The sequence below is a fragment of the Streptomyces sp. NPDC054786 genome, from assembly GCF_053611685.1.
This window is the reverse complement of sequence record NZ_JBSHAW010000017.1, coordinates 57672-115342: the sequence shown is the minus strand read 5'-3', so window position 1 is coordinate 115342 and position 57671 is coordinate 57672. Positions and strand designations below refer to the sequence as shown.

The following is a 57671-nucleotide window of genomic DNA, read 5'->3' as shown; positions in this document are numbered from 1 at the left end:
AGCTCTCCTCGCTCGGCGCCGGCGGGCTGTCCCTGGACTTCCCCGGCCAGTACGCCGCCTTCGCCTCGGCGCCGCTGCGCACCCCCGTCCACCTCACCGGCAGCCCCACCGCCACCGTCCACCTGCGGTCCAGCTCCCGGGACGCGGTGTTCTTCGCCAAGGTCTACGACGTCGCCCCGGACGGCCGCCGCCAGGTGCTGCCGTCCCAGCTCGTCACGCCCTACCGGGTCAAGGACGCCCACGACGGCAGGACCGTGCGGCTCCGGCTGCCCGCCGTCGACCATGACCTCGCGGCCGGCCACCGGCTGCGACTGGTGCTCTCCGCCACCGACCTCGGCTATGCCTCACCGGCCGAACCCGCCACCTACACCGTCTCGCTGCAGGGCGGCGCGCTCAGCGTGCCCACCGCGCCCCGGGTGCGCAGCGCGGCGGTCCCGCTGCCCGCCTGGACCTGGCAGCTGCCCGCCGCGGCCGCGGTGCTCGCCGCGCTGCTGCTGCTCACCGGCCGCCGCAAGGCCGCGGCGCCCGCGCCCGACCCGGCGCTCGCCGAGGTCCCGCTGCACATCAGCGGGCTGACCAAGCGCTACGCCAGGTCCGCCGACAGGTATGCCGTACGGGACCTCACCTTCCGTGTCGAGAAGGGGCAGGTGCTCGGCCTGCTGGGGCCCAACGGCGCCGGCAAGACCACCACCCTGCGCATGCTGATGGGGCTGATCACGCCCGACGAGGGGGAGATCAGGATCTTCGGGCAGGCCGTCCGGCCGGGTGCTCCGGTGCTGTCGCGGGCCGGTGCGTTCATCGAGGGCGCCGGCTTCCTGCCGCATCTGTCCGGCCGCGCCAACCTGGAGCTGTACTGGCAGGCCACCGGCCGGCCCGCCGACGATGCGCATCTCGACGAGGCACTGGAGATCGCCGGTCTCGGCGACGCCCTGCAACGCGCCGTACGCACCTACTCCCAGGGCATGCGGCAGCGTCTCGCGATCGCCCAGGCCATGCTCGGCCTGCCGGATCTGCTGATTCTCGACGAGCCGACCAACGGGCTCGACCCGCCACAGATCCGTGCGATGCGCGAGGTGTTGATCCGCTACGCCGCCGCCGGGCGCACCGTCATCGTCTCCAGCCATCTGCTGTCCGAGGTCGAACAGAGCTGTACGCATCTGGTCGTGATGGACCGCGGGCGGCTGGTGCAGGCCGGTCCGGTCGCCGCGATCGTCGGCTCCGGCGACACCCTGCTGGTCGGTGTCGCGGAACCGGTCGGCGACGCCATGGTGGAGAAGGCGGATGCGCTGCCGGGTGTCGTCTCGGTGGTACGCGCCGAGGGCGGCCTCCTCGTGCGGCTGGGCGATGCGACCCCCACCCAACTGCTCACCGAACTGCTCCGGCTGGGGGTCGCGGTGGACCGTATCGGCCCGCACCGACGCCTGGAGGACGCCTTCCTCACCCTGATCGGAGGTGACCGATGACCGCGAACGCCACGGCGCGGGCGCCGGGTTACCGCCCGCGCCGCACCCTTCCGCTGCGCGTCGAGGCCCGGCGCCAGCTGTGGCGGCGGCGCACCCTGGTGATCGCCGCCGTGCTGGCGCTGCTGCCGTTCGTGCTGGTGGCGGCGTTCGCGATCGGCGGCGACCCGAACGGGCGCGGAGGGGGCCGGATCACCCTGATGGACAGCGCCACCGCCTCCGGCGGCAACTTCGCCGCCACCGCCCTGTTCGTCTCCGCGGGCTTTGTGCTGGTGGTCCCGGTGGCCCTGTTCTGCGGTGACACGATCGCCTCCGAGGCGAGCTGGTCCTCGCTGCGCTATCTGCTCGCCGCGCCGGTCCCACGGGCCCGGCTGCTGCTGAGCAAGCTCACCGTCGGGCTGCTGTTCAGCGCCGCCGCGATGCTGCTGCTGCCGCTGGTCGCGCTGGGCGTGGGCACCGCGGCGTACGGCTGGGGCCCGCTGCAACTGCCCACCGGCGGCGCGCTGCCCGCGGAGGTGGCGCTGCCGCGGCTGGCGATCGTGGTCGGCTATGTCTTCGTCAGCCAGCTGGTCACCGCGGCCCTGGCGTTCTGGCTGTCGACGGTGACCGACGCACCGCTGGGCGCGGTCGGCGGCGCCGTCGGGCTGACCATCGTCGGCAATGTCCTCGACCAGGTCACCGCCCTCGGTGCCTGGCGCGATGTGCTGCCCGCCCACTGGCAGTACTCCTGGGTGGACGCGCTGCAGCCCAGGATGGAGTGGGCCGGGATGATCCAGGGCTCGGCGGTGTCGGTGGCGTATGCGCTGGTGCTGTGCGCGCTGGCGTTCCGGGGGTTCGCGCACAAGGACGTGGTGTCGTGACGGCCGCATGACGGGGGCCGTGGCGGCGGGTTGCCACCATTCGGGGCGGTCGGCTGTCCAGAGGGCACCCTGAACACCCCGCGGAAGATCACCGTCGGCAAGGTGACCACCGCCCGGTCCGCCGCGGTCGGCTGGGCGACGGTCACCACCTTCTGGGACGGCGGGGTCCGCAGCGCCTTCACCGCCTATGTGGGCCTGGAATCCCGCCCGATCGCCCTGCAGAACGTCGACCGCGGGCAGTGAGCAGCCCGGTGCCGCCGGGGCCGGCCGCCGCGGTCAGGCGGTCGGCCCCTGCATGTGTGCACTGACCCAGCGCATCGTGCCCTCGCCCATGCCCTGTACATACGTCGCCGCGCTGTGCGTGCCGCCCGGCACGATCTGCAGCCGGGTGTGCACCGGACCGTGCCCGTACCGGGCGATGAACTGCCGTACCTTCGGCAGCACCGTGTTCTCCCGGGAGCCGTCCTGGAAGGCGAGGTAGACCGGCGGTCCGCCGCGGGCCATCAGCCGGCGGGCCAGTACCTCCGGGTTGTTCTCCCGCTCCTCCTTGGCGTGGCCGTTCCACAGCGGCGAGTCGGGCACGATGTCCGGCCCGTTGGGGATCGCCACCTTGAAGGTGTCCGGGTGCTGGAGCACGTTCTTCAGTGCCGCGAACCCGCCCGAGGAGGAGCCCATGATCGCCCAGGCGTCGCGGGTCTTGAGGGTGCGGAAGTTCTGCCGTACGAGATCGGGCACGTCCTGGCCGAGCCAGGTGCCGATCTTCGGCCGGCCCGGTATGTCGCTGCCGTCGTAGTACTGCTTGTCATCGGGGTTGAGCACCGGCATGACGACGATGAAGGGCAGGCTGCTGCCGTTCCTGGACCACTGGGCGAGGTTCTCCTCCAGTTCGAGGTCGGAGCCGATCCAGTAGTTGCGGGGGAAGCCGTACGAGCCGGGCAGTGCCTCCATCACCGGGAAGCCCTTGTTCGCGTTCCGCTTCTCGTAGTACTCCGGCGGCGCCCACACCCACACCTTCCCGGTGAAGCCCGACTTCGGGCCGTGCAGGGTGGTCACGCCTATCGGGGTGTTCCGGCCGGCCCCGCCGACCCGGCTCTCCTCGTCGAAGCTGATCGGGCGCGTGGGCCACTGCACCAGCGACCGCTTGCCCGGGGGCATGGCATGCAGCGCCGCGCCCGCCTGGGGACCGCCGAACCGTATCGGAGAGGCCTGGGCGGTGGCGCCGGTGCCGCAGCCGGCCGTACAGACGAGAACGGTCAGGGTGATCAGCGCGATCACCGGATGGAACAGGGCTTTGCGCACGGGGCCTTCTCCTTGCCGGACATCCGGGAGCTGTCCCGGCTGACCAGCAAGAGGGGGCCGGTGCGGGCCCGGGTTTCCCTTCCGGGGTGTCGGCTTGCTCGCACCTCCGCCCGGAGTCCGGCCATCCCCTTCGCGACCTGGGACGTTTTACGCAGACCGGAAGGGCGGTTTACCGGGATTTTCCCGGTGGGCGGGCGGCGGGACGCGCGGACACCCCTCACGCTCCGGGCAGTCCGGAACGCCCGTCTTCGGACCGTATCCTCTCGCTATGACCTGGTCGCGTGCGCTCAAGGAAGCCGCTCGTTCGGGGCTGACCATCGAGCGGACCAAGCTCACCCCGCTGATCGCCATCCGCGGCACGGCCGGCGTCGCCCTCGTCATCGGCCTGTGCCTGTGGCGCGGCGACCCGGCCCTGGCGGTGTCCTCCGCCTTCGGCGCGTTCGCCGCCGGAACCGTCACCTTCCAGCGCAGCATGCGGCCGCGCCCGGTGCTCGCGCTCGCCGTGGCCGGCGCGCTGGCGGTCTCCACCTTCCTCGGCTATCTGGCCGCCGCCCGTCTCGTCGCCTTCGTCCTGCTGCTGGCCGGTTGGACCTTTCTGGCCGGGATGACCTGGGCGATCGGCCCGGTCGCCGGGCTGGTCGGCACCCAGACCGTGGCGATCATGCTGGTCACCGTCACCCTGCCGACGTCCGTCCTCGGCGCACTGGAGCACGCCGCCCTGATCTTCTTCGGCGGTCTCGTCCAGGCCACCCTCATCGTGGTCTTCCCGATCCGCCCCTGGGGCGTCCAGCGCGATGCGCTCGCCGACGCACTGGCCGACGAGGCGGACTACGCCCGGCGGCTGCGGCACGACCCGGTCGCCCCGTTCGACCCGTCGCCCCTGATGGACGCCCGGCTGGCCTCCGCCGTGACCCCACGTCAGGCCAGGCGCCGCCCCGTACAACTGCACGGCCCCCGCGGCCTGGCCGAACGCGTCCGGCCGGTCCTCGCCTCCCTCGCCGACCCGGTCGTGGGCGCCCCTCTGGAAGGGCCCGAACGCGACCGGGCCCGTGATCTGCTGGGCGCCGCGGCCACCGTCCTGGACGCCGTCGCCCACGCGGTACGGCACGCCAGACCGGTCCGGCTGCCCCCCGAGGCGATGGCCATTCTGGAGGTCCCCGCCACCGGCCCGATGCTCAACGGGGCCGCCCGGCGCTCCGGGTACCGGCTGATCTCGCTGCTCGCCGACGCCGTCGAGCTCACCGACGAGCCGGTCCGGGCCACCCGCCCCACCACCGAGGCCGAGCGCGGCCATCTGCTGCGCCCCAGCGTCCCCAGGCTGGTGCCGGGCGCGCTGCGCTCCCTGCACCGCGAGGCGCGCTGGTCCTCGCACATCCTGCGGCACGCGCTCCGGGTCTCCGCGGTCGCCGGCGCCGGCTATCTGCTGGGCACCGCGCTGCCGTTCGGCCACGGCTACTGGGCGCCGCTCGCGTCCGTCATGGTGATGCGCCCCGACTTCGCCCAGACCTACTCCCGCGGCATCGCCCGCTTCATCGGCACCCTCGTCGGCGTGACCGTGGCGGGCGCGCTGATGGCCCTGGCGCATCCGGGCATGTACGTCAGCGCCGGGCTCGCCGTGGTCTGCGTCTGGCTGATGTATCTGCTGATGCGCACCGGCGTCTCGGTGACCTCGGCGTGTGTGGCCGCCTATGTCGTCTTTCTGCTCGGCCTCGCCGGTGCGGGCTGGGAGCAGACCGTCCAGGAACGCCTCGTGCTCACCCTCCTCGGCGGACTGCTCGCGATGCTGTCGTACGCGCTGTTCCCCGCCTGGGAGACCCCCAAGCTCCGCGACCGCCTCGCCGAATGGCTGGAGGCCAACGGGCGCTACGCCCTTGCCGTGTTCGACCTCTATGCGCAGCCCGCCGAACGCCGCCCCCGGCAGGTCCGCGACGCCCTGCTGGACTCCCGCGCCGCCCGCCTCGCCTGGGAGGAGAGCGAGGCCCGCGCCGAGAAGGAACCCGTACGCCACCGCGGTCTGTCCCTCGCCTCGGCGAACGCGGCCAGCGCCGCGCTCGCGACGATGGGCCGGGGCACGATGATCCTGGAGGTCCATCTCCCCGAACGGGACGCCGCGGCCTCACCCGGTGCCACCGCGTTCGCCTTCGAGCTGCGCGCCTCCCTGGAGGAGGCCACCGGCGCCGTGCGGGAGCGGGGCGAAGTGAACTGGAGTGACCTGCGAGCCGTATGGGAGAGGTGGGACGCGGAGGACGAGAGCCGTGGTGTCGCCCTGCGCGTCGCGGAACTGCAGCTCGACGCCCTCGACGAGCTGGCGGAGGCGCTGTCCCGGGAGCCGGACGCGGAGCAGGGGGCGGACCCGGGGACGGAGGGGAGCGGCAACCGGTGAGGCCGGGGCGTGGAGGGCGGCGGCGATGCGCCGGGGGGCCGCCGCGAGGGAACCATTCCGGGCCCCCGGTAGTCTTATCAATTGCCCGCAATGAACGCCATTGCTCGCCCATGGGGTTGTCTGCGGCGCAATGCCCCAGGATCCCACTCCGTCGCGAGAGAGCACACGAACCCCCCATGGCGTCCAGCACTTCGTCCGGTACGTACGACATAGGCATCGACCTCGGCACGGCCAACACCCTGGTGTACGCCCGCGGCAAGGGCGTGGTGCTGAACGAACCGTCCGTCGTCGCGGTCAACGCCGCCGGCGAGGTGATCGCCGTGGGCGCGGACGCCAAGCGGACCATCGGCCGTACGCCGTCCGGGATCACCGCGATGCGCCCCCTGCGGGAGGGCGTCATCGCCGACTTCGACGCCGCCGAGCGGATGCTGCGCGCCCTGATGAAGAAGGCCCTGCCCAGCCGCCGGTTCTCCCGGCCGCGGGTGGTCATCTGCGTCCCCTCCGGTGTCACGGGCGTCGAACGGCGCGCGGTCATCGATTCCGCCCGGGGCGCCGGCGCCCGCGAAGTGCACCTCATCGAGGAGCCGATGGCCGCCGCGATCGGCGCCGGCCTGCCCGTGGACGAGCCGGTCGGCTGCATGGTGGTGGACATCGGCGGCGGCACGACCGAGGTCGCCGTCGTCTCCATGGGCGGTCTGGTCACCGCCCAGTCCGTACGGGTCGCCGGCGACGCCATGGATGCCGCCATCGCCGCCCACATCAAGAAGAAGCACTCCCTGGCCATCGGCGAGCGCACCGCCGAGGACATCAAGATCGCGATCGGCTCGGCGGTCCGGACCCCGGTCGAGGTCGACGAGGAGGGCGAGCCGGACCGCCGTACCACCTACACGGTCCGCGGCCGCGACCACGTCAGCGGCCTGCCCCGGATCCAGGAGATCAGCGAGGAGGAGATCCGCGACGCGCTGGCCGAACCGGTCGAGGCGATCGTCCGCGCCGTCCACCGCACCCTCGACGAATGCCCCCCGGAGCTGTCCGGGGACATCATCGAGCGCGGGATCGCCCTCACCGGCGGCGGTGCCCTGCTCCGCGGCCTGGACCGCCGGCTGCGCCAGGACATGGGCGTCCCCGTGGTGGTCGCCGACCAGCCCCTGGACTGCGTGGTCAACGGCACCGCCAAGTGCGTCGACGAATTCGCCTCCCTGCACGGCCTGCTGACGGGCGCGAAGGAACAACCGCGGCGGACCGTGCGGTTGTAGGGGGAGGCCCCGGGGCGCGGGGCCTTCGTCCGGCCGCGTTTGCCGTTGCGGCAAGAATCCTCGCGTGCGCCGTGACGGCACCGCCATGATCGTGGGGAGCGGTCGCGGGGACCGCGGGCGGCGCCGGCCGGTGACCCGCGCGCCCTGCGCCACCCACAGGCCGCGCCACCACCGGCGCCGCCGAACTCGTCGAGGAGCATGCATGCCGCAGTCCGCCAAGACCCCGCCCACGCCGCCCGCTTCCTCTGCCGCCCCGGCACACCGGCCGACCGACGGCCTGCCGCCCGAGGCGGTCCGCCGCACGGTGGAGGTCCCCGGCGGCCGCATCCACCTGGTGGAGCAGGGCAGCGGCCCCCTCGTCCTCATGGTCCACGGCTTCCCCGAGTCGTGGTACTCCTGGCGCCACCAGCTCCCCGCGCTCGCCGCTGCGGGCTACCGGGCGGTCGCCGTCGACGTACGGGGCTACGGGCGTTCCTCGCAACCCCGTGACGTGGCGGCCTACCGGATGCTGGCCCATGTCGCCGACAACGTCGCGGTGCTGCGCGCCCTCGGCGAGGAGAGCGCGATCATCGTGGGCCACGACTGGGGCTCACCCATCGCCGCCAACACGGCGCTGCTGCGGCCCGACCTCTTCACCGCCGTGGCGATGCTGAGCGTTCCGTACACGCCCCGCGGCGGGATGCGGCCCAGCGACGCCTTCGCCCTGCTCGGCGGGCCCGGGGAGTTCTACGTCAGCTACTTCCAGGAGCCGGGCCGGGCGGAGTCGGAGATCGAACCCGATGTCCGCGGCTGGCTCGCGGGGTTCTACGCCGTGGCCTCGGGCGATGCCGAGCCGCCGTCCGACGAGGGCCACATCGGACAGTTCACGGTCCCCCCGGGCGGAAAGCTGTCCGACCGCTTCCCCGCCGGCCTGTCCCTGCCCTGGCTCACCGGCGCCGATCTCGACTTCTACGCGGGCGAGTTCGAGCGCACCGGCCTGACCGGCGGACTCAACCGCTACCGCAACGTCGACCGGGACTGGGAGGACCTCGCCGCCTGGGAGGGGGCCGCCCTCACGCAGCCGTCGCTCTTCATCGGCGGGGAGCGCGACGCCCCCACCAACTGGATGGCCGACGCCATCAAGGCGTTCCCCCGCACCCTTCCCGGCCTGTCCGCCTCCCACATCCTCGAAGGCTGCGGCCACTGGGTCCAGCAGGAACGTCCCGAGGAGGTCAACCAACTCCTCCTCGACTGGCTGCACTCCCTGCCCGCGCCCTCCGCTCGGACGGCCCCCTAGGGGGTGTCCGGCCCTGACCCGTCGGCCACCCCCTGAGCGCTGCCCTGCGCCCTGCCCATGTAGGCCGCCAGACCGTCCAGGATCCGTTCCAGGCCGAACTCCCACGCCTGGTTACGGGAGGTGTGGTCGGCGCCGGTGCCGGCGACGGCCGCGGCGAGCGCGGGGAAGCGGTCGGCGCGGCCGGCGAGCAGCTCGTTCAGCGCGGCGCTCATGACCTGTTCGGGCTCCGTGGCCCGCGCGCTGTCCAGCCCCATCGACGCCGACACCTCGGCGATGGTCCGGATATGGCCGTGCACCACGACCACGGCGTCGAGCTGCTCGCCGCCGGTCAGGCCGGTGTCCGCGAGCGCGGCGAGGGCGCGCTCGGTCCAGCCGAGTTCGTTGGGGCCCATGACGCGGGGGCCGACGGCCGCGCCCAGCAGCCAGGGGTGCCGGTGGTAGACGGCCGTCAGGGCCTCCGCCCAGGTGCGTAGCGCCACCCGCCACCGTCCGCCGTCGTCCTGGCCGGGGCCGCCGGGTGCGGGTGTGCCCGGGGGTTCCCCCATCGCCGTGTCGATCATCAGCGCGACCAGCTCACTCTTGCCGGGCACATAGCGGTACAAGGACATCTTGGTGAAGTCCAGTTCGGCCGCGACCCGTTGCATGGAGACCGCCCCGAGCCCGCCGGCGTCGGCGAGGGCCATGGCCGTACGCGTGATCCGCTCCAGGCTCAGGGCCGGTTTGGGGCCGCGACTGGGCCGCTCGCGCCCGCCCCACAGCAACGCGACGCTGCCCGCCTGATCCCCGAACACGCTGTGCTTGTCGTCGTCTCCAGCCATCTCCGCATCCTAAAACTGTGTCCGGGGTACACAGAACAGTGTCCATCGGATACAGTTTCTCTCGTCAGTACGACGGACCGACGGGGGAGCATGCGATGACGTACGAAACGACGGCGGGGCGCGAGGGTGCGGTCCGGCCCGGCCGGACGCCGGGGCGGCGAACGGCGCCACCACAGCGCTCAGTTCTGATCTCCGGCGCCAGCGTGGCCGGCCCGGCCCTGGCCCACTGGCTCGGCCGCTACGGTTTCCGGCCCACCGTGATCGAGGTGGCTCCCGCCCTGCGCGGCGGCGGCTTCGCGGTCGACTTCCGCGGGGCGACACAGCTGACGGTCCTGGAACGCATGGGTGTCCTGGACGACATCCGAAGCCACAGCACGGGCGGCGGCACGCCACTGACCTTCATCGACGGCCAAGGCCGCCCCCTGGCCGCGCTGCCACCCGAATTCACCGGCGGCGAGGTCGAGATACTCCGCTCGGAGCTCTCCCGCATCCTCTACCGGCACAGCCTGACCCCGCCCGGCACCCACCACACCCCCGGCGGCCCGCCCGAGGACCTCGTCCGGCCCGAGTACCTCTTCGGCGACTCCGTCTCCTCGCTCACCGAGACCGCCGACGGCGTCCACGTCACCTTCGAACGGGGCGCGCCGCGCACCTTCGACCTCGTGATCGGCGCCGACGGTCTGCACTCCACCGTGCGCCGGCTCGCCTTCGGCCCCGAGAAGGAGTTCGTCCGCCACCTCGGCTACTACGTCGCCGCCTGGGACCTGCCCGAGGACGCCGGAGACCTCGGCGCCCGCGCGGTCGGCTACGGCGAACCCGGCCGCCTGGCAACCGTCGGCCGCACCCCCCGCCGCACCGAAGAGCCGGGCTACGCGGGCGAAGCCTTCTGTGTCTTCGCCTCCGAGGAGGAGCTGATCCACGACCGGCGCGACCCTCGTGCGCAGAAGCGGGCGATAGCCCGGGCCTACGAAGGCGCCGGCTGGCGGACACCGGAGCTCATCGAAACGCTCGGGAAGGCCGATGACCTCTACTTCGACTCCATCAGCCGCGCCGATGTACCGAACTGGTCCACGGGCCGCATCGCCCTTCTCGGCGACGCCGCCCATGGCGCCACGGTCGGTGGCATGGGCACCGGCGCGGCGATCATCGGCGCCTATGTCCTCGCCGGAGAACTCGCCCTCGCCGAAGGCGACCACCGGACGGCCTTCGCCCGCTATGAACAGAAGCTGCGCCCCTATGTGACCGAGTGCCAGCAAGGCGGCCGTGGCGCCGGTGAGTTCCTGGCCCCGGCCACCCAGGAAGCGATCGACGCCCGCAACGCCGCCCTGAACACCCCGGCCGCCGTCGCCGCCATGCTGCAACAGGGCCACGACATCTCCGCCGCCATCACGCCGGACGACTACCCCGCACTGGTCGCGGCCGCCGGCTTGGCGAGGTGGTGAACCGGCCGCTTTTCGAGCTGAGCCGAATGGGTGTTTTCGGCGTCAAGGCGATTGCCCGGTGTCACCTCTTCTGGGTTACTGGTGCTGCCTGGTCGGTGGGCCGTCCATCCCCCTCGGGCTTCCGCAGTCGGCCCACCCTCCAGCCCTCTTCGCTGTGCGGGGTCCGAAGGACGGTCAGCAGCACGACGGCCCTTGTGCACCGCACGGGTGTGACCGGCCACTGTGCGCCGTCTGTGTCGTCCTCCTCCACGGCCGGCTGCTGCCAGTGCTCGGATCCCGGCTTGTGAGCCATCTCTGCCACGAGCGGGCCGAGCAACGAGCTCAGACAGCAGGAGGACCTCCATGTCCACACCCACCGTTCAGCCGGCGCTGCCGGCCTCCCCGTTGCCGTTCGGGCCCGTGCTGCTCGGCGTACTGCCGAACTCGGGGCCGATCACGGGCGGCAACACCGTGCAGCTCGTCGGGCTCGGCCTCGCCGGCGCCACCAATGTCCTTTTCGGAACGTCGTCGGCGACCGTCGTCGGGCAGGACCCGCTGGGGCTGACCGTCACGGTCCTGGCCCCGGCGCACGCCGCGGGCGCCGTACAGGTCACCGTCACCACCGGTAGCGGTACCAGCAACCCGGCGACATACGTGTACGTGGCGTCAGTCCCGCCGACGGCCGCGGCCATCACCCCCAACTCGGGGCCGACCGCGGGCGGCACCACGTTCGTCATCGCCGGTACCGGCCTGCAGGGTGCCACCGTCACCATCGGGGGCAATGCCGCCACCGTCGTGGGCACGGACCCCACCGGCAGCGTCCTGTTCGGTGTCACCCCCGCGGGACCGCCCGCAGGAGGCAACGTCCCGGTCGTGGTGACGACCGCGGGCGGCAGCACGGCCGTCCCGGGCGGCTACACCTACTACCCGGCGCCTCCGACGGTCACCGGAACGGTGTCGCCGTCCTCGGCGGCAGCGGGTGCCACGTTCAGCATCGTCGGGACCAACCTGTTCGGGGCGACCGTGCTCTTCGGGGCCGCGGCGGCCACCGGCGTGGTGGTCAACGGGGGCGGCACGTCCCTGACCGGGGTCGTCCCGCCGGGCACGGTCGGGTCGACCGTGCAGGTGACCGTCCAGACGGCGGGTGGCACCGCCAACGCCGGGTCGTTCACCTACCTGTGACGGCCCGGTGCACCCGATGACGGCCCGGCTCCCGGCCGAGGTCCGCCGGCCGCACTCGGCCCGCCCGGACCCGTCCGGGCAGCTCGGAGCTGTCACCCCGTAGGGGGGCGCCGGAAAACGGTGCGGCCCCCGCCCGTCGTACGGGCGGGGGCCGGACTCGCCGGTGGCTCCCCATGGCTCTCCGCGGACCGCAGCGGCCCGTCGGGGGGCAGGTACCGCCGGGCGTCCTGCGGAGGGCGCCCGGCGGCGCCGCACAGCAAGGGCAACGGAAGCCCGGCATCCGCCATCCATGTCAGCCCGGTGTGCCGCAGATCCTGGCGTCGGAGGTACTCGTGACCGAGTTCGGCCACCACGTCGTCCCAGCGGGTCGTGTCCCGCAGTACCGCGGCGGTGAACCGGCTCCGGTGCGGACCGGTGAACAGCCGCGCCACGGGTGTGTGACGTGCCGCCTCCAGCCGGCCGGCCGCCAGTTCCCGCACGGCGGGCCGCAGCGGCACCACCCGCTGGTGTCTGCCGCGGCAGGCGCGGTCGTCCAGGCCCTCGGGCTCGTGCACGGTGAAGCGCTGGACCTGCCAGGTCCAGGTGCTCATATCGATGTCCTGGGCCTGCAGGGCGGACACCTCGCTGAAGCGGGTACCGGTCCAGGCGGCGAACCGGACGATGTCGCCCCACCCCTCATAGCCGTCCGAGGACCGCTGGACCAGGGTGGTCGCCAGCCGCTCCAGCGCGGGTACGTCCGGCAGGGCCAGCGCCCTCGGAGCGGTGCGTTCGGTCTGGGCCCGCTGGTACTCCTGCTGCCAGCCGGACACCCGGGCCGGATTGGCGTCCAGTACCCCGTCCCGCACGGCCTGTTCCAGGACCCGGACGAGGACGGCGAGGCTGTTCTTCACCGTCGACAGGCCGCACTCGTCGGCGATCCAGCAGTGCAGCGCACGGTTGACGACGCGGCGGGTGACCTTCCGGATGAGGACCTGCCCGATGCTGGGAACGACACGCAACCGCCACCCGGCCTGGTAGGGGGACATGGTCAGGGTTTCCAGGCCGTGCATCGCTGCCGGCCACCTCCGTTCCCCGTAGTCGGCGAGTGACATCGTGTGGGTGTCGGCCTCCTCCGGAAACCGGCCCCCGGCGTTATGGTTCATTGTCGAATCACCCTTGTCTGCTGAGGAGTTATTCGGTCGCCCGGTACTGATGGCGTGATTCGTCGTGAGCGCGATACCGGCGTCGAGGAATGGCGATGACTTCATGCCTGCGGACGGTGCGGTGAACTGCGGGCCCCGGCGGAGAGCGCTTTGACGTGCTGTCCGCCGAGGAGGGGAACAACAGCCGTCCATGGTCGGCAAAAGAGCCGACTCTCCGGCATGCACGGCCCGTACCGGCATCCTGCCGCGACTGCGTCACCGGTACGGAAGGATTTTGAATACCATCTTCAACTTGGTTATGCTGGAAGGAAGTTGTGCGAGCGGCGAGGGCGTTGCCGGTGCCGCAGTGACTTCCGGCGTCCGGTCGTCGCCGGTCCGGCGCCTCCTATTGGCAGCAGGCCGGTTGTCGCTGCGTCCCACGCACAAGAATGACAAGCGGCGAGCTTGCTGCTGCGCACGGTTCTACAGCGCCACCGAGCAGGAGCAGTGAGCAATCAAACGCTTCATCAGTCATGAGTGGAATAAAGGCATCTCCTCCGGCCATTGCGCAAGTTGGTACGAGTTGCTTCTTTTCGCGCTGCTCCGAACGGGTGGCCTTATCGGTTGACTGTTGTAGCCCGCCGAACCGCATGGATAACTAGTCGCATCCAACCGGTGGGCCGCCCATCCTCTCCGGGGAGCGGCACCTGGCCTACCCGTTGGCCCGGCCCAGCGCCTGGTTGCGGTCAGACCGAGATGCCGTATGGGCGTCCCCGGTAGAGGGTTTTGGATCCGTCAGCCGGTACCGATACGTCGGTACCGGCTGATCGGCCCCCACATTCGGTCAGGGGGCTTCATGCGAACCATTTCCATTATTCGCTGGGTCAACGGTCCACGCGCCTTGACCCCGGGCCTCACCGTGACAGCACCGGCAGTTGCCCGGTCCGGCGGTGACGCGACCCTCACGACCCCGCCGCCCGGCTCGGAAATCACTCTCGTCACCGCCGGCGACGCGACACTCGCGGCCGGCAACGGCGCAGCGGCGCCGGCGCCGTCCCGCAGCTGTCCGCCCCGCGCTCCGTACGACAAGAGCGCCGGCTCCGCAGGGCTCCCGCACGACGCCACGCCGGTTCCCCCGTCGCAGCTGCCCACCGCCACCGCCCCTCATGGCCCGGCGGCACCGGTCAACTGCGCTGCGCTGAAGGCGCATTACTCCCTCCGTGGCGGAGGCCTCACCTCCGGCAACGGAAGCGTGCCGACGACCGCCGGCGGCGTCGCCGGCCACCCCGTCGGCCACCCCGCCGGTCCCGTAGGGGACCTCCGCCGCGGCTCCCGTCCGGCGCTCCCCACGGGCGCAGTGGTCCCGGGCGGTACCCCGCGCCCGGCCCCGCGCCCTGCCGGCGCCCCCCTGCCCGTCTTCCGCCACGGGACAGAGCCGGCCGCCTGAGGCCGGCCGGCCACCGTTCCACCGCGTCCCGGGGCAGCCCGGCGCACTCCCCGCAGCCGTCCGGGCCCGGCCCGGCAGCCGCCCCGCAGTGATCCGCAGCCGGGTTCCCCCGACCGCACATCTGAAGCCTTCCCCCAGAAAACCCACTGCGACAGAACACCGGAGGTCAGCATGGCGCAAAGAAGAATGGTGATCCTCGTCGACGGGCCGGAGGGAAACGCCCTGCCGCAGCATGCGCGCGACAATGCGGGCGATCCCATAAGGATCCTGCGGGGCAACGGGTACGAGCGTTTCGAATTCTACGGCGAATACGCGGACTTGGGCGGAGAGCCGGTCCCCGTGTACCGCTGGTGTTACCGCACAAGAATCGCCGAGTAGGTGCTGTGCGTCCCGAAGAAGAAAGAGATGTGCAGAGGAGAACGATCATGTTGAACCGCGTGAGGGACGGAGTCCTGTCGTGAACCGAGAATCTGGTAAAGACGAAAGCCGAAGCGACGACCGGAATGTTGTGGTGACCGGTGTCGGATTCTGTCTGCCCGGTCGTACGGAGCCGGTCTTCACCGCCGACGACATGTGGGACGTCGTCTCCAACGGCCAATCCTGCCTCAAGCGTGACGAGGTCTACTACGGCTCGGTCCAGCTCACCCAGGAGATGTTCGACGAGCGTCTCCCGGACGTTCCGCCGTTCTTCTCCCAGCATTACACCTCGGCGCACCGTTTCGGTCTGGTATCGATGGCGGAAGCCACCACCGATGCCGGGCTGACTTTCTGTGGCGGTGCACTGAGTGAAGCCGCCATTCTGGTCGGGCGCGGGGGTGTGGACTCCAATGTCGAAAGCTATCTTTCGGTGCTGAGTGCCGATCCCGGAAAGACCTCCGCACCGGAGGCCATGGAGTTGTTCGTCGCGGCCCAGCAAGCCGTGACACCCTCCGATGTCGCATTGGTACAAGCGGCGCTGACGCAGTCCAACGGCCCCTGCTACACCGTCTCGTGCGGCTGCGCCTCGTCCGCCGTACAGATCGGCAACGCCCGGCGGTTGATCGCCCGCGGCGAGGTCGATGTCGCGGTCGTGACCGGCGTCGACGTCTTCAACGTCCACCTCATCCAGAACATCCAGCGGCTGCTGAGCGGGGCCCAGCAGACCTACGACGCGCTCCGCACGACCGACATGCCGGAACTGCTGCCGTCCTTCAGCTCCCTCATGCGGCCCTACGACCGCCGGGCGGACTGCATCAACCACGGCGAGGGCGCGGCGACCGTGATCCTGGAAAGCCGGGAGCACGCCGCCCGGCGCGGTGCGCACATCTACGGCCAGGTGCTGGCCACCGCCATGACCAGGGACGGGCTGGCCAACCCCCTCGCGTGTGACGAGACCGGCGCGGAACTCGTCACCGCCGTCCGCCGCTGCCTCGGTGAGCGGTGGCGGATCGGCGATGTGCCGTACGTCCACGGCGGCAGCGACGGCAATGTCATCGTCACCGCCTTCGAGGCGAACGCCATCAAGGAGCTGTACGGCCCGGACAACGACGTCCTGATGACGTCTCAGGAGGGCTGCTTCGGCCACAACGGCGCACCGGCCGGCTGCCTGGGCGTCGCCATGACGCTGATGATGATGGAGCGAGGGCAGGTCTGCCCCACCGCCAACTGCGAGCAGCCGGCCGACGGGCTGCCCTTCGACCCGGTCCCCGGCGTGCGGCCGCGGCCGCTCGACTTCGACTACGCGCTGAGCTTCAACTACCAGGTCGGCGGTGTGAAGAACGCCATTCTCCTCGGCAGTCCGGAAGCCGTGTGACCACGGGCAGATCACCTCCCACGTACGGAGACCCGATGAGCAACGACATGCACGGCTCGACAGCCGAGATGCGACCCACCCACGAGACGGACCAGATCGCGGTGATCGGCATGGGATGCCGGCTCCCCGGCGACACCGACTCGCCCGCCGCCCTGTGGCGGCTGCTGGTCGAGGAGCGGGACGCGGTGGGCGAACTGCCCCCGGAGCGCCGGCGCCTTGTCCCCGAGGACTCCCCGGGGCCGGGGAGCAGAGCACCGACACCCCGTCAGGGCGGCTTCCTGCGCGAGGTGACGGGCTTCGACGCCGCGTTCTTCGGTGTCGCCGGACGGGAGGCCGACGTCCTGGACCCCCAGCACCGCCTGCTGCTGGAAGTCACCTGGGAGGCCCTGGAACACGCCGGCCTGCCACCGGACCGGATGAACGGCACCCCCACGGCCGTCTTCGCCGGGATCAGCTACAGCGACTACATGGACCGGCTGGCCGGGCAGCCACAGGAACTGGAGGGGTCGATCCTGACCAACGGCCACTGCGTGGCCGCCGGCCGGATCTCCTATCTGCTCGGTCTGCAGGGACCGTGTGTGGCGCTGGACACCGCCTGTTCCTCCTCGCTGGTGGCCGTGCACATGGCACGCCGGGCGCTGATGGCCGGTGAGTGCGACCTCGCGCTCGCCGGCGGCGTCACGCTGAGCTTCCAGCCGCGCATCACCCGGTCCTTCGCCAGGATGGGCATGCTGTCGGCCGGCGGGCGCTGCCGGACCTTCGACGCCGACGCCGACGGGTTCGTCCGGGGCGAAGGCTGTGGCGTCGTGGTGCTGAAACGTCTCTCTGACGCCGTAAGGGACGGTGACCGGGTCCTGGCGGTGCTGCGCGGCTCGGCCGTCAACCAGGACGGCTCGTCCGAAGGGCTGGCCGCCCCGTCGGTGACCGCCCAGACGGCCCTCTACCAGGAGGCCCTCCGGCAGGCCGGCGTCGACCCGCGGGACGTGGGCATGGTGGAGGCCCACGGCACGGGCACCCCGGTGGGGGACCCGATCGAGTTCGCCAGCCTCGCCGGCGTCTACGGCAACGGGCCGGGCCGTTGCGCCCTGACCTCGGTGAAGACCAACGTGGGGCATCTGGAACCGGCCGCCGGAATCACCGGACTGATCAAAAGCGTGCTGTGCCTGCAACGCGGCACCATCCCGGCCAATCTGCACTTCCGGCGCTGGAACCCCGCCATCTCCGCGGCGGGCACCCGCTTCTTCGTCCCCACCGAGCTGTCCGCCTGGCCCCTGAGGACGGTCACCCGGCTGGCCGCCGTGTCCTCCTTCGGCTTCTCGGGAACCAACGCCCACGTCCTGCTGGAGCAGGCTCCGGAACGGCCGGCCGCCCGGCACCAGGGCTCCGGGCGGCCGGCCCAGGGGCCGTCCGAGGTCTTCCTCGTGTCGGCCGGCTCATCGGAGGTCCTGCCGGCCGCGGCCACCCGGCTCGCGGACTGGATGGAGGGCGACGGCGCGAACGTGCCGCTGCGCGACCTCGCGCACACCCTCGCTCTCCGGCGCTGCGCGGGCCGCGGACGGCTGGGCGTGGTGGCCTCCGCACGCCGGGAACTCGTCACTTCCCTGCGGTCCTTCGCGGCCGGGCAGCGGAACCCGGCGGTCGTGACCGGCGCCGTGGGCGCCGCCGTGGAGCGGCAGCCGGTGTGGGTGTTCTCCGGCCAGGGCTCCCAGTGGCCCGGCATGGGGCGCCAACTGCTCAAGACCGAACCGGCGTTCCTCGACGCGCTGACCGAGGTCGACGAGCTCATCAAGGCACAGAGCGAGGTCTGCGTGCTCGACGTGGTGCGGCGCGGTCAGCCGGTCCACGGGTGCGGCACCGTGCAGCCGGTCCTGTTCGCGCTCCAGATCGCCCTCGCCGCCACTTGGCGCTCGTACGGCGTCGAACCCGCCGCGGTCATCGGGCACTCCATGGGCGAGGTCGCGGCGGCTGTGGTGGCCGGGGCGCTGACCCTGGCCGACGGGGTCCGGGTGATCTGCCGGCGCTCCGGGCTGCTGAGCGATATCGCGGGCTCCGGCAGCATGCTGAGCGTCGGCCTGGACGCCGCCACCGTGCGGGAAGAACTCGCGGAGAGCGCGGCCGACACCGTGTCGGTCGCCGTCCTCTCCGCACCCGACTCCACCGTCGTGGCCGGAAGGACCACGGAGGTGAGCCGGCTGGCCGCCGCCTGGGAGGCCCGGAAGATCCCGGTGTTCCCGATCGCCGTGGACGTCGCCTCGCACTGTCCGCTGGTGGACCCGGTGCTGCCGGCCCTGCGGTCGGCCCTGGCCGGTCTCGATCCCCGCTCGCCCAAGGTGCCGTTCTACTCGACGGTCGTCGAAGCAGGCGAGACGCCGGCCTTCGACGCCGACTACTGGTGCGACAACCTGCGCCGCCCGGTGCGTTTCGCCGAGGCGGTGGCGGCCGCGGCGGCCGACCGGCACATGGTCTACACCGAGATCTCACCGCACCCCGTGGTCACCCACTCCGTCGAACGGAGCCTGGCCGGTCTCGTCACGGACCCCGTCGTCCTGCCCACGCTGCGCCGTGAGGAGGACGAGCAGGCCACCTTCCGCACCCAGCTCGCCGCACTGCACTGCGCCGCCGTGCCCGTGAACTGGCGGCAGCTCTACGGCGAGGGCAGCCTCGTGGACGCCCCCACCGTCACCTTCGACCGCCGCCACCACTGGGCCGACGCCGCCCCTTCCACGGAAGCCGCCGACGCCGCCCCCCGGGCACAGCTGCCCGGCCACCACACCGAATTCCCCGGCGAACCCGTGCGGCACTGCTGGCGCGCCGACACCGGCACCGAGGCGCTGCCCTGGCTCGGGGACCACCGGGTGCACGGCAACGCGGTCTTCCCGGGGGCGGCGCACTGCGCACTGGCGCTCTCGGCCGCCTGCGAGGTCTTCGGCGCGGCACCGCACGAAGTGGAGGTCACCGACGTCCACTTCACCCAGCTGCTGCGGCTGGAGGCGGAGACCGAGGTCTCCACCGTCGTGACGATGACCGCACCGGACCGGGCGCAGTGCGAGGTCCTCGCCCGGAACGAGACGGGCGACTGGGAGGTGCAGGCGGACGCGGTGCTGCACCGGCTGAGCGTACGGCCCGAGCTGCGGCCCAGATCCGTCGACGCCATGAGCCTGCGCCACCCGCTGTCCCTGGAGCCGGCCGCCCTCTACGACAGCCTGCGCCGGCGCGGTCTGGAGCACGGCCCGGCGTTCACCGGTGTGCTCGAACTGCACACCGGCCGCCACAACGACAGCTTCTGGGCCAAGGTCGGGGTCCCGCCCCAGGCCTGCACCCCGCCCCCCGGTCTGCCGGTCCATCCCGTCCTCCTCGACGTCTGCGCCCAGCTCGCCGTGGCGCCCCTGATCAACGAGGACGACCAGTCACTGGTGCTGCCGGTGAGCATGCAGGCGGTACGCATCCTCGGCGATCCCGCGAGTGCCGTGTACTGCCACGCCCACGTCAGCGAGATCACCGCGCAGGCCATCGTGGCCAATGTGCGTCTCCTGGACGACAGCGGCGCCGTGGTCCTCGTCGTCAACGGTCTGCGCTTCGCACGGCGGGCCGTACGCGACACTCCGGAGATCGACGACTGGCTCCTCGAAATCGGCTGGAAGTCCGCACCCCGTGCGACTCCGGACGGTGGCCATGCACCGGGGAGCTGGGTCATCGTGGGCGAAGCGGACGGCTCGGCCCAGGCGCTGGCCGCTGCGCTGCGCTCCCGCTGCGCCCGCACGGTGGTCTGGGACCGTCCGCTCGACGACACCTCGCTCGGGGTGTTCCGCGATGCCCTCACCGGCCGCCTGGCCGCCACCCTCGAAACGCCGCGCGGGGTGGTGCTGGTGTGCGGACGCGCCCAGGGCGGCGAGCCCGCCGTGCAGTCCTTGTGGCGCACCCGCCGGCTGCTCGGCGCGGTGCAGGCGATCACCGCCGGCTCCTCGTCGCCGCGTCTGTACGTCGTCACACGGGGCGCCCGCAGCGTGCTGCCGGGCGACGAGGTCGACCTCGGGCAGAGCGCGGTGCGCGGACTGCTGCGGGTCGGCGCGCTGGAACACCCCGAGATCCGGCCGGTGCTGGTGGACGCCGACCCGCACGACGCCGATCCCGAGGAAGTGGCCCTGGAACTGCTGGCGGACGCGGAGGACGACGAGGTCGCCCTGCGCGCGGGCAGCCGGCACGTCGCCCGCCTGGAACATGCCGCGCCGAACGGCGGGCAGGACCGGGCCGCCACCCCCTGCACCGTGCGCTACGGCGCGGACGGCTTCCGGCTGCGCGCGAGCCGGCTGGGCGATCTGTCGAGCCTGGAGTACGCCGCCACCGGCCGGCGCGCACCGGCGCCCGGCGAGGTCGAGGTGCGGGTCACCGCCGCCGGCCTGAACTTCCGCGATGTGCTCACGGCGATGGGCCTGCTCCCCGGCGACCTGGACGTCCGCTACCGGATCGGCTTCGAATGCTCCGGTGTGGTGAGCGCGGTCGGCGCCGGGGTGGAGCGCCCACAGGTCGGGGACGAGGTGCTCGCCGTCGATCTGCGCGGCGGAGCGTTCGGGTCCTTCCTGACGCTGCCCGCCGAGGCGGTCGCTCCCATCCCGTTCGGCATCGAGCCGGTCGCCGCGGCCGGGCTGCCGATCGCCTTCCTGACCGCCTGGTACGCGCTGCGCTCGGTCGCCCGGCTCGCCGCCGGTGAGCGGGTGCTGATCCACTCGGCCACCGGCGGCACCGGTCTGGCGGCGATCGCGGTGGCCCGGCTGCTGGGCGCCGAGGTGCTGGCCACGGCCGGCAGCGAGGACAAGCGCCGCTTTCTGCGGGGCATGGGCATCAGCCACGTCATGGACTCCCGCACGCTGGAATTCGGCGAACGCACCCGCGAGGCGACGAACGGAGAAGGCGTCGATGTCGTCCTCAACTCGCTGTCCGGCGCGGCCATCCGCACGGGCCTGGAGACACTGCGCCCCTTCGGCCGGTTCGTGGAGCTGGGGGTGCGCGACATCATGGCGGACGCTCCGCTGGGAATGCTGCCGCTGCGGCACAACATCACCCTGAGCACCGTCGACCTGATCGAGCTGCACCGCAACCGCCCCGATACCTTCGCCTCGGTGTGGAGGGAGGTGCTCGGCGCGTTCGAGGAGGGGCGGCTCAAACCCCTGCACTGCACGGAGTATCCGCTCGCGGAGGCCACCACGGCCTTCCGCACCATGGCGGCCGCCGACCACATCGGCAAGCTGGTGCTGACCGTGCCCGGCGAGGGTGACGCCCCCGCGGTGCTGCCCGAGATGGACATGCCCGTGGAGGAGGGCGGTGCCTATATCGTCACCGGCGGTCTGCGCGGCCTGGGCCTGGCCACCGCGAAATGGCTCGCGGCACACGGCGCCGGCCACCTTGTGCTCAACGGCCGCAGCGCCCCGCCCCCCGAGGTCGCGCAGACGCTCGCCACGGTGATCGGGCGGACCGCGAAGGTGTCGGTGGTCCTGGGGGACATCGCCGATCCGGATGTCGCGCAGCGGCTGGTGTCCACCGCGGTGACCGACGGATTCCGGCTGCGCGGGGTGGTGCACTGCGCCATGGTGCTGGACGACGCCGTGATCACCAACGTGGCCGACGAGCAGCTGGAACGGGTCTGGATGCCGAAGGTCGTCGGGGCCTGGCATCTCCACCACGCCACGGAGGGGCACCCGTTGGACTGGTTCGCGGCGTTCTCCTCGATGGCCTCGCTGCTGGGCAACCCCGGTCAGGGCGCCTATGCGGCGGCGAACTCCTGGCTCGACGGATTCGCGGCCTGGCGCTCCGAACAGGGGCTGCCCACCGTGGCGGTCAACTGGGGGCCGTGGGGCGAGATCGGTGTCGCCACCGACTTCAGCCGCCGCGGATACCGCACCATTCCCACGGACCACGGCCTGGCGGCGCTGCGGACGCTGCTGGCCCGCCGGCGGGTGCAGACCGGGGTGCTTCCCGGCCCGCCGGACACCTGGATTCCGCCGGCCGGCCGTCATCTCCCGTTCTTCAGCCAGGTGTCCGGGCAGGCACCGCCGGACCGGACCCCGCCGCCCGAGGAGGCCGAGGACATGCGTGCCCGGCTCACCGCACTGCCTCCCGGCATGGCCAGACGGGCCGCGCTGGAAGAGCATCTGGCGGGGCACGTGCGTGACGTGCTGCGGCTGGGGGAGAGCTCGCTCGACCCGCAGACGCCGCTGAAGTCGCTGGGATTCGACTCCCTCCTGGCCATGGAGCTGCGGGTGCGCATCGACCGCTCCTTCGCCCTCTCCCTGCCGAGAAACTTCGTCTGGGAACATCCGACCCTCGCCGCTCTCGCCGCCGGTGTCGCCGAGCAGCTGGGCCTGGAGCTGACCGCGAACTAGGGCGCGGGTCACCGGGGATCGCATACGCCCGGCGGGCTGTTCAACGGCCCGCCGGGCGTCAGCCTGTCCGTTTCCCCCTCGGCCTCCTGTGCACCGGGCCGCACAAGAACACCCGGGAAAGCACGCCCCTCACCGCTCCTTCTCTTCCTCAGCCATCCCGCAATATCGCGCAAACGGATGCCGCAATTCCGAACCGCCGTCATTTCTGGTAAGTTCTTGCCGCCTTAACTCTGGCACCTCCTCACCCATTTCCGTCAATTACTGCCGGTAATGCACAACCGTTTTCTTATGGTGATAATATTTCGCGTCGCAATATCCCCCGCCCGCTCCCGACGCTGCACCGTGCGCCTTCCCGAGCAGAAGCTCGAACTGCTTGAATTATCGGGAAAGCGAGGTCACAAAGCGGCCCGGTACGCACCGGAGGCGGCGCGGCGCACTGCGAAGCCCGTCGCCAGGACAGATCGAGCGATGGCGCTGGCCGTGCTTCATGAGGCGAAAGCGGCATCGAGGTCCATGAGGCACGTACGAAAGGGGTAGTCATGTTACCCACCACAACGCATTCGGCCGAAGTCATGGTGACCGCCCGGCATATCGCGAGCTGGCCCCAGAAAAGGAGCGCCTTGATTCCCGCCGACTGCTGGCGCTCCGCGCAGTGCGTGGTATTTCGTCTGCCGGCGGTGAAGCGGGCGGTGCCGGTCTGCCGGAACCTGGCCCGCGCCTGGCTCGACGGACAAGGAATCCATGACGAGGACACACGCTATCCGGCGTTGCTCGTCCTGTCGGAACTCTTCACCAATGCCATTCAGTATTCCGCCAGCAGACGCATCACCTGCCGGATATGGAGGTCGGAGAACCTGCTGCACATCGAGGTGCACGACCGCGGGGGGACACCGTCGGTGCCGCTGATGCGCCGCCCCGGCCAGGCCCAGGAGCACGGCCGCGGCCTGGAACTGGTCGCCAAGTCCTCGTCGCGATGGGGCCGCAGGACCGAACCCGACAACAGCTGCACCGTGTGGGCGGCGATACCGCTGACGGCCGGCGTACGGCACGGCATGGCGCCCTAGACACCCCCGAACCGGCCCCGACGGCCGGACACCACCCGCACGCACCGTCCGGAAGGACCGGAAGCCTGCGTGCACCGCACCACACCTCACCCCAAGCGGCCGGACGGATCGCCCCCGGCGACCGGTACGCATCCGCCGCTGCACCGCAGCCCTCCGGGGCTGCTCCCTACCGCCGACGGTCAGGCAGGCACCGGCTCCGCACCACCTCCCCGCGGGACGGAACGAGCCGCCCGGCCGTCGGCACCCGTACGACGGGCAGTACGCCCGCCGTCCGCCCTTCGCAGCACGCGCGTCACCGGGGCACCCGCACACCGCTCTCCTGGACCAGCGCGTCGAATTCGCGCACCGGCTGCGCGTCACCGTACGGCCTCAGCTCATCCCTGAAGTTCTGCAGGTACCGCTCCCCGAGCGCCGACTTCAGCCGGCTGAGCAACGCCACCGCCTGCACGGCCGCCCGGCATGCCTCCTCGACGTCACCGGCCTGCACCAACGCGGTGGCGAGCAGCAGCAGATCGATGGCGCGGCGGCGCACCCGGGTCCGCGGATGCCGGGCGAGCGCTTCCTCGGCCCGGCGGGCGGCCGGACGCGGCTGCTTCAGATCCCGGTAACAGTGGGCCAACTCGTCCGCCAGATAGGCCCGGTCGAAATGCGTGATCCACTCGGGACTGTCCCCAGGAACGACATGCGTCATGGCTTCCGTGGCCTTGTCCGCCAGTATTTTGCACATCCGCGCGTCCCCGAGCATGGCGTAGCCGCGGGCCTCGGTCGCGTAGAACATGGCCTGAGCGGCCAGCGGGGCCCGCCCCCGGGTGCCCTCCTGGGCGGCCCGTGCGAGCTGCACCGCTTCCCTGGCACAGCCGGCCCCCACGGCGAGATGGCTCAGACCGGCCGCCAGCACATAACCGCCGAAACAACGGTCGTCAGCGGCCTGCGCGAGCCGCAGCGCCTGGATGTAATACCGCTGCGCCAGGCCCGGCTGCCCGGTGTCCAGGGCCGTGTACCCGGCGAACTCCGTCAACCGGGCCGCCGCGGCATACAGTTGCCGCCCCGTGGTCTCGCCGTAGCTCCCGTCCATCAAGCCGGACAGCACACTGCTGAGGCAGGAGACCACCACCGGCCGGACGTACCCGCTGCCCACCCTGTGGTCGAGCTCGGCCAGCGCCTGGGTGGTCGCCCGGATCAGCTCCACATCGGTCATCCCCACCCGCGGCCCCAGCCGCCAGCTGCGCGCCACCTGCGGGTCCGGGGAGCTGATCAGCCAGTCCCTGCTGGGCTCCACCAACGCCGAGGCGGTCATGGCAGAACGGGATAAAAGCCCCCGGGATTCGGCGTCCATGTGCCATAGTTCACGGACCTGCTCCAGTGCCCCCTCCACGGTTGCCGCGAAGTGGAGCCCGACCCCGCAGGTCACGCTGTTGCCGTTGGCCATACCGATCTCCTCCGTCGAGACCGTGCGGCCCAGCTTGCCGCTCAGCGCCTCGGCGATGATGGCGGGAACCCGGCCGCGGGGCCGCTGACCGCTCAGCCACCGGCTCACGGAAGTCTTGTCGTACCGCAGATCCAGGCCCTGTGTCTCTCCCAGGACGTTCACCTGGCGGGCCAGAGCGGAGTTGGACAGCGAGGCTTCCTGAATGAGAGACCGCAGTCGCTGGTTGGTCTGACGCGCGACGAGTGGTCGGGCGGCCATGGTTCGCCTCCAAGCACATGCCGCCAACGCTTCACGTTGGCATATCCAGAGAGAACGGGATGGAACAGTCATTACCCAACAAGCGGGACTGAACCGCGATGACCAAAGTCAAGTAGCCGCCAGGGCGTTGCGCCGAGTAGTAAAGGTGCACCCGGGGGCTCCGGACGTCCCCCACTTGCGCCCGGCTGCCATGTGCGCCCCTGCGGCCCCCTTCAGCGCCACCGCCCCACACCGCGCACAACCCGTACTCCCGGGCGCCGGTCGGACGACGTGCGGGTGCCGGCGCGCGCTGCGCTCCGAGGGACGGGGGAGCGGCCTCTGCTCGTGGCCCCGGCCCATGGCAGGCGAGCGCCGGCCCGGACCCGCCCGACAGGTCTCCGTGAGCGGCCCGACAGGCCGTTCCCACCGGTCAGAGCGGTGCGACCGCCCGTCGCGGCAGGTCACAGGGCCCGCCGCCAAGGGCATCGGCCGGTAGCCCCGGTCAACGGCGTGCTCCACGACTTCGCCCCGGGCACCGAAGAAGCACTCGCGCTGCGACGTCCAGGTATGTGCGAGACGCTGGGGGAGGGCGAAGCGTGCCCGGCAGTGGCGACGGGGCGCGGGGGCGTAGGACCGTCCCTGGCGACGCATGTCCGGAGTGGCACCCGCACCTAGCGAGGAAAGCGGGCTGTGATGAGCGATTCAGATACGGGTACCGCGGGGCGGAGTCAGGGCGGGACGGCCCGGCCGTTGGCGATCACGCTGAGCGTCAACGATCAGGTGCGGCGGCTCGAGGTGGATCCGCGGACCTCGCTGCTCGACGCGCTGCGCGAGCATCTGCGCCTGAGCGGGACCAAGAAGGGGTGTGATCACGGGCAGTGCGGCGCCTGCACGGTGCTGATCAACGGCCGGCGCGTCAACTCCTGTCTGACGCTCGCCGTGATGCACGAGGACGACGAGATCGTGACGATCGAAGGCCTGGGCGCACCCGATGACCTGCACCCCGTTCAACTCGCCTTTGTCGAGCAGGACGGCTTCCAGTGCGGCTACTGCACTCCCGGCCAGATCTGTTCGGCGGTCGGCATGCTCGCCGAGGTGGCGGCGGGCTGGCCCAGCCACGCCACCGCTGACGTGGCCTCGCCGCGGGTCGTGCTGACCGATGAGGAGATCCGCGAGCGGATGAGCGGCAACATCTGCCGGTGCGCGGCCTATCCGAACATCGTCGCCGCCCTTCGCGGCATCGCGGACGGAGGCCCGGAATGAGGTCCTTCACCTACGAGCGGGCGACGGACGCACAGGCCGCCGTCGCCGCGGTGTCCACAAGCGGCGCGAAGTTCATCAGCGGTGGCACCAATCTGCTCGACCTGATGAAGCTCGACATCGAGCAGCCCAGCCATCTGGTCGACATCAGCCGGCTTCCGTTGCGGGACATCGACGAACTCACGGACGGCGGACTGCGCATCGGCGCCCAGGCGGCGAACTCCGATGTGGCTGCCGACGCCTGCGTGCGTACGCGCTATCCGGTGCTGTCGGAGGCGCTGCTGGCCGGCGCCTCCGGCCAGTTGCGCAACAAGGCGTCCACCGGGGGAAATCTGGTGCAGCGCACGCGCTGCCCCTACTTCTACGACACGGCCGCGGGCTGCAACAAGCGGCAGCCCGGATCCGGATGCGCGGCGATCGGCGGGTTCAACCGGATCCACGCGATTCTCGGCGCCAGCGACTCCTGCATCGCCACCCACCCCTCGGACATGGCCGTCGCGATGACCGTGCTGGACGCGGAGATCGAGCTGCTCGACGCCGATGGGTCGGTACGCCGCGTCGTCATCACGGACTTCTACCGGCTGCCCGGCGACACGCCGCACATCGAGACCGTGCTGCGGCCCGGCGAGATGATCACGGGCGTGATCCTGCCCCCGCCGCCGCCGGGCCGGCAGCTCTACCGCAAGGTGCGCGACCGGGCGTCCTACGAGTTCGCGCTGGTCTCCGTGGCGGCTGTCGTCTCGGCCGACCAGGGCACGATCAGTGCGGCGCGGGTGGCGTTCGGCGGTGTGGCGCACAAGCCGTGGCGGTCCGTCGAAGCGGAGGCCGCGTTGACCGGCCGTCCCGCCACGATGGCCACGTATCGCACCGCCGCCGAGGCCGCGCTGCGCGACGCCGTGGGGCAGGGGGACAACGACTTCAAGATCGAGCTGGCCAAGCGCACGCTGTGCCGCACGCTGGCGCAAGCGGCCCGGTCGAGCTGAGGAGCCGAGATGATCGGGCAAGCATTGAACCGCGTGGACGGCCCGTTGAAGGTCACCGGCCGAGCCACCTACGCCTACGAGAACTGGGAAGCCGGCCAACCGCTCTACGGGGTCGTCGTCGGCGCGACCATCGGCAAGGGCCGCATCACCCGGATCGACACCGAGAGTGCCGAAAGTGCTCCCGGCGTACGCATGGTGATGACCCATCACAATGCCCCGGTGCAGGGCCCGCGTGTGGAGTCCGTCCCGATCGAGTACTGGCGCGCCCAGCCGGCGCTGACCAGCCCGGACGTTCACCATTACGGCGAGCCGGTGGCACTCGTCGTCGCCGCGACCTTCGAGCAGGCCCGAGCGGCGGCCGAACTCGTGGACGTGGAGTACGCCGCCGGGCGCGGACGGTTCGACTTCGCCGCGCACGAAGGCGAGGCGTACGCCCCGAAAGAGACCAATGCCGGACTGGCCACCGACACCGCGGTGGGCGATTTCGACGCCGGATTCCGCACCGCTTCCGTGCGGGTCGATCAGCGCTACACGACGCCGTACGAGCTCTCGATGCCGATGGAACCGCATGCCTGCCTGGTGGCACCGCGTGGCGAGGACCTGGTCGTCTACGTCAGCTGCCAGATCGTCGATGCGGCGCGGGCCTCGGTCGCCGCCACGCTGCGGATCGACCCGGAGCGGATTCACATCGTCACCCCCTTCGTCGGCGGGGGATTCGGCTCCAAGCTGGGCATCCACGCCGAGACGATCCTCGCGGCGCTCGCCGCCCGCACGTTGCGCCAACCGGTCAAGGTCGCGCTGACCCGGCAGCAGGTCTTCCAGCTCGTCGGCGTGCGCCCCACCTCGAGCCAGCGGGTGCGGCTGGGAGCGGGGCGCGACGGACGGCTGGCGGCGATCGCCCATGACGTCACCATGCACACCAACCCCGACATGGAGTTCACCGAGCAGACCGCCGCCACGACCCGCAGCCTCTACGCCGCGCCCCACCGGTTGACGAGCCACCGGCTGGCGCCGCTCGATCTGCCGCGCGGGTCGGACGTCCGCGCGCCGGGCGAGGCGCCGGGCATGCTGGCGGTGGAGTCGGCGATGGACGAGCTGGCCGATGCGCTCGGGATGGACCCGGTTGAGCTGCGGATCCGCAACGAGCCCACCGTCGATCCCGAGCGGGACGTGCCGTACAGCGACCGGCACCTGGTCGACTGCCTGCGCGAAGGCGCGCGCCGGTTCGGCTGGGAGGGCCGTCCCGCCGCCCCGGCGAGTGTGCGCGAGGGACGCCGGCTGGTCGGCTACGGCATGGCCGCCGCCATCCGCGGGCATTTCCAAGGGCCGACAACGGTGCGGGTGCGGTTGGCGGCGGACGGCACCGCCGTCGTCCAGACGGACATGACCGACATCGGCACCGGCACGTACACCATCCTCACGCAGGTCGCGGCCGACGGACTCGGACTGCCGCCCGACCGGGTCCGGATCGAGCTCGGGCGTTCCGGGTTTCCCTCCAGCTGGGGGTCCGGGGGCTCGTGGGGCGCCGCCAACTCGGGCACCGCGGCGCATCGAGCGTGTGCGGCCCTGCGCGAGGAGCTGCTGGTCGCGGCGCGCGACGACGCGCGCTCCCCGTTGCACGGACTGGACCCGGCAGACGCCGTGTTCCGCGACGGCACGGTGCGCATCGGTGGCGCGTCCGAGGCGCTGAGCGAGATCGTCGCACGCCACCGTCCCGAAGGGATGGCGGCGGAGGGCGAGACCCGCTTCATGGGCGATGATCCGAACTACGCGGACTACTCGATCCACACCTACGGGGCCCACTTCGCCGAAGTGGGGGTCGACGCGGACACCGCCGAGATCCGTCTGCGGAGGATGCTGGGCGTGTTCTCCGTGGGGCGCGTGCTCAACGCGAAGACGGCCCGTTCGCAGCTGATGGGCGGCATGATCTGGGGGGCCGGCGCGGCCCTCGAGGAAGAGGCCGTGGTCGACCCGCGATCCGGCGCCTTCGTCAACCGGGATCTCGCGCAATACCTGGTTCCGGTCCATGCCGACATCCCCGACGTCGACGTCGTCGTCCTCGACGGGTACGACGACAAGGCGAACCCCCTCGGCGCGAAGGGCGTCGGTGAGCTGGGTATCTGCGGGTCCGGTGCGGCGGTCGCGAACGCGGTGTTCAACGCCACCGGGCTGCGCGTGCGCGACTTCCCCATCACGCTCGAGAAGGTGTTGCCCGCTCTGCCGCCGATGTCCGTGTGACCGGGCGGAGGGGCAAGGGCGCCGAAAGGGAGGCCTCAGGTGGCCGTCGGTTCCGGGGCCGACTCGATGACGGCGGCCAGGTCCGCGCCCGCCCGGAGCAGCGCCACGCTTCGTGTGGCGATCCCCTCCAGGCGTTGCCGCAGGATGCGCTGGGCCTCTCCCACGCCGTCGAGCCGGTGCAGGGAGCCCAGGATCTCGCGCACTGCGGGAATCCCGTAGCCGGCGCCGCGGAGAGCCACGACGATGCGGGCCTCTCTGATAGCCGGCAGACCGTAGCGGCGGGCTCGCAGTGAGGTCACCCGCTCGGGCATGACAAGCCCTTCCTGCTCCCAGAACCGCAGGGTCGAGGGACGTACGCCGAGCGCTCCGGCGAGCTCCGTGATCGTCATCGCGTCACTCTCCTGCTCGAACTCGGTCGTGTGGGCTTCGGCCCGGGTCGCGCGCAGCGCTCGCTGCGCGCGCAGAGCCTCCTCGCGTTCCCGGGCGAGCCGCACATGGACCGCGTTGACCGCCGAGGCCGCCTCCGCGGTCGTCCCGGTGCGCAGCTGCGCGAGCAGCTGCCGGGCCACGACGGGCCCCACGGCGCCCGCGAGCCCTCGATAGGCCCGTAGCGCGTGCACATGAAGCGGTGTGTAGGAGCGGTAGCCGTTGTCCGATCGAGCGGCTGGCGGGAGAACCCCCAGCCGCTCCAGGTCGCGAACCTGTTGCACCGAGTATCCCGACGCTCTCGCGACATCGACGGTCCGGAGCGGTATCCGCTGCGGACCGCTCCCCAGCTCGCCCATCGGCCAACCCCACATAAGCACTTGAAGGTGATGCTTGAACCATGAGTATGGAACAGATCCTCGCGGCCGTGCGGGGCTTCGCCGGCGCCCTCGTGGTCGCCCCGGCGCCGGGCGGCGACTTCCCCGAGCTCACCTGGGGTGACGCCTTCTTCTACTACGCCCCCGACAGGCAGATGCCGCAGAACGTCCCACCGTACGGAACGATCGTCACCAAGAACTATCCCGACGACGACGCTTCCGGCCTTTCCGCGCCGGGCCGTTGGCGGGTGAACATCCACGTCGCCCGTACGACGTTCCGGGAGCTCACCGGCGAAGAGCCCCGCAACCTCACCCGGGCTCGCGACTACGCAGCCGCCGACAGCGTGATGCCGCACCCGGTATACGGGGCCCTCGGCTGGATCGCGGTCGTCAATCCCGGCGAGAGGACGACGGACACGGTCGTGCACCTTCTCCGCGGCGCCCATGACGCGGCCGGTGCCAGGTTCGCGCGGCGACACGAAGGCATACGGAGCCCTCGGCCTTGACCGTCAGGTCCTCGGCTGCGACGACGCGGCGGTGACCGGCTGCGGTGGCGCGGCAGGCTTCCGGCGCGGGCGCGTGAGGCTGATTCGGTGGCCCGGTACAGGCCGTGCCGCGCCGCGACGGTGCGGTTCGGCCAGGCACGGATGGTGTCCGGCCCGTGCCCGCGGAGGCCGGGCGTGGTCGAGGAGGTCGAGCATTTCCAGTCGAATAGGGGCGAGCGCCGATGCTGAATATCTCCTGCCGCAACTGCAGAAATGGCCACTGGTGCGGTAAGGGCTTCTTACCCTCTCGAAAGCGTCGGGATCATGTGCCGCGCATGGCCGCCAGTGCCGTGCTACCGTCGATCTCAGTTGCAGTTGTGGTTCCCAAGACTTCAAGCGTGCTCGCTGTCGTACATGGCGGAGCGCTTTCGTATTTCCGGTGTTTATTTCCGGACGGGCAATCAACGCAGCGACACGGAGCCCGCATGGTGTGGGCTCCGAGCACTGCCCCGAAGGAGATATGACATGGCTACTGGCACCGTGAAGTGGTTCAACGCGGAAAAGGGTTTCGGCTTCATCGAGCAGGAGGGTGGCGGCGCCGACGTCTTCGCCCACTACTCGAACATTGCTGCCCAGGGCTTTCGCGAGCTGCAGGAGGGCCAGAAGGTGAACTTCGACGTCACCCAGGGCCAGAAGGGCCCGCAGGCCGAGAACATCGTTCCCGCCTGACGCTGACGCGTACACCGTAGCTGGGGCCCGCACCTTGGGTGCGGGCCCCAGCTCGTTGCTTTTCGGTGTTTCCCGTGTGCCCCGCAACGGCCGCACAGGCGGCGGGCGGGCAGCGAGTTCGATTTCCCGACCGCTGTCCCGCGACGGGCAATCCGCCCGGATTCATGATCCGGCAACTGCTTCGCTCTTCTTTGCGGCGTTGCCGGTCCCGCTTCGGCGTGCAGGGGCGACATATTACGCCCCGCTTCGTTTCATCTCATTTCATCGGTTCGTTCTGGCGATTCTTGTGTGCGGCTTATTGCCACCGGGAATTCCTCGACGTACCGCATCGAGGAAGGTTCTCCATGAACCGCACAGTTCGCACGAATGACCGCTACTCCCGCTCGGCCAGCTCGTCAGGCTCAGGCCGCGGTGGCTACCGCTCCGGTGGGCCGAACCGCTCGGGCACGGGCCGTTCCGGCGGCCCCGGACGGCGTCCCACGACACTGCAGGGAGAGTTCGCCCTGCCCGTCACCCACACTCCCGCCCTGCCCCCGGCGGAGACTTTCGCCGAGCTGGACATGCCGCCGGCGCTGTTGGCGGCCCTCGGCGCGGAAGGCATGTCCGCCCCGTTCCCCATCCAGGCCGCCACGCTGCCGAACTCGCTGGCCGGACGCGATGTTCTCGGCCGCGGACGCACCGGATCGGGCAAGACGCTGGCCTTCGGTCTGGCCCTGCTGGCCCGCACCGCCGGACAGCGCGCCGAGCCCCGCCAGCCGCTGGCCCTGGTCCTGGTCCCCACCCGGGAGCTGGCCCAGCAGGTCACCGACGCACTCACCCCCTACGCCCGGTCGCTGAAGCTGCGGCTGGCCACCGTCGTCGGCGGGATGTCGATCGGCCGGCAGGCCGGCGCACTGCGCGGCGGCGTCGAAGTGGTCGTCGCCACGCCGGGACGGCTCAAGGACCTCATCGAGCGCGGTGACTGCCGGCTGAACCAGGTCGCCATCACCGTGCTGGACGAGGCCGACCAGATGGCCGACATGGGCTTCATGCCCCAGGTCACCGCCCTGCTCGACCAGGTCCGCCCCGAGGGGCAGCGGATGCTCTTCTCGGCCACCCTGGACCGCAACGTGGACCTTCTGGTCCGGCGCTACCTCACCGACCCGGTGGTCCACTCCGTCGATCCCTCGGCGGGCGCGGTCACCACGATGGAGCACCACGTGCTGCACGTCCACGGTGCCGACAAGCACGCCACCACCACCGAGATCGCGGCCCGCGACGGCAGGTCGATCATGTTCCTGGACACCAAGCACGCCGTCGACAACCTCACCGAACACCTGCTGAACAGCGGCGTGCGCGCCGCCGCACTGCACGGCGGCAAGTCCCAGCCCCAACGCACGCGCACCCTGGCCCAGTTCAAGACCGGACATGTCACCGTCCTGGTGGCCACCAACGTCGCGGCCCGCGGCATCCACGTCGACAACCTCGACCTCGTCGTCAACGTCGACCCGCCGAGCGACCACAAGGACTATCTGCACCGCGGCGGACGCACCGCCCGCGCCGGCGAGTCCGGCAGCGTCGTCACCCTCGTCCTGCCCAACCAGCGCCGCACCATGAATCGCCTGATGGCGGACGCGGGCATCACCCCGCAGTCCACCCAGGTCCGCTCCGGCGAGGCCGAACTGAGCCGCATCACCGGCGCCCAGGCACCCTCCGGCATCCCGGTCACCATCGCCGCACCGGTCGTCGAACGCGCCAAGCGCAGCGGCTCCTCCACGCGCGGCCGCCGCAGCCGCCCCGCCCAGGCCCGCCGTGCCGCCGGATCAGCCCGAACCGCGGCACCGGCCGCGCGGCAGACCTCCTCGGCCCGGGCCGCCTAGGCCGGTCCCGGACGATCACGCCCAGCTCGTCGGGTCACCTTCGTCACGGAGGCTTTCGTTGATGCTCCAGAGCTACGCCCAGGCGGACTGCTCGGGCAGGGCAGCCGGCGACGTCATGACGTCGCCGGGGCCACAGGTCGGCGACGACATGATCGTCGACCTGGCCCTGTCCGTCCTCATCGGGGCCCGTGCCGACCATCTCCTCGTCCGTGACGAGGACGGGCGGTGTACGGGCCTGATCACCCGTTCCCAGATGACAGCCCACCACCAAGGCTCCTGGTACACCGAGGAGACCCGGTTGCGGGACATCGTCTACGACCGGGGGCCCTTCACTTCGCCCGTGACGTCTGTACACGACGCGGAACGTGACATGCGCCAACGCGCGCTGCGGGCCTCACCCGTGATCGGTGAGGACGGGCACGCCCTGGGCGTCGTCGTCCTCACCCGTTGACACCTCTCCGCCCGGGCCGGTGATCCGTTTCCGGCTTCCCTTCGACCTTGTAGAGGCACTATGCGCGTCGTCATCGCCCGCTTCCCCTTCAACCTGCTCAAGACCGAGGTGCAGGATGCGATGAAGGGCATCAAACCCGAACCCGTCACGGGTGAGTCCGTGCTCATCGGCCGCCGCCAGTACCCCGTCAAACAGGTCGGGGAGATCATCACCGGGCAGGACCGTCGTGACTTCTCCGCCGGCGAAGTGACCCGAGCTCTGAGCCGTCTCGGCTTCGTGTGCCGCTCGGCTGCCGCGCTCGTGCCACCGACCGGTCTCACACCCCTGGAGACGGCGTCGGCCTTGCTGGGGCACCCGGCCCGAGCCTGACCGGACCACTGTGGCAATGCAGGCCCGGCGGTCAGAGACTGACCTCCCCACACGCTGTTGCGGGGTGACTCCTGCCGTGGCTACCTGGTGGTCAGCGAGGCCCAACGGTCCGAAGGAGGACGGAAGCTGTGTCCCGCGACGCCGCCGAATCCGCAAGTGTGCCCCTCGCCCCGGTGAGGGGGGAACGTGCTCCAACCGGCCAACCCCGCGGAGGGCACCGTGACAGTGCCGGCGAGGGCTCCCACCCGGCTGCCGCTCTGGCGGAGCGGGCGGCCGACCTGGTGGAGCCGATCAAGCCGAAGCTTCGTGGCTGGCTCCACGCCGCGACGGTCCCCGCCGCGCTGATCGCGGGCGTCGCCCTCATCCGCCTGGCCCGGACCCCGCAGGCTGCCCTGGCCTGCACCGTGTACTCCGTCACCGCCCTGCTGCTGTTCGGGACGAGCGCCCTCTACCACCGTGGCACCTGGGGGCCGCTCGGCGAGGCCGTTCTGCGTCGTCTCGACCACGCCAATATCTTCCTCATCATCGCCGGCACCTGCACCCCCCTGGCCGTGCTCCTCCTCCCTTCGGACCAGCGGCCCGTCCTGCTGTGGATCGTGTGGACGGGGGCGCTGGTCGGCATCGCCTTCCGCGTCCTGTGGGTCGCAGCTCCCCGATGGCTGTACACCCCCTGCTACCTGGCCCTGGGCTGGGCACCGGTGCGCTACCTGCCCGACTTCCTGCACACCGGCGGAGCGGCCGTACTCACCCTGGTCGTGACCGGCGGTCTCCTCTACAGCGTGGGCGCGGTGGTCTACGCCCTCCAGCGCCCCGACCCCTCACCTCGCTGGTTCGGCTTCCACGAGGTCTTCCACGCCCTGACTGTGGCAGGCTTCACCGCGCACTACCTCGCCATCTCCCTCGCCGTCTGCTGACCACAGCGGTCTGCTGGCTCGTGGGCCTCGTCAGTCCCATGTCCCGATGGCCCGCCCCGATGAATCAGAGGCGCGCAGCCTCGGACGCTGCCGCGAGATCAGGGGACATCTCGACCGCGGTGCTCAGCCCGGCTGGCGTCAGGCTGACGGCGAAGAGCTCCGGCGACGATATCGACGGAGCTCGTCTGCGTGGCTGCTGTGGGTCAGCTGTGACGCCGGCCTGTCCGACGCTGAACGTCCCCGGGGCGGCGGCCGTGCGCGGGCGTGGAACGGAGTTCAGACGTCGGTCTTGAGGCGGGGCTCGGAGGATGAAGTGCGCAGTTCTTCGTTGATGCGCTGAGCTTCGTCGAGCTGGTCTTCGAGGATGACGATGCGGCAGGCGGCGTCGACGGGGGTTCCCTGGTCGACGAGTTCGCGGGCGCGTGCGGCGATACGCAGCTGGTAGCGGGAGTAGCGGCGGTGGCCGCCCTCGGAACGCAACGGCGTGATCAGCTTGGCCTCACCGAGGGCCCGCAGGAAGGCGGGGGTGGTGCCGAGCATTTCGGCGGCTCGCCCCATGGTGTAGGCGGGGTAGTCCTCGTCGTTGAGACGGTCGTGAGAGATTTCTGCGGTCATTTGCACCTCTGATCGGGGAATGCATCGTGGGGCCCTGGTGCCGAACACGCACCAGGGCCCCGAGGGATTGAACACCATCTGCCGGCTTACTGCGGTGCCGGCTTTCTGTTTCCGCACCGTCGCCCGGGAGAGGGCGGGAAGTGCGGGGATCGCGGATGCGTGACCGGGGACCACCTTCCAATCCGGGGCCTGCGGTACCCGAGCGGCTCACTTCCTCGCCCGGGCGATCCTGATGGCGTCTGCCTCCTTCTCTTCCTTCTGCCGGCCTGCTTGCTCATGCGGATCCTGCGGTTCTGCTCGCGACCCCGGGGGCCGCCCGGCCCGGCAGTCAGTCGCGGGGCCCACGTGCATACCTTTCGGCCCCGCGACTCCACTGCCGTGCCTCTTCTGGCACTGCATGCGCGGCAGTTCGACCTCTGCCGCGCCTTTCGATCTCTTGGCTACGACGAAGAGCCTAACGTCCGGGGGGCGGCATGTCTACCACCGCCATGACAGATTTTCTGTGAAGGTGATGGCCGAGCTTCTGTCGTCCACGTCGGATGGAAACTGCACCAGGAAGCGCGTTGCCGGGGTGTGGTAACCGAGGGGCGGGCACACTGCCTGGCATTCCGCAGGCGCACCCGGGGCCGGATCCGCATCGACCGTCTCGCTCGCGCAGCAGCCGTCACTGCTGGTCCCTGCGGACGGATCGTCGCTCTTGCCGAGAGTGTCGGCGTCGGCCTCTTGCTGGCCGCATTGCGCCTTCAGCCGCTGGACCGGGTGTCTCCAACGGGTCAGTCACCGGGCGGCCTGGCGTTCGACTCCGGTGGCCCGGCGCCGGTAGCACGGTGCGCGGGTCCGGATGAGGGTGAGGGGAAGGCGAGCCGGCCTCTTCGGCCCCCCGCCCGGTGAGGATCTGGAGCACAAGTTCATGCCCTGCTCGCCGGCCGCCGGCCGCGCAAGGACCCACGGGCAGACCCCCTCATGCGACTGTGCGCACGGGCTCCGGAAACCACCGTGATCAACTCGGACGGCGTGACCAAGCCAACCGGGCCAAAGGCTTATTGAGTCAGTGGCGGCGTGTCAGCCTCCTTCAGGGCACCTGGCTGAACGGCGTGCGGGGAAAGATCCGGAGAAGAGATAAGCCCCAGGCTGTTGGCCTGGGGCTTTCCTCCAGAGCGGGCCGCGGGATCGACGTCGCGCTCGCGATGACTGACACGAAGCTCAGATACCCCTCGTCGTATCTGGTACCTGTGCAATGACTGCTTGGGCGGGGGAACGAGAGGTCGGCAGGCTTGCTCCATGGCCGCCTTCGGAGTCCCAGACCGAGACCAGGGACAGCTCCATCTCCTCCGCGATCCGGCGTTGCTCCGCATCGTTCATCAGGGCACTCGCGGTGAGGGTGCCCAGCGGATCGGCGGCCTCTGTCATGAGCCGGGCAGCGGTGGCCGGGCTGGTCTCCGGGGGGATGACCAGGAGGTCCCAACGGCCGACGCTGTAGGAGAGCAGCAGCAGTTTGTGGGGGTCTTGCTCGGCCGTGAACCAGCCGACACCCACCACATGCCCGTCGACGGGCACCTTCCGTGGGATGACCGGCCAGAACGTGGGGTTCACCGTGACGTGGGTGATCCGCCCCCACAGTGGGTCGAGGACGGCCGTCAGTGCGGGAAGCTCCGCCGTGAGGTCACGGGAGCGGGGCCACCACGCACCGTCGAGCAGAGCTGGAGCGGTGCCGGCCGGCGCCAGCATGAGTCGCAGGGGCAGCGAAGAGGTCCGGTCTTCGACCGCCGGCGTATACGGAATGGTCGTGGTCATGACGCGGACCTTGCCCCGGACCAACCACACCGGCCCGGTGTCGTGAATCGCCGAAAACGACACGAGCATGGAGGCCGGTGTACGAATTGCCCTCGGTAGTTCCAGCTTACTTCCTGGTAAGGCTCGCAGAGCTGATCCGGAGCGACGGGGCGAACGGCGCAGGAGACCTGGAGCAGGCGGCTCGAGAATTGCGAAGAGGCAGCGCCTCCCGTGCGGGCAGCCGGACACTCTCGTGCGACATCGGCTGCCAACGGGGGCAGCCGCAGGACCGCGTGGGTCGTTCGGTCAGCCGAGGAAGGACAGCCGGACCTGGCGCTCGGGGCCGTCCCGGTCGGTGTTCACCAGTACGACGGACCGCGAGGTCCCCAGCTCCAGCTCGCCATCGACTACGGGCAACGTGGCGTGTGGTGGTACCAGAGCCGGGAGCACGTGGCCGCTGCCGTGGCCTGGACCACCGTGGCGATCCCCCCAGCGGTCGTCCGCGGGAAGAATGCCGCGGAGGGCTGCCAACAGGTCATTGTCACTGCCCGCGCCGGTCTCGATGATGGCCAGGCCGGACGTCGCGTGGGGGGTGAAAACGTTCAGCAGTCCGTTTCGCCCATGAGCGGCCTCCCGGAGGAACGCGGAGCATGCGTTCGTCAGGTCGTGCATGGTCTCCGTGGCGCCGGTTGCAATGGTGAGGGTGCGGGTGGTGAAGGTGCCAGCCATGGTTCACCGGTACCCATCGCAGAGGAACGGCACTAACGGCCGGATGGGTTGTTCCTCCGGGCCTCAGCCCGTAGGGGCACGTGCTCCCGTGCCTGGACAGGCCCATCGCGCCGTCCCATCCGAGTGCCGCAAGTCAGCTCTGACCGCGGCTTCCTCGCTCTCCCGGCCCCACACGTATCCTTTGCCGCCCCGCGCAGACCCTCGGCCAACGGCACCTGGAGTACCTGACTGCCGCGTGGTCCGGGCAGCGAAAAGTGGCAGTCGAAGGATTCGGACGCCGCCTGAGCATGGGGTCAACCGTGCTTTTCTTCTTCGGCCTCCATGCGCCGGATGCCTTGGTGCGTCAGCGTGACCATGGCCGGCGTATTGCCCGCGGTCCAGTCGACCGTGATCAGGTCCTCGCCCACCAGATACGTGCAGGCGGCAGCCAGATCCTCTGTCGGGATCGCGAGATCTTGGGCAAGCTTGGCCCCGGTGACACCCAGAAGACGGTTGCCTTCAGTGGCCTCGTACAGAGCCTGCATGATCTTTTCGCGGTACGCCTTCCGCTCGGTCAGTGATGCCATGACTGCTACCTCTAGAACTGTGTCGCGCTCATCGCGGCGGAGGAGCGCTCGATGCCCGGTCGAGGGGCCGACCCTGTCGCAGCCGCGCGTCTGAGGCCCGGCTTCCTCAGACCTCGTCCGCATGCGGGCGGTCACGCGCGGCTGACTTGCTGGTCGCCAGCCACGGCGCGGCTGTCGCATGTGGCTCGGGGGTACGCGTGGTGTCCACCGTGACGTGAAGCCGGGTCCCGCCATCGTGGCCGGCGGGGTAGCTGCGCTGTTCGGTGGCGGGGAAGCAGTGCCGGAGAGCTTCTGCGACCCGGCGCGCGGCCTCGGGAGATGCGGCGACGATACGGACCTCAGCCATCCCTGCCGAAGGCATCGGTTCCACAGGTCTCATGCTGGCCTCTCTGTCAGGCGTATGAGGTGCCCACGCGGTGAATGCTCACAGCTACCGCCGCCAGTCATGGAACAGTTGACGTTCCACCGCCCTTGTCGTGCCGTCCGTGGCGAGTTGCCGAAGGGCGAGAGACGGGCTGACCGGCCCACTGCCGGCCTTCCGACTCCGGTAAGGGGGAACGCTTGAACTGTCCCGACGTGTTCACCGTACTCCGGGCGGCGGTCCACCGACCCCATGCGAGACCAGGCGTTCGTGGAGGCGGGCGGTGCGCCGCTCGGGCACGCCCCCGCCGACGCTGACAACGACCGCCGCGTTGGACCGCGCGCCTACGGCACGGACGACCATGCCGGGGGCGGCCGTGAGAGCGCCCCTGGGCTCGGCGATGATCAGGTCGCTGACCTCGGCAGCACCGGCCGGCCCCGGCCGTGCCGGCACTGAGGGCGGCGGCGAGCCGGGGCGGCGGAGCGATGGCAGCCTCTTCCCGCCCAGGTCGCCGCCTGGGCGGCAACAGCGTTCCTGTCCTCCCGGCCACCTACACACGCTGCCTCACCGGACAGCTCACGGATCTCAAGCGGCGCATCGAGGCGGAGGGCGACCTGCCGACGGCGGACTGAGGCGGCCCGCGAGAACTTCGACCCGTATTCGACACAGCCACCCGCAGAAACCCGGTGACAGCCGGGCACAGCCGGACCCTCGCCATGGTCACCAGGGGAGGGTCCGGCTGTTCTGCGTGTGTGGCCATACGTGCCCTGACCAGCAAAAAGACCCTCCCAAGGGGAGGGTCTATCGGAGCGCCCCCGGCAGGACTACCTACAGGAGGTTGCAGGGCTGACCAGCGCTTTCCTGCCGGGCGGCTCGTTATCGAGGGGCGGTTTCGGCCCACTGCGCGGGACGGTGCTGTGTGATGGCGGTCGCACGGAACTCGCCGACTACTGCTCGTGATGCTGGGGCGGCGTTCGAGCGGGTGGCCACGCTCCGTGCGGTTACTGTGATGATGGCCGCGGTGGTCGGACTCACGTTCTTGTTCGGGTTCGGGAACGTGTGGGTGCTGGCGTTGCGCCTTGGGGTCCCCGCCTGGGTGGCACCGTCGGCAAGGCTGCGTTCGACGCGGTCGGGCCGGTGCTGCTGATCGGGTGGGCTGAGGTGGCCCCCGGCTTGTTGCAAGCCATCAGCGCCGTGAGGGCAGGGGAGTCGGCTGTGCGGAACGCTTCCATCGCTGAACAACCCTCGACGGAAGTGGTTGGGGTGGCTTCGCGCTCGGTGCCGGAGCAAGTGATCTACAAGCTCCGGACTCGGGCATGCCCACTGGGGAACACTCTGGGCAGTCCGGTCAGGTGTCTGTCCTGGAAGATGATCTTTTTGAACGTGCTCGCCGGGAGGAGGCTTGGCACTGGGAGACGTATCAACGGCCCTATCTCTGCGGAGACGTTGCGTAAGCGGCTGCGTATCGGCGCTGCTCGGTCCCGGATGTTGGTGTCAATGGTGCGCTCCGACAGTGGCAATCGCCTGCCTGGAGTTGGTGGAAGAGCCGGCAGTCGGCGTGCAATTGCTCGCGGTCCTTTGAGCTCCGATGAACGAGACCAATCGCCGTGGATCGTCCCCGCGGTGCCGGGGGGGGGGGGCAGGTGGAGACGACGAGCGCCGGGCGGGCGCTGACGGGACTCCCGCAGCCCCTGTTCCATGAGGAAGTCGTAGAACAGGCGCACCGGCACCAGCCGCTGCTGGATCGTCGCATTCGCCAGCCCCCCCGAGCCGATCGAGATCACGTTCGCACTCCGCCGGTGCGGCCGCGAGGTCAACACCCGTACAAATGTGGCGACATGTGCACGGGTCGCAGTGACCGGGTCCGCGTCCTCCCGCTCGCACATCAGCAGGTACTCGGCCAGTCCCCGACCATAGGCATCCTCTATTTGCGCTTACATGGCCAAGACGCTCGCATCGTCGCTCACCCCACCGGCACCGTCACCGTGAACGCCTCTCCGCTCCCCAGGTGCAGCAGGCCCTTGCCCGGGGTCACCGGGCCGCCCACCGCGCTCCGGGTCAGGCGTACGCCGATCAGTTCGCCGCTCGATGTGTCCTGCGGGGACAGCAGCAGGCCGCGCTTGGACTTCTTCAGGTCGACCTGCCAGCCGCTGAAGCCCGAGCAGACGTCGTCCTCGTCGCCGGCGATGACGATGCCGATGCCGCGGTCGGCGCCGGTCGCGATCAGCCTCTTGAACTCGTCCTCCGCGTCGCAGTCCTCAAGCAGCTCGCCGTCGTCGATGAGGATGACGATCGGTTGCTGCGGAGACGCCGTGGCCACGGCGTCCTTCAGCTCGTCCTCCTCGATGTCGCTGCCCGTAAAGACCTCCAACACACCCTTATAGCCCTTCAGCTGGCGCAGCGGAGAGGTCCGCGGGGCAGCGATGACCAGGCGGGCGCCGCGGCGGCCCACAAACGTGGCCGCCAGGTTCATCAGCACGGTCGAGCGACCCGACTTCGCCGGGCCCGCGATCACGAAGCCCGGCAAGCCCTGTGCCAGGTCCGGGCCGAAGGCCGTCAGGTCGTCACCGCCGACGCCCACCAGGCCCCACAGCCGCGAGGCGGACACCGCCGGGTCGACGTACTGCCACGCCTGGTTCAAGGTGATGCGGCTGGGCAGCGAGTCCACCCGGAACGGCCGCAGGGCTCGCGGCACTGCCGCGTCCCGGTGGGCCGCCCCCTCTCCGATGGCCGCAATCGCCGCGTTCTGGCCCTGCCCGGTGGCGTCCTCGCTCAGCAGCGCGAACTGGATCTCCGTACCCGTCTCGTTGCGGAACGCTCGGCCCGGCGCGATCTCCTCCGGCACCTTGCGGCTGTTGAGGCCCAGCATCGAGAAGTCGGTACGGTCCGAAAGGCGTAGGGCGAGCTTGTCCTCCGTCAGCGAGGAGATCCGGCCGGTGAGGAGCTGCCGGTCGCCCGTGATCACCAGGTGGATGCCGACGCTCGCGCCCTCGCGCATCAGGGTCAGCAACTCGTCGGTAAGCTCGCCGTGTTCCAGCTCGCCCAGGGACGAGACCCAGCCCTCCCAGCGGTCGAGCAGCAGCACGATGTGCGGCAGCCGCTGGTCCTGCGGCGCCCCGGCGCGCTGCTCGCCGATGTCCGCGAAGCCGTACTGCGCGAGGAGCTCCTGCCGCCTGCTCGCCTCCGCCGAAAGGCGGCGGACCAGGCGGATGGCCCGCTCGCTCTGGTTGCGGCCCACCACCGCGCCGCAGTGCGGCAGCTTGGTCAACGCGTTCAGTGCGCCGTTGCCGCAGTCGATGCCGTACAGGTGGACGTCGGCGCAGGAGAGGGTGCCGGCCAGGGAGCCCGCGATCGTGCGCAGCACCTGGGAGCGGCCGCTGCGCGGCGCACCCGCGACGAGCAGGTGGCCGAAGGTGGCGAAGTCGATCGCGGCCGCGCGGCGGGACTGGCTCGCCGGCAGGTCCTCGATGCCGTACGGCGCCGGGGGCAGCGCGCCCAGAGCCTGCGCCGGCGGCAGGTCCTTCGGCAGCACGGTCTCCGCGAGGGCCGGCAGCCACGGGCTGTGCTGCTGCGGGATCTGCAGGTGGGCGTTGGCCTCCCGGATGGCGTCGACCAGGACCTTCAGGTCGGTGATCTCCTCTTCCTCGCTCTTGGCAGCCGCGGGCTTCGCCAGCGCCTGGCGGCTCAGGCCGGCCCAGTCCAGCTCCCCGGTCCACGGGGCGAGGGCCATCGGGTCCACGGTGCCGGGGCGGCGGCCGCCGACGCGGCCGGACTGGAAGGGAATCAGGGAGGCCGCGCCGGTGCGCACGTAGGCGCGGCCCGGGTTGTTCTTGGAGATGTTGCCGGCCTCGGGCGAGTCGATGACGTCCGTCGACTCGCCGCCGTCGGTGACCCGCAGGGCGATCCGGAGGTTGGTGTTGGCCCGGATCTCCGGCGAGACCACGCCGGACGGCCGCTGGGTGGCCAGCATCAGGTGGATGCCGAGGGAGCGGCCTCGCTGGGCGATGTTGACCAGGCCGGTGACGAAGTCCGGCATGTCGCGGACCATGGACGCGAACTCATCGATGACAAGGAGCAGTCGGGGCAGCGGCGCCATACCCGGATTACGGCGCACCAGGTCCTGGTAGTCCTCGATGTCCTTCGCACCGACCTGGGCCAGGATGTGCTCACGGCGGTGCAGCTCGGCGCCGAGCGACTCCAGGGCGCGCTCGACGAGGTGGGCGTCGAGATCCGTGACCATGCCGACGGTGTGCGGCAGGTGGACGCAGTCCTTGAACGCGCTGCCGCCCTTGTAGTCGACGAGCACGAAGGTCATGCTCTCCGGCGTGTTCGCCACCGCGAGCGCGGCGACGATCGTCTGCAGCAGCTCGGACTTGCCGGAACCGGTCGTACCCGCGATGAGGCCGTGCGGCCCGTCCTTGCGGATGTCGATGCCGAAGGGACCGTCGTACGACTCGCCGACCATCGCCACCGTGGACTGCCCGCCGGTCTGCCAGCGGCCGACCACCGCGCCGGCCGTCGGCGGCTCCATCCCGATGACGTCAAGGAGCCGGCTGGCGTCGGGCAGCGCGCTGTCCGACGCCTCGCCGCTGATGTCGCGCAGCGGGGCGAGGGCCCGGGCCACCCGGGCGCACCAGGCCGGCGAGACGAAGTCGGGCCGTACGCCCAGGATCCTGGCCGTGCCCTCCTGCTGCACGCGCAGCCGCAGCACGGAGGGGTCGATCTGCTCCCCAGCGGTCGGCGTCGCGGGCGCGGGGGCGCCGCTCTGGTTGTTGAAAGCGAGCATCACAGCGGCGGTGTTGGTCAGCTCCGGATTGTCGGACGCAGCCGACTTCCTCCGCTTCCCCTTGCCGCGCTTACCCTTCTCGGCCGCCGCCTTCTTCCGCTGCTCCTCCTCGGCGGCCCGCCGCAGCACCTCCATGGCGTCGGTCGCGCCGCCACCGGCCTGCTTCTCGTGCCTGGCGTGCCGGGAATTGCGCGGCTCCGCGATCACGATGCCCTTGCACTCGCCCGGCAGGAAGCGCTCCTCCTCGTCCAGGCAGATCGCGTACATCGATACAGCCGGGCCTTCCTGGAGCAGCCGTACGACGCCGGGCATCGAGCGCAGTCGGCGCGAGCCGTCCCAGACGACGACGATGTCGGGGTCGGCGAAGCCCGCCTGACCGCGGTTCTCCTGGGCGGCCTTCTGCCGGGCCTCAAGGATCTGGGTGAGTTCACCGATACGGGCGCCGACGGTCTCGGCGTCGTTCCCGATGAGGACGTTGGCGTCCTGCGCCGTCGGACGGGCGTGCGGCAGCCAGCGGACCCAGTCCCAACTGCCTTGCGCGTGCGCCTCGGTGAGCACGTAAAACTGCACGTCCAGCGGGCTGTGCAGGGCGGCCGCCTGCGTCACCGTCCATCGCGCCACGCTGCGCGCGGTGTCGTCGGGACCCGCGAAGCCGATCACGCCGAGCTTGCCCAGGTGCAGGGCTACGGGGGTGTCGGCGATGTCCCAGGTGACCTGGCGGCGGTGGTCGTCCTGCTCGGGGTCGTCGAGGACGACGGCGGAGGGCAGCCGGCCGGTGCCCACCCGCAGCAGCAGGTGGTCGGCGTCGCTGCGGCGGCGCTCCCACAGACGGGTGCGGGGGCCGGTGGCGTTGGCCCAGATGGTGCCGGGGTCCGGGTGGTCGAGGTTGCGGTCGCCGCGCTCCAGGACCAGCGCCTCCTGCGCGTCGCGCTCGATCCTGCCCTTGTGCTCCTCGTACTCCTCGACCTGCTTGGCGTGGGACTTGCGGCCGTGCTTCTTGTCCCAGAAGTAGTTGCCGATCATGATCAGCGGGCTGAAGACCGCCATCACCAGGTACGTCGTGCGCCCCGTCACCATCGCCATGGTGACGGCCATGACGACCGGGGACAGCGCCATCAGCCAGGGCAGCGGGCGGCTCTGGTGCTCCTTCGGGGGCGCCGGCAGGCGGAACTTGGTGGTGCGCTCCGGCGGGCGGAGCCGCGGCGGGCGGTTGTAGTCGAGCCCGGAGCCGTCGTCGGACCACTTCAGGGCCGCGTCCGGGGGCGTGTAATGGGCCACGTCGAGCAGGGTGTTGCCGATGGCGAGCTGGGAGCCGACGCGCAGCTGTTGCCCTTCGAGCGGCTTGCCGTCGACCCGCACCTCGAACTTGGGCCCCTTGTTCTCGGGCGCCGCGCCGGGCTGGCCGGGCTGCCCACCTGGCTGCAGGCCGGCGTGCACGGCCAGGCGGAGGTCGTCCGGGGCGACCACGTAGAGCGTCAGCGCGCGCTGGGGCAACTCCGGGTCACTGACGATCAGTTGGCAGCCCTGGCCGGAGCCTATGTCGTACCGGCCGATGCCGAACCGGTGCACGGCACCGGCGTCGGGCCCGCTGGCCACCCGGATCTCGATGACACCGGACTGCTCGCCGGGCAGCGTGCCGGAGGGGTCGTCCAGGCTTACCACCGCGCCGTCGCGCAGCGGGGAGGTGGTGACGGTGTGGTTGGGGTCCACTTGATGGTTGTCGACGTGGAGCACCGGCCCGGGCTGTCCGGGCGCGACCCCGCCCCGCACCCTGGCTGCCAACTCCCGGGCGACGGCGTCAATTCGGGCCTCGGGGGCGGCGTCGAGGACGAGGTCTTTGCTGGCGTTCGTATAGGGGTCGACGACAGTCAGCTTCAAACGCACACTCAGCTCCTCCTCGAAATGCCTCTCTACGAAAAGCGAGAATATCCTCACGGGCAACTCGGTCGTGCACCCGCGATATGTCCCAACAACGTCCCGATTTAAGAGAGTTAAAACGGACGCCGTGCCTGCACTTATGTGCACCTGTGCGGGTCAGCGACTAAGGTGCCCAACGCCGTGCGCCCAACCCGGTGCGCCCCACGCGTATATGCCGGGAGGGGGACCTCACGGTTGCCAAACGGAGGGAAGGGGAGCGCCATGGCCAAGGACCTTGATGTCACATATGAGGACATGCGGGCCGCCGCGAAGAAGATGAACCGCGAGAAGGAACGCATCGAGGAGAAGCTTCACGACCTGAAGTCCTACATCGACGGGCTGCTCGAGAACGGCTTCGTCACCCGGTCGGCCTCGAAGAAGTTCGGCCACGACTTCGACGAGTTCAAGCAGGGCATGTCGAAGACCAACGAGGGTCTCGACGGCCTGGCCCAGTACCTGGAGAAGGCGGCGGACTCCTTCGAGAACCTCGACCAGGAGCTCGGCAAGTAAGTCGGCGACTGTCGCGGCTGAGCCTGCCTGCGTACACAGCGCCGGGGGGTGAGGGCGGTGTCGGCCCGGATTGGCCGACACCGCCCCCTGGATTTTCTCCACTTCCGGTTACATCTTTCATGGTGTATCCACAAAATATTCACAGGCACCCACTATCGGTGGGCTCTGTCCTTTTGATGGCAGTCGACCTTGTCCTGGCGATGTGGCGCCGGTATTTCGTGATTCTTTCCCTCATGAACCCGATCACGGTCATGGCGAATTGCGCCATGGACAGGAGGCGCGGCGGTACGTCGCATACGACCGGAGGGGGAAAGGCGGACGAGTCAGCCCGTACGCCGGGGAGAATCACCGCAGCGCTATCACCCGCGGAAACACGCCGGGCGGCCGCCTCTGTATTAGGAAGTGCGAACTTGTCGCTGTGTGGAGCAATGCCGGCGAAGTCGTCCACGCCCTTCGGTCATGCCCGGAATGCCCACCTCAGGGACGCGTCAACCGCACTGTCTCGGCCCAGAGGGTGACCTCGGCGGGGCGGCCTGCGTACAGTGTTTTCTCCGTGCGACACAGCCTGTTGACAGAGTCACAACGGCTGAAGAAGGGCTTTGAACTACATGCGGAACGAATTGACTCAGGGCGCGCTGGGAGACCCCGAGACACTCCGGGCCTGGAAAAAGGTGCGGAGGCGCGTCACGTGGGGGCAGATCGGGTGGACGTTCGGCATGGTCCTGCTTCCCTTGCTGGCCCTTGCGGCATGGGAGCAGGTGGTTGATGGCCTGTCCGCGGTCCCGTTGGCCGTCGTGCTGGCACTCGCACTGGTCGGGGTTGTCGTGTATTCCCTTCGCTCGGAGCAGCTGAAGAGCATCCGGCGGATCCTGGAGACCTATGCCTGGCAGGTCGCCCCGGCGGACAGGTCGAAGCGTCACGAAGCCGCGATCAAGTACGGCTTCCATCATTTCAAGGTCTCCGATCCCGACAATCCCGGGAAGAGCGTCGAAATCGTCGCGCAACGGTCCCGCGCGATGGGGAAGAAGTGGAAGCGCACCTTGGCAGCCGCTCGGGAAGAAGGGTTCCAGTTCGCGGGGGATCCCCGGTTCGGCGGCGTGATGGCGCCGCACGGACGGCTTGAAGATCTGGTCCTCGTCCGGCCGCGGCGGCCGTTCCTGAATATCGACGACCGTCCCGAAGAGGTAAGTGAGCGGGCCTGGCAGCTGGCTGTGGCGGCCCGACTGAGTGGGACGTGGCACGGGCTCGGAACGCCTGAACAGGTGGAAGAAGTACGGGAATGGGAACGTCAGGAAGGCAAGGAAGGCTGGTAATGCCCGAGTTTCGCTTCACCGTGAACCCCGGCCAGGACGACGTGACCGACGGGACGTTCATGGGCCATCTGGACATCATGGGCAGCACCGGAGAGGTCACGACTCGGTGGAGGAGTCATCCTGACGGAGGTCCGGGTCTGTTCGTGTTCCTGTCCGTGCTCGAATTGCTGGACGGCGTGGGCAAGCTCGTGGAACGCGGGCGCGGAACATTCCGGTACGACTACGACATCAGCGTCAAGTTCAAGCTCAAAAGGGATGGAACGCTGGCGATCAGTCGCCGGGGCAAGACGGTTGACGCATCGCCTCAGCGGGTCGTCGCTGAGGCCTTGCTGCGAGCGTCCAAGGACCTCGCAGCAAGGCATCTCGCAAGCGTTACGGAGCCCACCGACATCGTGGACGTACGGGATGACGGTAGCCGTGAGTACCGCGATTACCGGACGCGTACGGAGAACGCCCTGGCGCGCTTTGAGGCCGGCACCAGGGGGCTCACCTGATCGAGCGGGCCGCGCCAAGCCCGGGCGAGTAACCGACGCCGCCCGTGCCCCCTCCGCTGAGCGTGTCGGAGATGACGGTCTGGGCGCTGAAGTCCTTTCCGAAGGCGTAATGGTCCACGGTCGACTTGGCCATACTGTCGACAAACCCCGAGCTGGCCCCGATGGCGGACTGCCACTGCTGACTGCCTCGCCCGGCCATATCCATGGAGATCCCTCCGTATTCGCGCTGGCTCCAGTTGGTCAGGGGGCTGTTGTGCAGGAGCTTGGGAACCTTCGAGAAACCCTTTTCCACCGCGGCGCCGGCTGATGCGCCGATTGCGGAAGCGGCGAGGTTCTGCTTCGAGTTCTTCGCGACTTCGCTCCCGCCGCCGTTCAGGAAGTCCTTGGTGGTGGCCTTGCCCTCGGCCTTGGCGAATGCGAAGCCGATCTTCTGGAATCCCTTCAGATGCCCGCCCCAGCGCCAGACCTTCGCCACACCGCGCATGCTCCGCTCGATCTTCGCGACCTTCAGTGCGGTGCTCATTCCGCCCAGGAGCTTGCCGGCCTTGGCCAACATGGCGAACCTGCCCACGACCGGAATGCAGTCCAGTACGGCAAACAACAAGTCGCCCCAGCCCGCCTTGCCATTCGCGAATTTCCGAATGGTGTCGGCTAGGACCAGGAGAGCCGCTACGGCGAAGATGGCAAGCAGCCAACCGGCGGTGCAGAAGAGCAGAATGACACCGACGATGGCCACGAAAATCTTGCAGACGGTGATGATCGTGTCCCAGTGCTGGTCGACCCAGTCAGCGACCTTCTCGTACCACGCCTTGTTCTGAATGCCGGCGTCGGACGCCCCTTCGATGTCGTGCACGAACTCGGTGGTGGCGTCGCGATGGGCATCCCCGGCCCGCTCGGCCTTCGCCTTCAACTCCGCCAACTGAGACTTGAGGTTGCTCACTTGGCCTTCGGCGGCGGTCTGTTGCTGGTCGGCGTACTTGGCGTTGCGTACAGCCTCCCGCACCTTCGACGAGTCCGGCGGCGGTGGGTCGCCGCCGCCCGCCGGGTCTTTCACCCGGTCCTTCGCCGAGGACATCCGGTCGGCTTCCTGGGAAGCGGTCTTGAGCCGGTCCTGCGCCTTGTCGAGGTCGCCACGGAGCACCCGGGCCTTGGACAGAGCGGAGTCCGCCGACGCTTGTGCGGTATCCACCTTGCCGGCGTATTTCAGCAGCGCGTGGGAAAGCCTGTCGTAGGAGTCGTGGAGCTTGTCCAGCTGTCCCGGCAGCTTCCCGATGTTGTCCTTGAACGACTCCATGGCCTTACCCGCCGCCTCCTTGATGACAGAGTCATTGGAGGCGTTCTTCAAGGCCCGGCGGACTTCTTCGACGTCCGCGACGAAGTTCTTGTAGTGGTGGCCCTGCCGCTTGATTTCGACCGGATCACCCGCGGTCGGGTCGCTGGACAGGTCGAGGTTGTGCCAGTCCGTGGGGCGTGACATCAGTTCTCCCTCGCGGTGTTTTCGCCTTCGTCCACGGAGTACACGAATCGGAAGGTGGAGGTAATGGCTTTGAAGAGCTCCAGCATCGGTTCTGCCAGGGCGAGATGCGGGGTGCTTGCGGCGATGACGGCTACCTTGGGGTCGTTACCCGGATACGGGACGAAGGTCTGCATGAGGACCGCGCGATAGGTGCCCCTGCCGTCTGGTAGCTCGATTTCCTCGATGCCTTCGCTGCGCACGGCCCGCACATCGTCATCGAGTTCGACGAGGCTGACCTTCCGCCAAGGATCGGTCGGTCGGCGTCCCGGAGCAATGGGATTCAGCGCGGAGTGGATCGTACCCAGCCCGGTCTGCGCCACCTCGCCGGTCTCCTCGTTCTCCGCCTGCGAGACGCTCACCGTCAGACTCGCGGTCATGGTGTCGCCGTCGACGCCCTCCATCATGGCGCCCGAGTAGACGACGTTGTTCTCCCTCGCCAGCCCCGCGGAGTTCTGGAGCAGCTTCCTGAGTGGGCCCTTGTGCTCGGCAAGTTCGGGGCGCGCCTTGATCTTTTCCGCCACGATCTCGCGGATGGATTGATCGGCCGTATCCGAATGCGTGTCAAACTCCTGCCACGCCTTGGGTATGAGGAGATGCACCCCGATCGGCTGGCTCGGCAGTGCTGTATCTGTCGGTCCTTCGCTGATGAACACGCTCACCGCTTCTTGTCCTTGTTCAGGGCGTTCTTGAGCTTCACGTCTTGTTCGGTGAACTTGTCCACGATTTCCTGCGCTTGCTTGGACACGCCCTCGAGACCGGCGTTGATCTCCTTGCGGCCGTCTTTCCAGCCGTCCACGAAGTTCTGCAGGGCGTCGAATGCCCTGCTGCTCCCTATCTCGCCTTGCCCGAGTTCATGCTCGAAGCGGCCTGTGTCGTCCATCCGCTTCTTGATCGATCGGAGTTCGCCTGCTAGGTCAGCGAGCCCGGTGAGGCTGAGGACGAGATCGCCTTTTGCCATGTGTGGTACCCCCGTAGATCAAGAAGTGGCTGCTGAGGTCCCCTCAGCGACGAGGAAACCGCGGGAGGTTGAGCCCCCGCGCCTCTTCCGAGTCACCGACCCAAATCCGCGCCGAACTTCGGTCATACCCAGGCCGTCGCCAACCCTCAGCGTGTGGGCGCTTTCGCGCCAGATGGCTGCGCCAACTGCACCATCGTAGGCGGAGGTCGGGGCGTAGACGATATCGAGGTATCGGAGTAGTTGCTATGCCGTGACCTGCGTGAATGGCCCTGGAGGTGGGGGTTGTCCAGGTTGTTCAGGGTGTGCTTCGTTGATGCGGTGAGCGCATAGTTTGGGCCTCGCCGATGACGAGTGGGAGTTGATTGGGCCGCTCCTGCCGATAGGCAGGAGCGGCCCGTACGCTGAGCGGCTGCGGCAGGCAGTTCGAAGGCTGCTCTGGCGGCTCCGTACCGGAGCCCAGTGGCGGGATGTCTCTGGCGAGTTTGGGGCCTGGCAGACCGTGTACAACCGGTTCGTCCAGTGGCGCGACGCCGCCGACTGCGAAGCCGTGTCCGCTTGAGGGCGGCCCGGCTCGGCCGCTCACGCGGCGGCCGTCATGGGACCGAGGACGCAGAGCGGCCAGGACCCTTTCCCGCCTTGGGGGAGTGCGGGTGGACCATACCGGCGGGCTTAATGGAGTCGATGCGCTCCCACTTTCCTTCGGGCTGGATGTGCAGCGCGGCGTAGCTGGGCCCCCACCGGAATACCGCTGCCTGCTCCAGCGTGACGGCCGTTGCGAGGTTCCAGCCGTGCGTGACGTGGCGCGGGTCCTTGGTGGTGATCCCGGTGGCGTCTACGCGGAGCGACCAAGGACGCCGGTCCTGGAGCGCGCGCTGGTGTCGCCTCCAGTTCAGGCTGGCGGCGACGACCTTCCGTCCGTAGGCGATGCAGAGCAAGGACGACCAGGCCAGCATGAGCCAAGAGGGGGGCAGCGGGGCTGCCTCCGGCAATGAACACACCCGTGACCGGAATGAGACACGGCAACGTGAGAGCGGCGAAGAGCAGCCAATGGCGTGTCAGGGGCAGGCGGTTGCGCATCGCGTATGTGGAGATGGGTTCCTGCCCGGACCAGACGATCTCGTCAGCGGTAGAGGCAAATGGTCGACAGGCCGACCCGCTCGGCGAGTTCACGCAGCGACGGGGGGACGGCTGTGGCATCACCTGCTGGTGGGCGCTCTCCTCTCCACCGGCATCGGGCAAGGACGCGCCTACGGCTGCGGACTCCTAGCCCTCGCCCGACTTCCCAAGAAGTAAAGAACTGGCAAGGCGCACCGATCAATGCAGGTCGCAAAGGTCTGCTCCGCGTACGCGGAGATGTTCCGAACCGCAGTGAGTAGTGACGGTGTGAGGTCCCGCGAGATCTTGGACAGATGGGCTCCAGGAGACGCTGGGCGTCACCGGTAGATGCTGGACAGCCCCCGGCTACTTCCTGGTGCGGACGACAGCTTTGAAGCGGGTCACCGGTTTGTCACTGGTCCTGCGATGTGTGGGAGAGTTCGACGTCGCCGTCGAGCATGCGGAAGACGGCGTCCTCGATGAAGACAGTGACGTACTTGCCTGCGTGCGCGCGTCCGACCCGCAGCTTACCCCCTATGACTCGAACCTGCGGCGGCCAAAAAGGGCGGGTTGGGCCTGTTGATGGCCTCTCACCTGCGGTGATTAGCGTCGGCACGCATTGATCTTCAAATCACACCGGCGGATCACTGCACCCGTCGGAAGGGCTGTTGGTAGCGCGGATGGCTACCCTGACCTGCGAAAACGCGGTCGGTGACCGAAGCGCCCCCGGCAGGACTCGAACCTGCGGCCAAGTGCTTAGAAGGCACCTGCTCTATCCACTGAGCTACGGGGGCCGGGTGTGGACGTGGATCACGGACCGCGGACAAGGATAGAGGTCCGGGTGCCTCGTCCCGGTTGCTTCACCTCCGTGGCACGTTGTGGAGGTTCGGTGAAGCGGTCCCGATAATCGCAGGCAGGTACGAATCCTGCACCGCTTTTGGCGTCTCGTGCGGCGGGTGTTGTGTACTCGTTATGCCTGTACCTCACTTGTCGCGAACGTCCCATGCATCACTCATCCCGTTCTGTGGGGGTTCTCGCGGCGCGCACAAGGGGTTATACGCTTCAAAAACCCAACGAAATTGGGCATTCTGCACATGTGGCGACCTTGGACGTACGACCCCGGCTGATCGACGCACTGTCCGTTCTGCGCGACCGCGTCGACGCCGCACGCTTTCCACTGCCACTTCGGGGCGCTGCCCGGGCCCGGCGCAACCGGGCCGAGCTCCTCGCCCAACTCGACGACTATGTGATTCCCCGCCTGCGCTCTCCTCAGGCCCCGCTGCTCGCAGTGATCGGCGGATCGACCGGGGCGGGCAAGTCCACGCTGGTGAATTCGCTGGTGGGGCGGCGGATCTCGGCGGCGGGGGTGTTGCGTCCGACGACGCGTACACCGGTGCTGGTCTGTCATCCCGATGATCTCCACTGGTTCGCCGGACCACGTGTCCTGCCGCAGCTCGCCCGGGTGTGGGTCCCTGAGCAGGACGACGGCGGTGAGAGCGAGTACGCGGCGGGTGACGGCCTCGGCCGGGGTGACTACGGGGTGCACGGCGTGGGCGGGGTGGCGCCCGGCGGTGCGCGCGGGGCGGCCGGCGGGCAGGGAGTGCGGGTGGCCCATGGGTCCCGTACGGCGCATGGCCCGGAGCCGCGGCGGGAGGAGCGGGGGCGTGGTGAGCAGGGCGTGGCGTATGGCTATGGCTATGCGGTCGGGGGGCGGGCGGCCGGTGTCGGTGCGGGCGGTGATGGCTACGGGACCGAAGACGGTGCGGCGTACGACGGTGTGGTGGGTGGCGGCGGCGTAGGCCTGGGCGGCGGCCCGGGTGCGGGCGCGGCGGGGAGCGGCGGCGAGCCGGGGTTGCTCACGGTGCGGATCGAGACGGATCGGGCGCTGCCCAGTGGGCTGGCGTTGCTCGATGCCCCGGACATCGATTCGCTGGTCGCGCGGAACCGGGAGCTGGCCGCGGAGCTGATCTGTGCGGCGGATGTATGGGTGCTGGTCACCACGGCTGCCCGGTACGCGGATGCGGTGCCCTGGCATCTGCTGCGTACGGCCAAGGAGTACGACGTCACGCTGGTGACCGTGCTGGACCGGGTGCCGCATCAGATCGCCACGGACATTTCCGGGCGGTACGCGGAACTTCTCCAGCGGGCCGGTCTCGGCCACGTCCCGCGGTTCACCATTCCCGAGCTGCCCGAGTCGGCCGGCGGCGGGAGCGGGCTGCTGCCCGCCACGGCCGTGGCGGCGCTGCGGGACTGGCTGGAGCGGCATGCCCAGGACCCCGTCGCCCGCGCCGCCGCCGCGGACCGAACGGCCGCCGGGGTGATCGCGTCGCTGCGCAGCCGGCTGCCCGCACTGGCCGGGGCCGCCGCCGCTCAGCACGCCGCGGCGCTGCGGCTGGCCGGCCGGGTCGAGGAGGCGTACGAGCGGGCCGCTGAGCGGGTACGGCAGGAGGTCGCGACGGGTGAGGTGCTGTCCGGGGACGCGCGGGCCCACTGGCGTGACCATGGGCTCGACGGCCACTCGGACGAGCTGCTCGACGCGCTGACCCATGGGCTCACCTCGCTGCTGACCTGCGCCGTGGAGGAGGCCGACGAGCGGGCCGCGGAAGCCTGGCGGCGCGATCCCGCGGCGGCCGAGGTCTCGCTGTCGTCCGCCGCGGGCGCGGGCGGACGGCTCGGCGTGATCGTCCGGCGCTGGCGGCGCTGTCTGGAGGAGCTGGCCGAGGAGGAGACCCGTGAGGCGCGAGCCGGGCAGGCCGGTGAACGGGCGGGGTCGGTGGAGCCGGAGGAGTCGGCGGCGCTGTTGGCCACCGCCCTGCTCGGCGGTCGCCGGGCCCGTACGGCGGGCGAGAACCTCGCCGATCTCTTGGGGGCCCAGACCGCCCTGCGGCTTTGTGAGCGGGGTGCCCGGCTGCTGGCCACGTACGTGGAGCGCGCCCTGGACGGTGAGCGCGAGCGACGGCTGGCACCGCTGGACCAGCTCACCGTGCCACTGGACCAACAGGCGGAGCTGATCGCCGCGCTGTCCGTATTGCAGCGGGAGAAGCAGGAGGAGCCGGCGAAGCGGAAGCGGAAGCGGAACGAGGACGAGCGGCAGCGAGCGATGGAGAAGGAGGAGGTGTCGGGGTGAGCGTTTCCGAGGCGGCGGCTGGTTCCGGGGAGAGTGTGGGGAAGGGGCGTGAAGCGGGGGGTGGGGAGGTCGGTGAGAGGCCGGTGGTGTGTGTGACGTCGGCGGAGGGCGTGATGTCGGCGGAAGGCGTGACGTCGGCGGTGTGTGAGGTGCCGGTGGGGTCCGTAGGGCTTGCGGGGGACGGAGGGGCCGGGGAGCTCGTGGAGTCCGTGGGGGAGCGGGAGACGGACGTGGGGGCGGAGTCGGTCGTACGGGCGGCGGTGGCGGCTGGGTCGTGGGATGACGGGTTGATTGCGCGGCGGGCGCGGGGCGGGGGTGTGCCGCGGTCGGTGGTGCGGCAGGCAGTGGGCGAGGAGCGGGCGGCGACGCCTGTGGTGACGGGTGTGGCGGGTCTGGCGGGTCTGGCGGGTGTGGCGTCGGGCGGGGCCCACGTCGGGTCAGGCGCGCGGGCGTACGGCGCGGCACGTGCCGACTCCCGTGGTGAGGCGATGATTCCGCCGCGTTCGCCGGCGGGTGCGGGCGGGAGCGGGGGCGCGTACCGGTGGGTCGCGGACGGCGGGCGCCGGGGCGCGGGAGGCGGGCTGCGCGGACGGCTGGATGCCTTGCGGGAGTTGATCGCGCTGTCCCGGACCCGGCTGGACGGGCGGGCGCTGGAGGGGGCCGGGCGGGTGCTGGAGACGGCCGACGAGCGCTACCGGCTGTCCGGTGAGCACACCGTCGTCGCCATCGCGGGGGCGACCGGCAGCGGTAAGTCGTCGCTGTTCAACGCGCTGGCCGGGGCGAACCGTTCACAGGTCGGGCCGCGGCGGCCGACGACCGCGGAGCCGGTGGCCTGTGTCTGGCCGGGCAGCCGGGCGGGCGCTGAGGGGCTGCTGCACCGGCTGGGCGTGCCCGCGCACCGGCGGCACGCCCCGGCGGACGGCAACTCCGAGCTGCACGGACTCATCCTGATCGACCTGCCCGACCACGACTCCTCGGCCACCGAGCACCGCGCTCAGGTGGACCGGATGCTGGAGCTGGTGGACGCGGTGATCTGGGTGGTGGATCCGGAGAAGTACGCGGATGCGGTGCTGCACGAGCGGTATCTGCGGCCGTTGGCGGGCTACGCCGAGGTCATGTTCGTCGTCCTCAACCAGGTGGACCGGCTACCCGGGGACGCCGCCGACCAGGTGGTGGACGATCTGCGCCGGCTGCTGGACGAGGACGGGCTGGCGCTCGGCGAGCACGGGGAGCCCGGGGCGGCGGTGCTCGCGCTGTCCGCCGCGACGGGCAGGGGCGTGGGCGAACTGCGGGAGGCGCTCGGCCAGTTCGTCGTGGAGCGGGGTGCGGCGGACCGGCGGCTGGCGGCGGATGTGGATGCGGCGGCCGAGCGGTTGCGGTCGGTCTATGTGGCTCAGAGCCCGGTCGGGCTGACCGAAGGGGCCCGGGCGGAGTTCGACGACCGGCTGGCGGAGGCGGTCGGGGCGGTGGCCACCGGGCGTACGGCGGAGCGCGATTGGCTGCGGTCTGCGGAGCGCGCGTGCGGGTCACCGTGGGCGCGGATGCGGGGGTGGCGGGGGAGCCGGTGGAGGACCCGCGGCTCCGCGGTGGAGACGACGGGCACCGGGGCGTTCGGGGGAGAGCCGACGGGCGCCGGGAGGACGGATGGTGGACGGGCCGGTGCGCGCCGGGCCCGTACGGGGCGGACGGGAGCGGGACGGGGCGACGGCGGACGGGCCGCCACGGGACAGTTCTGCGCGGGACGCGGCGAGGAGGGGCGGACCACCGGTACGGGGCGGACCACTGGTACGGGGCGGACCACTGGTACCGGCAGGACCATCGGTACCGGCGGGACCGATATGGCAAGGGCCGGTACTGGTCAGTCAGGTGCCGGTCAGTTGGGTGCCGGTCGGGCCGCTCCGTGGCGCGGCGGCATGCGGCGGGGTTCTGCCGGGCGGCAGGGGGTGTCCGGGCATCTGCCGCCGGCCGGTCTCGGGGCCGGTGAGGGAGGTGGGCCGGCGGTCGACGGACGGGCGGCGGCGCGGCCCGTGGTGGAGCAGGCCGTACGCACCGTGGCCGGTGAGGCGGCGCACGGCTTGCCGGCGCCCTGGGCCCAGGCGGTGCGGGAGGCGGCGGACCGGGGCGCCTACGGGCTGCCGGAGGCGTTGGACAAGGTGGCCGCGGATGCCGAGGAGTCGCTGCGGGGGGGGCCGGCCGTGAAACCGCGGTGGTGGACGGTTGCCGCCTCGCTGCAGGGGCTGCTGTCCGTACTCCAAGTCGTCGGTGTGCTCTGGTTGCTGGCGGCGGTCACGGGCGCGGGCGACGCGGCGGGTTGGGTCTCCGGGCTGCTGCCCGCCCTTCTCGGTTCGGTGGGCGGGCCGGCGCTGGCGTGGCTGTGCCGGGTGGTGGCACGCGGCCC

The 57671-nt window shown here is 70.4% G+C and carries 43 protein-coding genes and 1 tRNA gene (2 of these 44 cut by a window edge); 28 read left to right on the top strand and 16 right to left on the bottom strand.

Going from position 1 to position 57671, the window contains the following annotated elements; genetic code table 11:
• The 3 genes from ACWGI6_RS16515 to ACWGI6_RS16505 form a co-directional block, all read left to right on the top strand.
• A protein-coding gene (locus ACWGI6_RS16515) for an alpha/beta fold hydrolase (protein ID WP_453268154.1) crosses the window boundary here: on the top strand, positions 1 to 1463 show its 3' portion. It extends 1237 nt beyond the left edge of the window; only the last 1463 of its 2700 coding nucleotides appear in the window; its start codon lies beyond the left edge, outside the window; the stop codon is at positions 1461 to 1463.
• Entirely contained in the window at positions 1460 to 2320 is an 861-nt protein-coding gene (locus ACWGI6_RS16510; RefSeq protein WP_453268153.1) for an ABC transporter permease, read from the top strand. Before ACWGI6_RS16515 ends, ACWGI6_RS16510 begins: the two co-directional genes overlap by 4 nt.
• A 102-nt stretch (positions 2321 to 2422) precedes the next feature.
• On the top strand, positions 2423 to 2563 hold the full coding sequence (locus ACWGI6_RS16505) for a hypothetical protein (protein ID WP_453268152.1): 141 nt from the start codon (positions 2423 to 2425) through the stop codon (positions 2561 to 2563).
• Between the two features lie 33 nt (positions 2564 to 2596).
• Here the strand turns inward: ACWGI6_RS16505 and ACWGI6_RS16500 are convergent, their stop codons facing one another.
• Complete coding sequence (locus ACWGI6_RS16500; protein WP_453268151.1) at positions 2597 to 3619, bottom strand: alpha/beta hydrolase; 1023 nt, start codon at positions 3617 to 3619, stop codon at positions 2597 to 2599.
• A gap of 268 nt (positions 3620 to 3887) precedes the next feature.
• Between ACWGI6_RS16500 and ACWGI6_RS16495 the strand changes: the two genes are divergently transcribed.
• The 3 genes from ACWGI6_RS16495 to ACWGI6_RS16485 all read left to right on the top strand — a co-directional run bounded on the left by ACWGI6_RS16495 (position 3888) and on the right by ACWGI6_RS16485 (position 8534).
• Complete coding sequence (locus ACWGI6_RS16495) at positions 3888 to 6002, top strand: FUSC family protein (RefSeq protein WP_453268150.1); 2115 nt, start codon at positions 3888 to 3890, stop codon at positions 6000 to 6002.
• Between the two features lie 176 nt (positions 6003 to 6178).
• Positions 6179 to 7258, top strand: coding sequence for a rod shape-determining protein MreB (gene mreB / locus ACWGI6_RS16490; protein WP_453268149.1), 1080 nt, complete (start codon positions 6179 to 6181; stop codon positions 7256 to 7258).
• A 202-nt stretch (positions 7259 to 7460) separates the two neighbouring features.
• Positions 7461 to 8534 (top strand): alpha/beta fold hydrolase, encoded by a 1074-nt coding sequence (locus ACWGI6_RS16485; RefSeq protein ID WP_453268148.1) that lies wholly within the window; start codon positions 7461 to 7463, stop codon positions 8532 to 8534.
• On the opposite strand, the gene ACWGI6_RS16480 is transcribed toward ACWGI6_RS16485, so the two are convergent.
• Entirely contained in the window at positions 8531 to 9352 is an 822-nt protein-coding gene (locus tag ACWGI6_RS16480; RefSeq protein WP_453268147.1) for a TetR/AcrR family transcriptional regulator, read from the bottom strand. The genes ACWGI6_RS16485 and ACWGI6_RS16480 overlap by 4 nt on opposite strands.
• A 95-nt stretch (positions 9353 to 9447) precedes the next feature.
• Between ACWGI6_RS16480 and ACWGI6_RS16475 the strand changes: the two genes are divergently transcribed.
• Positions 9448 to 10794: an FAD-dependent monooxygenase gene (locus tag ACWGI6_RS16475; RefSeq protein ID WP_453268146.1), complete on the top strand. Its 1347-nt coding sequence runs from the start codon at positions 9448 to 9450 to the stop codon at positions 10792 to 10794.
• A 342-nt stretch (positions 10795 to 11136) separates the two neighbouring features.
• Entirely contained in the window at positions 11137 to 11955 is an 819-nt protein-coding gene (locus tag ACWGI6_RS16470; RefSeq protein ID WP_453268145.1) for an IPT/TIG domain-containing protein, read from the top strand.
• Between the two features lie 92 nt (positions 11956 to 12047).
• On the opposite strand, the gene ACWGI6_RS16465 is transcribed toward ACWGI6_RS16470, so the two are convergent.
• Positions 12048 to 13097: a tyrosine-type recombinase/integrase gene (locus tag ACWGI6_RS16465; RefSeq protein WP_453268144.1), complete on the bottom strand. Its 1050-nt coding sequence runs from the start codon at positions 13095 to 13097 to the stop codon at positions 12048 to 12050.
• A gap of 1597 nt (positions 13098 to 14694) precedes the next feature.
• On the opposite strand from ACWGI6_RS16465, the gene ACWGI6_RS16460 reads away from it, so the two are divergent.
• From ACWGI6_RS16460 to ACWGI6_RS16445, 4 genes are all read left to right on the top strand, one after another.
• On the top strand, positions 14695 to 14901 hold the full coding sequence (locus ACWGI6_RS16460; protein ID WP_393906218.1) for a DUF5988 family protein: 207 nt from the start codon (positions 14695 to 14697) through the stop codon (positions 14899 to 14901).
• Between the two features lie 130 nt (positions 14902 to 15031).
• Positions 15032 to 16315: a beta-ketoacyl synthase N-terminal-like domain-containing protein gene (locus ACWGI6_RS16455; RefSeq protein ID WP_453268184.1), complete on the top strand. Its 1284-nt coding sequence runs from the start codon at positions 15032 to 15034 to the stop codon at positions 16313 to 16315.
• 35 nt (positions 16316 to 16350) lie between these two features.
• Positions 16351 to 22692 (top strand): SDR family NAD(P)-dependent oxidoreductase, encoded by a 6342-nt coding sequence (locus ACWGI6_RS16450; RefSeq protein ID WP_453268143.1) that lies wholly within the window; start codon positions 16351 to 16353, stop codon positions 22690 to 22692.
• A gap of 539 nt (positions 22693 to 23231) precedes the next feature.
• Positions 23232 to 23756: an ATP-binding protein gene (locus ACWGI6_RS16445; RefSeq protein ID WP_453268142.1), complete on the top strand. Its 525-nt coding sequence runs from the start codon at positions 23232 to 23234 to the stop codon at positions 23754 to 23756.
• A gap of 292 nt (positions 23757 to 24048) precedes the next feature.
• Here ACWGI6_RS16445 and ACWGI6_RS16440 read toward each other — a convergent pair whose 3' ends face one another.
• Complete coding sequence (locus ACWGI6_RS16440) at positions 24049 to 25443, bottom strand: transcriptional regulator (RefSeq protein WP_453268141.1); 1395 nt, start codon at positions 25441 to 25443, stop codon at positions 24049 to 24051.
• A gap of 672 nt (positions 25444 to 26115) precedes the next feature.
• Between ACWGI6_RS16440 and ACWGI6_RS16435 the strand changes: the two genes are divergently transcribed.
• From ACWGI6_RS16435 to ACWGI6_RS16425, 3 genes are read left to right on the top strand one after another with little or no spacing between them, the layout of a single operon-like run.
• Positions 26116 to 26685 (top strand): 2Fe-2S iron-sulfur cluster-binding protein, encoded by a 570-nt coding sequence (locus ACWGI6_RS16435; protein ID WP_453268140.1) that lies wholly within the window; start codon positions 26116 to 26118, stop codon positions 26683 to 26685.
• Positions 26682 to 27665, top strand: a complete 984-nt coding sequence (locus ACWGI6_RS16430; RefSeq protein WP_453268139.1) for an FAD binding domain-containing protein — start codon at positions 26682 to 26684, stop codon at positions 27663 to 27665. Before ACWGI6_RS16435 ends, ACWGI6_RS16430 begins: the two co-directional genes overlap by 4 nt.
• Before the next feature lie 9 nt (positions 27666 to 27674).
• Positions 27675 to 29903: a xanthine dehydrogenase family protein molybdopterin-binding subunit gene (locus tag ACWGI6_RS16425; RefSeq protein WP_453268138.1), complete on the top strand. Its 2229-nt coding sequence runs from the start codon at positions 27675 to 27677 to the stop codon at positions 29901 to 29903.
• 35 nt (positions 29904 to 29938) lie between these two features.
• Here the strand turns inward: ACWGI6_RS16425 and ACWGI6_RS16420 are convergent, their stop codons facing one another.
• On the bottom strand, positions 29939 to 30688 hold the full coding sequence (locus tag ACWGI6_RS16420; protein ID WP_453268137.1) for a MerR family transcriptional regulator: 750 nt from the start codon (positions 30686 to 30688) through the stop codon (positions 29939 to 29941).
• Positions 30689 to 30735: 47 nt separating this feature from the next.
• Between ACWGI6_RS16420 and ACWGI6_RS16415 the strand changes: the two genes are divergently transcribed.
• The 6 genes from ACWGI6_RS16415 (at position 30736) to trhA (ending at position 35513) form a co-directional block, all read left to right on the top strand.
• Positions 30736 to 31212, top strand: coding sequence for a DUF6194 family protein (locus tag ACWGI6_RS16415; RefSeq protein WP_453268183.1), 477 nt, complete (start codon positions 30736 to 30738; stop codon positions 31210 to 31212).
• A gap of 504 nt (positions 31213 to 31716) precedes the next feature.
• Entirely contained in the window at positions 31717 to 31920 is a 204-nt protein-coding gene (locus tag ACWGI6_RS16410; protein ID WP_006604711.1) for a cold-shock protein, read from the top strand.
• Positions 31921 to 32264: 344 nt separating this feature from the next.
• On the top strand, positions 32265 to 33779 hold the full coding sequence (locus ACWGI6_RS16405) for a DEAD/DEAH box helicase (protein WP_453268136.1): 1515 nt from the start codon (positions 32265 to 32267) through the stop codon (positions 33777 to 33779).
• Between the two features lie 61 nt (positions 33780 to 33840).
• The gene (locus ACWGI6_RS16400; RefSeq protein ID WP_453268135.1) at positions 33841 to 34230 is read left to right on the top strand and encodes a CBS domain-containing protein; all 390 of its coding nucleotides are present in this window, start codon (positions 33841 to 33843) and stop codon (positions 34228 to 34230) included.
• Between the two features lie 60 nt (positions 34231 to 34290).
• Complete coding sequence (locus tag ACWGI6_RS16395) at positions 34291 to 34599, top strand: SCO5918 family protein (protein WP_453268134.1); 309 nt, start codon at positions 34291 to 34293, stop codon at positions 34597 to 34599.
• Positions 34600 to 34727: 128 nt separating this feature from the next.
• The gene (gene trhA / locus ACWGI6_RS16390) at positions 34728 to 35513 is read left to right on the top strand and encodes a PAQR family membrane homeostasis protein TrhA (protein WP_453268133.1); all 786 of its coding nucleotides are present in this window, start codon (positions 34728 to 34730) and stop codon (positions 35511 to 35513) included.
• Positions 35514 to 35789: 276 nt separating this feature from the next.
• Here the strand turns inward: trhA and ACWGI6_RS16385 are convergent, their stop codons facing one another.
• From ACWGI6_RS16385 to ACWGI6_RS16365, 5 genes are all read right to left on the bottom strand, one after another.
• The gene (locus tag ACWGI6_RS16385; protein WP_453268132.1) at positions 35790 to 36128 is read right to left on the bottom strand and encodes a MerR family transcriptional regulator; all 339 of its coding nucleotides are present in this window, start codon (positions 36126 to 36128) and stop codon (positions 35790 to 35792) included.
• 1203 nt (positions 36129 to 37331) lie between these two features.
• Positions 37332 to 37922, bottom strand: coding sequence for a DUF5994 family protein (locus tag ACWGI6_RS16380; protein WP_453268131.1), 591 nt, complete (start codon positions 37920 to 37922; stop codon positions 37332 to 37334).
• A 285-nt stretch (positions 37923 to 38207) separates the two neighbouring features.
• Entirely contained in the window at positions 38208 to 38630 is a 423-nt protein-coding gene (locus ACWGI6_RS16375) for a YjbQ family protein (RefSeq protein ID WP_453268130.1), read from the bottom strand.
• 293 nt (positions 38631 to 38923) lie between these two features.
• A complete protein-coding gene (locus ACWGI6_RS16370) occupies positions 38924 to 39196 on the bottom strand; it encodes a hypothetical protein (protein WP_453268129.1) in 273 nt (90 codons plus the stop codon).
• Positions 39197 to 39302: 106 nt separating this feature from the next.
• Positions 39303 to 39542, bottom strand: a complete 240-nt coding sequence (locus tag ACWGI6_RS16365) for a hypothetical protein (protein WP_453268128.1) — start codon at positions 39540 to 39542, stop codon at positions 39303 to 39305.
• 500 nt (positions 39543 to 40042) lie between these two features.
• Here ACWGI6_RS16365 and ACWGI6_RS16360 point away from each other — a divergent pair, with 500 nt between their 5' ends.
• Positions 40043 to 40189: a hypothetical protein gene (locus ACWGI6_RS16360; RefSeq protein ID WP_453268127.1), complete on the top strand. Its 147-nt coding sequence runs from the start codon at positions 40043 to 40045 to the stop codon at positions 40187 to 40189.
• Between the two features lie 1331 nt (positions 40190 to 41520).
• Here the strand turns inward: ACWGI6_RS16360 and ACWGI6_RS16355 are convergent.
• Complete coding sequence (locus tag ACWGI6_RS16355) at positions 41521 to 46227, bottom strand: FtsK/SpoIIIE domain-containing protein (protein ID WP_453268126.1); 4707 nt, start codon at positions 46225 to 46227, stop codon at positions 41521 to 41523.
• A 255-nt stretch (positions 46228 to 46482) separates the two neighbouring features.
• Here ACWGI6_RS16355 and ACWGI6_RS16350 point away from each other — a divergent pair, with 255 nt between their 5' ends.
• The 3 genes from ACWGI6_RS16350 to ACWGI6_RS16340 all read left to right on the top strand — a co-directional run bounded on the left by ACWGI6_RS16350 (position 46483) and on the right by ACWGI6_RS16340 (position 48577).
• Entirely contained in the window at positions 46483 to 46770 is a 288-nt protein-coding gene (locus tag ACWGI6_RS16350) for a WXG100 family type VII secretion target (RefSeq protein ID WP_366420837.1), read from the top strand.
• A gap of 608 nt (positions 46771 to 47378) precedes the next feature.
• On the top strand, positions 47379 to 48083 hold the full coding sequence (locus ACWGI6_RS16345; protein WP_453268125.1) for a hypothetical protein: 705 nt from the start codon (positions 47379 to 47381) through the stop codon (positions 48081 to 48083).
• Positions 48083 to 48577 carry a hypothetical protein gene (locus ACWGI6_RS16340; protein WP_453268124.1) on the top strand — a complete coding sequence of 165 codons (495 nt, stop codon included), beginning with the start codon at positions 48083 to 48085 and terminating at the stop codon, positions 48575 to 48577. The genes ACWGI6_RS16345 and ACWGI6_RS16340 overlap by 1 nt, the downstream gene beginning before the upstream one ends.
• On the opposite strand, the gene ACWGI6_RS16335 is transcribed toward ACWGI6_RS16340, so the two are convergent.
• Genes ACWGI6_RS16335 through ACWGI6_RS16325 form a run of 3 tightly spaced genes read right to left on the bottom strand, consistent with a single transcriptional unit; the run spans position 48570 to position 51051 of the window.
• Positions 48570 to 50054, bottom strand: a complete 1485-nt coding sequence (locus tag ACWGI6_RS16335) for a putative T7SS-secreted protein (RefSeq protein WP_453268123.1) — start codon at positions 50052 to 50054, stop codon at positions 48570 to 48572. The genes ACWGI6_RS16340 and ACWGI6_RS16335 overlap by 8 nt on opposite strands.
• A complete protein-coding gene (locus ACWGI6_RS16330) occupies positions 50054 to 50752 on the bottom strand; it encodes a hypothetical protein (protein WP_453268122.1) in 699 nt (232 codons plus the stop codon). Before ACWGI6_RS16330 ends, ACWGI6_RS16335 begins: the two co-directional genes overlap by 1 nt.
• A complete protein-coding gene (locus tag ACWGI6_RS16325; RefSeq protein ID WP_453268121.1) occupies positions 50749 to 51051 on the bottom strand; it encodes a hypothetical protein in 303 nt (100 codons plus the stop codon). The genes ACWGI6_RS16330 and ACWGI6_RS16325 overlap by 4 nt, the downstream gene beginning before the upstream one ends.
• Before the next feature lie 331 nt (positions 51052 to 51382).
• On the opposite strand from ACWGI6_RS16325, the gene ACWGI6_RS16320 reads away from it, so the two are divergent.
• Positions 51383 to 51610: a transposase gene (locus ACWGI6_RS16320; protein WP_453268120.1), complete on the top strand. Its 228-nt coding sequence runs from the start codon at positions 51383 to 51385 to the stop codon at positions 51608 to 51610.
• Between the two features lie 34 nt (positions 51611 to 51644).
• Here the strand turns inward: ACWGI6_RS16320 and ACWGI6_RS16315 are convergent, their stop codons facing one another.
• Positions 51645 to 52004, bottom strand: a complete 360-nt coding sequence (locus ACWGI6_RS16315) for a hypothetical protein (protein ID WP_453268119.1) — start codon at positions 52002 to 52004, stop codon at positions 51645 to 51647.
• Positions 52005 to 52867: 863 nt separating this feature from the next.
• A tRNA-Arg gene (locus ACWGI6_RS16310) sits at positions 52868 to 52940 on the bottom strand.
• A gap of 302 nt (positions 52941 to 53242) precedes the next feature.
• Here ACWGI6_RS16310 and ACWGI6_RS16305 point away from each other — a divergent pair.
• Together ACWGI6_RS16305 and ACWGI6_RS16300 are read left to right on the top strand one after the other, a co-directional pair.
• On the top strand, positions 53243 to 55273 hold the full coding sequence (locus ACWGI6_RS16305) for an ATP-binding protein (protein ID WP_453268118.1): 2031 nt from the start codon (positions 53243 to 53245) through the stop codon (positions 55271 to 55273).
• Positions 55274 to 55473: 200 nt separating this feature from the next.
• A protein-coding gene (locus tag ACWGI6_RS16300) for a YfjP family GTPase (protein WP_453268117.1) crosses the window boundary here: on the top strand, positions 55474 to 57671 show its 5' portion. It continues 148 nt past the right edge of the window; only the first 2198 of its 2346 coding nucleotides appear in the window; the start codon lies at positions 55474 to 55476; its stop codon lies off the right edge, out of view.

Coding starts and splice junctions, on each gene's coding strand:
- ACWGI6_RS16510 (WP_453268153.1), top strand. CDS start 1,460: ATGACCGCGAACGCCACGGCGCGGGCGCCGGGTTACCGCCCGCGCCGC.
- ACWGI6_RS16495 (WP_453268150.1), top strand. CDS start 3,888: ATGACCTGGTCGCGTGCGCTCAAGGAAGCCGCTCGTTCGGGGCTGACC.
- mreB (WP_453268149.1), top strand. CDS start 6,179: ATGGCGTCCAGCACTTCGTCCGGTACGTACGACATAGGCATCGACCTC.
- ACWGI6_RS16485 (WP_453268148.1), top strand. CDS start 7,461: ATGCCGCAGTCCGCCAAGACCCCGCCCACGCCGCCCGCTTCCTCTGCC.
- ACWGI6_RS16480 (WP_453268147.1), bottom strand. CDS start 9,352: ATGGCTGGAGACGACGACAAGCACAGCGTGTTCGGGGATCAGGCGGGC.
- ACWGI6_RS16475 (WP_453268146.1), top strand. CDS start 9,448: ATGACGTACGAAACGACGGCGGGGCGCGAGGGTGCGGTCCGGCCCGGC.
- ACWGI6_RS16470 (WP_453268145.1), top strand. CDS start 11,137: ATGTCCACACCCACCGTTCAGCCGGCGCTGCCGGCCTCCCCGTTGCCG.
- ACWGI6_RS16465 (WP_453268144.1), bottom strand. CDS start 13,097: ATGAACCATAACGCCGGGGGCCGGTTTCCGGAGGAGGCCGACACCCAC.
- ACWGI6_RS16460 (WP_393906218.1), top strand. CDS start 14,695: ATGGCGCAAAGAAGAATGGTGATCCTCGTCGACGGGCCGGAGGGAAAC.
- ACWGI6_RS16450 (WP_453268143.1), top strand. CDS start 16,351: ATGAGCAACGACATGCACGGCTCGACAGCCGAGATGCGACCCACCCAC.
- ACWGI6_RS16445 (WP_453268142.1), top strand. CDS start 23,232: ATGTTACCCACCACAACGCATTCGGCCGAAGTCATGGTGACCGCCCGG.
- ACWGI6_RS16440 (WP_453268141.1), bottom strand. CDS start 25,443: ATGGCCGCCCGACCACTCGTCGCGCGTCAGACCAACCAGCGACTGCGG.
- ACWGI6_RS16435 (WP_453268140.1), top strand. CDS start 26,116: ATGAGCGATTCAGATACGGGTACCGCGGGGCGGAGTCAGGGCGGGACG.
- ACWGI6_RS16430 (WP_453268139.1), top strand. CDS start 26,682: ATGAGGTCCTTCACCTACGAGCGGGCGACGGACGCACAGGCCGCCGTC.
- ACWGI6_RS16425 (WP_453268138.1), top strand. CDS start 27,675: ATGATCGGGCAAGCATTGAACCGCGTGGACGGCCCGTTGAAGGTCACC.
- ACWGI6_RS16420 (WP_453268137.1), bottom strand. CDS start 30,688: ATGGGCGAGCTGGGGAGCGGTCCGCAGCGGATACCGCTCCGGACCGTC.
- ACWGI6_RS16415 (WP_453268183.1), top strand. CDS start 30,736: ATGGAACAGATCCTCGCGGCCGTGCGGGGCTTCGCCGGCGCCCTCGTG.
- ACWGI6_RS16410 (WP_006604711.1), top strand. CDS start 31,717: ATGGCTACTGGCACCGTGAAGTGGTTCAACGCGGAAAAGGGTTTCGGC.
- ACWGI6_RS16405 (WP_453268136.1), top strand. CDS start 32,265: ATGAACCGCACAGTTCGCACGAATGACCGCTACTCCCGCTCGGCCAGC.
- ACWGI6_RS16400 (WP_453268135.1), top strand. CDS start 33,841: ATGCTCCAGAGCTACGCCCAGGCGGACTGCTCGGGCAGGGCAGCCGGC.
- ACWGI6_RS16395 (WP_453268134.1), top strand. CDS start 34,291: ATGCGCGTCGTCATCGCCCGCTTCCCCTTCAACCTGCTCAAGACCGAG.
- ACWGI6_RS16385 (WP_453268132.1), bottom strand. CDS start 36,128: ATGACCGCAGAAATCTCTCACGACCGTCTCAACGACGAGGACTACCCC.
- ACWGI6_RS16380 (WP_453268131.1), bottom strand. CDS start 37,922: ATGACCACGACCATTCCGTATACGCCGGCGGTCGAAGACCGGACCTCT.
- ACWGI6_RS16375 (WP_453268130.1), bottom strand. CDS start 38,630: ATGGCTGGCACCTTCACCACCCGCACCCTCACCATTGCAACCGGCGCC.
- ACWGI6_RS16370 (WP_453268129.1), bottom strand. CDS start 39,196: ATGGCATCACTGACCGAGCGGAAGGCGTACCGCGAAAAGATCATGCAG.
- ACWGI6_RS16365 (WP_453268128.1), bottom strand. CDS start 39,542: ATGGCTGAGGTCCGTATCGTCGCCGCATCTCCCGAGGCCGCGCGCCGG.
- ACWGI6_RS16360 (WP_453268127.1), top strand. CDS start 40,043: ATGGCAGCCTCTTCCCGCCCAGGTCGCCGCCTGGGCGGCAACAGCGTT.
- ACWGI6_RS16350 (WP_366420837.1), top strand. CDS start 46,483: ATGGCCAAGGACCTTGATGTCACATATGAGGACATGCGGGCCGCCGCG.
- ACWGI6_RS16345 (WP_453268125.1), top strand. CDS start 47,379: ATGCGGAACGAATTGACTCAGGGCGCGCTGGGAGACCCCGAGACACTC.
- ACWGI6_RS16340 (WP_453268124.1), top strand. CDS start 48,083: ATGCCCGAGTTTCGCTTCACCGTGAACCCCGGCCAGGACGACGTGACC.
- ACWGI6_RS16335 (WP_453268123.1), bottom strand. CDS start 50,054: ATGTCACGCCCCACGGACTGGCACAACCTCGACCTGTCCAGCGACCCG.
- ACWGI6_RS16325 (WP_453268121.1), bottom strand. CDS start 51,051: ATGGCAAAAGGCGATCTCGTCCTCAGCCTCACCGGGCTCGCTGACCTA.
- ACWGI6_RS16315 (WP_453268119.1), bottom strand. CDS start 52,004: ATGCTGGCCTGGTCGTCCTTGCTCTGCATCGCCTACGGACGGAAGGTC.